Source organism: Haloarcula argentinensis DSM 12282 (assembly GCA_000336895.1).
GTDB classification, from domain to species: domain Archaea; phylum Halobacteriota; class Halobacteria; order Halobacteriales; family Haloarculaceae; genus Haloarcula; species Haloarcula argentinensis.
Map to the genome: position 1 here is coordinate 57553 of AOLX01000010.1, position 57671 is coordinate 115223.

The 57671-nt window shown below is 55.6% G+C and carries 55 protein-coding genes and 2 pseudogenes (2 of these 57 only partly in view); 21 read left to right on the top strand and 36 right to left on the bottom strand.

The features are described from left to right. From C443_RS03255 to C443_RS03285, 7 genes are all read left to right on the top strand, one after another. Positions 1-147: the 3' end of a PadR family transcriptional regulator gene (locus tag C443_RS03255; protein ID WP_005533815.1), read on the top strand. The gene continues 180 nt to the left of window position 1, outside the view; 147 of the gene's 327 nt are visible here — the last part of the coding sequence; its start codon lies off the left edge, out of view; the stop codon is at positions 145-147. A 352-nt stretch (positions 148-499) separates the two neighbouring features. Further along, positions 500-1084: a DUF7437 domain-containing protein gene (locus C443_RS03260; RefSeq protein ID WP_005533816.1), complete on the top strand. Its 585-nt coding sequence runs from the start codon at positions 500-502 to the stop codon at positions 1082-1084. Between the two features lie 9 nt (positions 1085-1093). Then, a complete protein-coding gene (locus C443_RS03265; RefSeq protein ID WP_005533818.1) occupies positions 1094-1624 on the top strand; it encodes a hypothetical protein in 531 nt (176 codons plus the stop codon). A gap of 332 nt (positions 1625-1956) precedes the next feature. Then, positions 1957-2784 (top strand): ParA family protein, encoded by an 828-nt coding sequence (locus tag C443_RS03270; protein ID WP_005533825.1) that lies wholly within the window; start codon positions 1957-1959, stop codon positions 2782-2784. After that, a complete protein-coding gene (locus C443_RS03275; RefSeq protein ID WP_005533826.1) occupies positions 2785-3198 on the top strand; it encodes a hypothetical protein in 414 nt (137 codons plus the stop codon). Positions 3199-3803: 605 nt separating this feature from the next. Then, positions 3804-4631 (top strand): sulfite exporter TauE/SafE family protein, encoded by an 828-nt coding sequence (locus tag C443_RS03280; RefSeq protein WP_390182275.1) that lies wholly within the window; start codon positions 3804-3806, stop codon positions 4629-4631. 1 nt (position 4632) lies between these two features. Further along, complete coding sequence (locus C443_RS03285; protein WP_005533828.1) at positions 4633-7068, top strand: heavy metal translocating P-type ATPase; 2436 nt, start codon at positions 4633-4635, stop codon at positions 7066-7068. Positions 7069-7158: 90 nt separating this feature from the next. Here C443_RS03285 and C443_RS22370 read toward each other — a convergent pair. The 9 genes and pseudogenes from C443_RS22370 to C443_RS03330 all read right to left on the bottom strand — a co-directional run bounded on the left by C443_RS22370 (position 7159) and on the right by C443_RS03330 (position 18142). Beyond that, positions 7159-8013, bottom strand: a pseudogene (locus C443_RS22370) (deoxyhypusine synthase family protein). A gap of 107 nt (positions 8014-8120) precedes the next feature. Further along, on the bottom strand, positions 8121-9116 hold the full coding sequence (locus C443_RS03295) for a cytochrome d ubiquinol oxidase subunit II (RefSeq protein ID WP_005533830.1): 996 nt from the start codon (positions 9114-9116) through the stop codon (positions 8121-8123). Further along, positions 9109-10557: a cytochrome ubiquinol oxidase subunit I gene (locus tag C443_RS03300; protein WP_005533831.1), complete on the bottom strand. Its 1449-nt coding sequence runs from the start codon at positions 10555-10557 to the stop codon at positions 9109-9111. Before C443_RS03300 ends, C443_RS03295 begins: the two co-directional genes overlap by 8 nt. An 821-nt stretch (positions 10558-11378) precedes the next feature. Continuing rightward, positions 11379-12188: a TrmB family transcriptional regulator gene (locus tag C443_RS03305; RefSeq protein ID WP_049943873.1), complete on the bottom strand. Its 810-nt coding sequence runs from the start codon at positions 12186-12188 to the stop codon at positions 11379-11381. A 360-nt stretch (positions 12189-12548) separates the two neighbouring features. Next, entirely contained in the window at positions 12549-12791 is a 243-nt protein-coding gene (locus tag C443_RS03310) for a DUF7389 domain-containing protein (protein WP_005533833.1), read from the bottom strand. Between the two features lie 63 nt (positions 12792-12854). Beyond that, a complete protein-coding gene (locus tag C443_RS03315; protein ID WP_005533834.1) occupies positions 12855-13679 on the bottom strand; it encodes an N-6 DNA methylase in 825 nt (274 codons plus the stop codon). Between the two features lie 57 nt (positions 13680-13736). Beyond that, positions 13737-14009, bottom strand: coding sequence for a helix-turn-helix transcriptional regulator (locus C443_RS03320; protein WP_005533835.1), 273 nt, complete (start codon positions 14007-14009; stop codon positions 13737-13739). Positions 14010-14455: 446 nt separating this feature from the next. After that, positions 14456-17350 carry a PAS domain S-box protein gene (locus tag C443_RS03325; protein ID WP_049943874.1) on the bottom strand — a complete coding sequence of 965 codons (2895 nt, stop codon included), beginning with the start codon at positions 17348-17350 and terminating at the stop codon, positions 14456-14458. Between the two features lie 351 nt (positions 17351-17701). Continuing rightward, positions 17702-18142, bottom strand: coding sequence for a hypothetical protein (locus tag C443_RS03330; RefSeq protein WP_049943875.1), 441 nt, complete (start codon positions 18140-18142; stop codon positions 17702-17704). A 106-nt stretch (positions 18143-18248) separates the two neighbouring features. On the opposite strand from C443_RS03330, the gene C443_RS03335 reads away from it, so the two are divergent. Then, positions 18249-18617 carry a hypothetical protein gene (locus C443_RS03335; protein ID WP_049943876.1) on the top strand — a complete coding sequence of 123 codons (369 nt, stop codon included), beginning with the start codon at positions 18249-18251 and terminating at the stop codon, positions 18615-18617. A gap of 8 nt (positions 18618-18625) precedes the next feature. On the opposite strand, the gene C443_RS03340 is transcribed toward C443_RS03335, so the two are convergent. From C443_RS03340 to C443_RS03385, 10 genes are all read right to left on the bottom strand, one after another. Further along, positions 18626-19012 (bottom strand): hypothetical protein, encoded by a 387-nt coding sequence (locus C443_RS03340; protein ID WP_049943877.1) that lies wholly within the window; start codon positions 19010-19012, stop codon positions 18626-18628. Between the two features lie 74 nt (positions 19013-19086). After that, positions 19087-20052, bottom strand: a complete 966-nt coding sequence (locus tag C443_RS03345) for a transcription initiation factor IIB (protein ID WP_005533840.1) — start codon at positions 20050-20052, stop codon at positions 19087-19089. 57 nt (positions 20053-20109) lie between these two features. Then, positions 20110-20796, bottom strand: coding sequence for an SWIM zinc finger family protein (locus tag C443_RS03350; protein WP_005533841.1), 687 nt, complete (start codon positions 20794-20796; stop codon positions 20110-20112). A gap of 287 nt (positions 20797-21083) precedes the next feature. Further along, positions 21084-21299 carry a hypothetical protein gene (locus C443_RS03355; protein ID WP_005533847.1) on the bottom strand — a complete coding sequence of 72 codons (216 nt, stop codon included), beginning with the start codon at positions 21297-21299 and terminating at the stop codon, positions 21084-21086. Then, complete coding sequence (locus C443_RS03360; protein WP_005533853.1) at positions 21292-21495, bottom strand: hypothetical protein; 204 nt, start codon at positions 21493-21495, stop codon at positions 21292-21294. Before C443_RS03360 ends, C443_RS03355 begins: the two co-directional genes overlap by 8 nt. Before the next feature lie 234 nt (positions 21496-21729). After that, positions 21730-22095, bottom strand: a complete 366-nt coding sequence (locus C443_RS03365) for a hypothetical protein (RefSeq protein WP_005533856.1) — start codon at positions 22093-22095, stop codon at positions 21730-21732. Between the two features lie 72 nt (positions 22096-22167). Then, a complete protein-coding gene (locus tag C443_RS03370; protein ID WP_005533859.1) occupies positions 22168-22383 on the bottom strand; it encodes a hypothetical protein in 216 nt (71 codons plus the stop codon). Next, positions 22380-22586, bottom strand: coding sequence for a hypothetical protein (locus tag C443_RS03375; RefSeq protein WP_005533861.1), 207 nt, complete (start codon positions 22584-22586; stop codon positions 22380-22382). Before C443_RS03375 ends, C443_RS03370 begins: the two co-directional genes overlap by 4 nt. After that, positions 22577-22891, bottom strand: coding sequence for a hypothetical protein (locus C443_RS03380; protein ID WP_005533862.1), 315 nt, complete (start codon positions 22889-22891; stop codon positions 22577-22579). Before C443_RS03380 ends, C443_RS03375 begins: the two co-directional genes overlap by 10 nt. Beyond that, the gene (locus tag C443_RS03385) at positions 22888-23178 is read right to left on the bottom strand and encodes a hypothetical protein (RefSeq protein WP_005533863.1); all 291 of its coding nucleotides are present in this window, start codon (positions 23176-23178) and stop codon (positions 22888-22890) included. The genes C443_RS03380 and C443_RS03385 overlap by 4 nt, the downstream gene beginning before the upstream one ends. Before the next feature lie 693 nt (positions 23179-23871). On the opposite strand from C443_RS03385, the gene C443_RS03395 reads away from it, so the two are divergent. Continuing rightward, positions 23872-24105: a hypothetical protein gene (locus C443_RS03395; protein ID WP_005533865.1), complete on the top strand. Its 234-nt coding sequence runs from the start codon at positions 23872-23874 to the stop codon at positions 24103-24105. 138 nt (positions 24106-24243) lie between these two features. On the opposite strand, the pseudogene C443_RS03400 reads toward C443_RS03395, so the two are convergent. From C443_RS03400 to C443_RS03430, 6 genes and pseudogenes are all read right to left on the bottom strand, one after another. Further along, positions 24244-24770, bottom strand: a pseudogene (locus C443_RS03400) (hypothetical protein). Beyond that, a complete protein-coding gene (locus tag C443_RS03405) occupies positions 24767-25534 on the bottom strand; it encodes a hypothetical protein (protein WP_005533868.1) in 768 nt (255 codons plus the stop codon). Before C443_RS03405 ends, C443_RS03400 begins: the two are co-directional and overlap by 4 nt. 38 nt (positions 25535-25572) lie before the next feature. After that, complete coding sequence (locus C443_RS03410) at positions 25573-26037, bottom strand: hypothetical protein (RefSeq protein WP_005533870.1); 465 nt, start codon at positions 26035-26037, stop codon at positions 25573-25575. A gap of 35 nt (positions 26038-26072) precedes the next feature. Continuing rightward, positions 26073-26753: a hypothetical protein gene (locus C443_RS03415; RefSeq protein WP_005533872.1), complete on the bottom strand. Its 681-nt coding sequence runs from the start codon at positions 26751-26753 to the stop codon at positions 26073-26075. 101 nt (positions 26754-26854) lie between these two features. Further along, positions 26855-27700 (bottom strand): DUF6884 domain-containing protein, encoded by an 846-nt coding sequence (locus C443_RS03420; RefSeq protein ID WP_049943887.1) that lies wholly within the window; start codon positions 27698-27700, stop codon positions 26855-26857. A 570-nt stretch (positions 27701-28270) separates the two neighbouring features. After that, entirely contained in the window at positions 28271-29212 is a 942-nt protein-coding gene (locus C443_RS03430; RefSeq protein WP_005533875.1) for a DUF6610 family protein, read from the bottom strand. Positions 29213-29312: 100 nt separating this feature from the next. Between C443_RS03430 and C443_RS03435 the strand changes: the two genes are divergently transcribed. Then, positions 29313-30179, top strand: coding sequence for an HNH endonuclease signature motif containing protein (locus C443_RS03435; protein WP_005533878.1), 867 nt, complete (start codon positions 29313-29315; stop codon positions 30177-30179). On the opposite strand, the gene C443_RS03440 is transcribed toward C443_RS03435, so the two are convergent. Together C443_RS03440 and C443_RS03445 are read right to left on the bottom strand one after the other, a co-directional pair. After that, positions 30164-30916, bottom strand: a complete 753-nt coding sequence (locus C443_RS03440) for a hypothetical protein (RefSeq protein ID WP_005533880.1) — start codon at positions 30914-30916, stop codon at positions 30164-30166. The two genes, C443_RS03435 and C443_RS03440, sit on opposite strands and share 16 nt — an antisense overlap. Positions 30917-30990: 74 nt before the next feature. Further along, complete coding sequence (locus tag C443_RS03445) at positions 30991-31950, bottom strand: ArdC-like ssDNA-binding domain-containing protein (protein ID WP_005533882.1); 960 nt, start codon at positions 31948-31950, stop codon at positions 30991-30993. A gap of 1020 nt (positions 31951-32970) precedes the next feature. Between C443_RS03445 and C443_RS03455 the strand changes: the two genes are divergently transcribed. Further along, positions 32971-34482 carry a hypothetical protein gene (locus C443_RS03455; RefSeq protein ID WP_152423015.1) on the top strand — a complete coding sequence of 504 codons (1512 nt, stop codon included), beginning with the start codon at positions 32971-32973 and terminating at the stop codon, positions 34480-34482. Here C443_RS03455 and C443_RS03460 read toward each other — a convergent pair. The 3 genes from C443_RS03460 to C443_RS03470 form a co-directional block, all read right to left on the bottom strand. Continuing rightward, a complete protein-coding gene (locus tag C443_RS03460; RefSeq protein ID WP_311241369.1) occupies positions 34459-34779 on the bottom strand; it encodes a hypothetical protein in 321 nt (106 codons plus the stop codon). The genes C443_RS03455 and C443_RS03460 overlap by 24 nt on opposite strands. 42 nt (positions 34780-34821) lie before the next feature. After that, complete coding sequence (locus C443_RS03465; RefSeq protein ID WP_005533887.1) at positions 34822-35085, bottom strand: hypothetical protein; 264 nt, start codon at positions 35083-35085, stop codon at positions 34822-34824. A gap of 250 nt (positions 35086-35335) precedes the next feature. Further along, positions 35336-36661: a Cdc6/Cdc18 family protein gene (locus C443_RS03470; protein ID WP_080505447.1), complete on the bottom strand. Its 1326-nt coding sequence runs from the start codon at positions 36659-36661 to the stop codon at positions 35336-35338. A gap of 1053 nt (positions 36662-37714) precedes the next feature. On the opposite strand from C443_RS03470, the gene C443_RS03475 reads away from it, so the two are divergent. Genes C443_RS03475 through C443_RS03515 form a run of 9 tightly spaced genes read left to right on the top strand, consistent with a single transcriptional unit; the run spans position 37715 to position 49827 of the window. Next, positions 37715-38170 (top strand): pilin, encoded by a 456-nt coding sequence (locus C443_RS03475; protein WP_005533889.1) that lies wholly within the window; start codon positions 37715-37717, stop codon positions 38168-38170. 3 nt (positions 38171-38173) lie between these two features. Then, complete coding sequence (locus C443_RS03480; protein WP_005533890.1) at positions 38174-40234, top strand: hypothetical protein; 2061 nt, start codon at positions 38174-38176, stop codon at positions 40232-40234. Then, a complete protein-coding gene (locus C443_RS03485; RefSeq protein WP_005533891.1) occupies positions 40231-41079 on the top strand; it encodes a hypothetical protein in 849 nt (282 codons plus the stop codon). The genes C443_RS03480 and C443_RS03485 overlap by 4 nt, the downstream gene beginning before the upstream one ends. Positions 41080-41081: 2 nt before the next feature. Beyond that, positions 41082-42791, top strand: a complete 1710-nt coding sequence (locus C443_RS03490) for a hypothetical protein (RefSeq protein WP_005533892.1) — start codon at positions 41082-41084, stop codon at positions 42789-42791. Next, on the top strand, positions 42791-46033 hold the full coding sequence (locus tag C443_RS03495; RefSeq protein WP_005533893.1) for a VirB4 family type IV secretion system protein: 3243 nt from the start codon (positions 42791-42793) through the stop codon (positions 46031-46033). Before C443_RS03490 ends, C443_RS03495 begins: the two co-directional genes overlap by 1 nt. 5 nt (positions 46034-46038) lie before the next feature. Further along, the gene (locus C443_RS03500) at positions 46039-46413 is read left to right on the top strand and encodes a hypothetical protein (protein ID WP_005533894.1); all 375 of its coding nucleotides are present in this window, start codon (positions 46039-46041) and stop codon (positions 46411-46413) included. After that, a complete protein-coding gene (locus C443_RS03505) occupies positions 46410-46889 on the top strand; it encodes a hypothetical protein (protein ID WP_005533895.1) in 480 nt (159 codons plus the stop codon). Before C443_RS03500 ends, C443_RS03505 begins: the two co-directional genes overlap by 4 nt. Continuing rightward, positions 46886-47623, top strand: coding sequence for a relaxase/mobilization nuclease domain-containing protein (locus C443_RS03510; RefSeq protein WP_005533896.1), 738 nt, complete (start codon positions 46886-46888; stop codon positions 47621-47623). The genes C443_RS03505 and C443_RS03510 overlap by 4 nt, the downstream gene beginning before the upstream one ends. Next, positions 47620-49827, top strand: coding sequence for a type IV secretory system conjugative DNA transfer family protein (locus C443_RS03515; RefSeq protein WP_005533897.1), 2208 nt, complete (start codon positions 47620-47622; stop codon positions 49825-49827). Before C443_RS03510 ends, C443_RS03515 begins: the two co-directional genes overlap by 4 nt. Positions 49828-50796: 969 nt before the next feature. Here the strand turns inward: C443_RS03515 and C443_RS03520 are convergent. From C443_RS03520 to C443_RS03530, 3 genes are all read right to left on the bottom strand, one after another. Further along, positions 50797-51597 carry an outer membrane protein assembly factor BamB family protein gene (locus tag C443_RS03520; protein WP_080505448.1) on the bottom strand — a complete coding sequence of 267 codons (801 nt, stop codon included), beginning with the start codon at positions 51595-51597 and terminating at the stop codon, positions 50797-50799. A 643-nt stretch (positions 51598-52240) separates the two neighbouring features. Further along, the gene (locus tag C443_RS03525) at positions 52241-52750 is read right to left on the bottom strand and encodes a hypothetical protein (protein WP_005533902.1); all 510 of its coding nucleotides are present in this window, start codon (positions 52748-52750) and stop codon (positions 52241-52243) included. Then, the gene (locus C443_RS03530; RefSeq protein WP_005533904.1) at positions 52747-53343 is read right to left on the bottom strand and encodes a DUF7437 domain-containing protein; all 597 of its coding nucleotides are present in this window, start codon (positions 53341-53343) and stop codon (positions 52747-52749) included. Before C443_RS03530 ends, C443_RS03525 begins: the two co-directional genes overlap by 4 nt. 146 nt (positions 53344-53489) lie before the next feature. Here C443_RS03530 and C443_RS22080 point away from each other — a divergent pair, with 146 nt between their 5' ends. Then, a complete protein-coding gene (locus C443_RS22080; RefSeq protein ID WP_311241367.1) occupies positions 53490-53615 on the top strand; it encodes a hypothetical protein in 126 nt (41 codons plus the stop codon). 324 nt (positions 53616-53939) lie between these two features. On the opposite strand, the gene C443_RS03535 is transcribed toward C443_RS22080, so the two are convergent. The 3 genes from C443_RS03535 to C443_RS03540 all read right to left on the bottom strand — a co-directional run. After that, complete coding sequence (locus tag C443_RS03535) at positions 53940-55085, bottom strand: SOSS complex subunit B family protein (RefSeq protein WP_005533906.1); 1146 nt, start codon at positions 55083-55085, stop codon at positions 53940-53942. Positions 55086-56293: 1208 nt separating this feature from the next. Then, a complete protein-coding gene (locus tag C443_RS21420; RefSeq protein ID WP_160163342.1) occupies positions 56294-56446 on the bottom strand; it encodes a hypothetical protein in 153 nt (50 codons plus the stop codon). A 263-nt stretch (positions 56447-56709) separates the two neighbouring features. After that, positions 56710-57671 carry the 3' portion of a hypothetical protein gene (locus tag C443_RS03540; RefSeq protein ID WP_005533908.1) on the bottom strand. It continues 571 nt past the right edge of the window, so the window shows 962 of its 1533 coding nt (coding positions 572-1533); its start codon lies off the right edge, out of view — the gene reads right to left on this strand; it ends in the stop codon at positions 56710-56712.

Sequence of the window (57671 nt, forward strand, 5' to 3'; positions counted from 1 at the left end):
CTAGTTGCAAAGGGGCTAATCAAAAAGAAGGCTAAGAACGGGCGAGAGAATAAGTATCAGTTGACGAAGCGTGGCGTGCGAGAGCTTCAGGCCCATCGAGAATGGGAGGACAAGTACTTGGCTCCGATCAGTGAGCTATCTCCGTAGTGGATTTTTGAAAGAGATAGACAGGGCTCTCCGGAGAAGCGCCCATGCTTGACAGATGAGTGTACAGACTGCATTTCAATTGTCCCACCTCATCGCTGGGCCAAACGTCACAGACAGAGCTTGGAAGAGGCAACGGTATTGTGATGACATTCGAGTCAGAGGTTGCAGAAAATTCCCGTCGATTCGACTGCTACTCTTCGGCAACCCGCTCTTCGAGGTTCTTACGTTTGAAGCATGATGTTGCGAGAGGCGTTGACCCGGAACCAACCCGGTATCCGGTCGGTGGTAGATATGTATAGTGCTGAAGACACTGTCCCAACAGTTATTACCTAATACATGAATTATGAATTGTATGTCGAAAGCTGCCGGGGACCCAGAGCGAGCTATCAATGGTCTCCTGTCGATTGCACAACTGCTGGAAGAGCCACGCTTGGCCCGGCTCTACACGTTCGTCCTTCGTGAGAGAGAAGTGATTATCGACGATATCGTCGCTGCATTAGAGATTCCCCGGACGACAGCGTACTCGGATATGGGGACGCTTGTTGACCTCGGTGTCGTGACCCGTGATGAAGAGCAGAAGACACACACGTATTCGGCGGTCCCGATCACGCTTACTGCAGATCTGGATGGTGACGAGTATACCGTCACTCCCACTCTCATCGAGGCCGTCGGTCGCTCACCACACGACCAGGATCTCAACCTCCTCCTGGAAAGATACGGGCTCGGTAAACTCGCGGCTGCGCTCACGTACGCCATCCCCTATACCAACGGTGAGATGTCTGAACGAGTCGCGGCTCGGGAGCTCGATCTGCAGCAGGCCTTCGCGATTACAGTCTTGCATGCGCTTCGAGATGTGGTTCAAGATATGCAAGCCGTTGATCCATACTTTGAGGATATCCGGAATGCTCGCGACCAACCACCGTCATCTGAGGACTGACGGGCACCGATGAGCACGCCATTCGACCCATTTCAGGAGACCGTAGCGTGGGTCGCAGATACCGGATTCTTCATCGCCTGTGGTCGCCAGGAGAATAATAAATACACTGCTCTTGAGCGCTTCGCCGCGCAGAACGACCTTACGTTTGTGATCCCCCAACGCGTCTACGAGGAACTCGGCGGAGCGCCAGACCGCAGCACACCGGGACAGACGCCGATTAACAGTGCACTCGATGCTGGCTGGGTTCGAGTTGCTGCTGAACCCGAATATGCGAACAGCACAGTATCTCGGGTGATGGATGACATCCGGTCATATATTGCTCGGTCATCAAATCGACCTGAGGACCAGATTGAGAAGGCAGATACTGCCCTCGGCGCTGTTGCAGCAACCCTTCTCGACAACAGTGACGTTCGATACGCCTGTGTTGTGACCACGGATACTGATGCGGGTGAAGGCACCGTCGCAGCACTTGCAGCTAACGGCTTCGAAGACCGGATTCAGTTCAGAGACGGATTTGAGTTGATCAACGAAATTACGTAGTCGGGTTGTCGCTGAGGTACGCTTGGTCCTCATTTCTGTTTGAACTTATTGTATCAGTATGCAGTGCTGATAGGATGTACCTGCAGACACCGAATTTATACCAAGGTGGGGACTTATTACGTAGTTTCATTTCAGCCTAACTATCGGGTCTATCCTTCTAGCATAATCTTTGAGTTTAACCTTTGAGTTTAAACGCCCAGTCTAATTCATTAGTCTAACCGTACAGTCTAATCATCAATCATAACTATCCATCCTAACTATCAGATCTAATTGGTTGGCTTTTTTCGTGTGTCTGACGAGTGTTTATATTGGGTTAGACTTATAGGTGAAACATGCTCGCGTACACCATTTACAGTGAGGCTGGCGGCGTCGGAAAGACGACGCTCGCTGCGAGCCTCGCGACAGCGCACGCTGAACACGATCGCGATGTTCTGGCAATTGACCTTGACCCGCAGCAGGGGTCACTGACATACCTGTTAGGAGTCGATGCGCCGCGCAACGATGGGGATGCAGACAACATCGCTCGACATCTTATCGACCGGCCACTTGGACCGTTCGCTGACATCGTCCAAGAGACGGACTATGGTTTTGACCTCGTCCCAAACCACGACATGCTGGAGAACCTGCCCAGCCTCCTCAGCCAAGCTGAAGAGATGGCAGAGGACCTCGGTGAGTTCTTTGCGCCAAACGAGCGTCTGTTTGAGGTCCTCGTTGATGCCGGTGTGATGGAAGACTACGACACTATCGTCGTTGACCCGCCAGCGACTGCGGGCCCACAGCTGTACAACGCAATTCACGCGACGCGGTCGCTCGTGGTCCCGGTGGAACCGACTGGTAAGGGTATGCAGTCCGTTGAGGGGCTCGAAGATGTCGTCATTAACCTGCAAGACTCACTCGATATCGATATCGGCGTGATGGCTGTGATCCCGAATGGCATCGGGTCAACGAGCGACCAGCAGAAGTATCTTGAACGGATCGGTGACCTCGGTTTCGACGCTCCAGTCGCAATTGCCGACCGCTCCTCACTTTTCGAGGGGTGTTGGGACACGCAACTGCCGGCGGGCCACTACGTCCAGGAGGTCCGAAGCGCCTACGACTACGAGAAGGAGACACTTGCTCAACTGGATGACCTCGCGACGCACATTGAGGAGGTGGCGTAGATGGGCAACGGTATGAAGTCCGGTTCCGGCGAGGACCCGTTTGAGGGCATCGAGAGTGCTACTGAAGATAATGACCCAACGAGAGACCACGACGACACGACGGCTCAGTCTGATCCTATTATTAACGATGACCCGACAGACGAAGACGCTAACAACAGCGGCAACAGTGGTGTGTCGGGACTTCCGTGGAAGTACTCGCGCTCGAATGCAAAGGACGGTCGTGAGATGGTCCAGTTCTTCCTCCAAGAAGAGACCCAGACTGCCGAGGAGGTCGCACAGTCAGAGCTCGAAAGCCGGCTTGACGAAAATGTCCTGGCGTTAGACCTTCGCGAGGCGGCGTATCAGGTTGCCCTTGAGGAGCATCTCGATGACGTCGCAGACCGGCTACGAGAGTGGGGCTACGACGCAGAGTGAACATCCCGCGTTGAAAATATACGTGCCACTATTCTCTAGATGCACAGTTTGAGCCTGTTGTATAGTCGGCTGGCCAGACCGTATGAAGCCGTTGTACGAGCAACCGAACTATGAGGTCAGCATTTACAGCAACTCAAATGCGTATAATTTCACGGCTGTAAGTAGAAGGTTTCACACTAGTTGAGACTGGTGCTCTCAATGCATACGGCTATGCTTCCCGCAGTTCATTCAAAAGGCCGTGGTGAATCGCTAGATTTCGCGTGATTTCACTGTTTTATCACCTGCTTGGTGTTATGAACTGCACACATCAAGACGTGTTACAGAAGTTTACCGTACAAAGTCCGCGTACCCGAAACGGAGTATGAACAAGAACTAGAGCGAACTTGCAAGCCCCGAGCGTGTGTGGGTTATCATAACAGCGTTTTGAGGGCTGAAATCTGCCTTGGGCGGATCGAAGAGTCGACCTTCTGGAGAACGGATTAGCTGTGGTATCATACCATTGTACTAATTCACGTTAGCGATCCCCCAGCCACGGCCTGAACCGAAACCCACTACACACGACGATTGGTACACCCTAATCTATGCTGGCATTGCCAGCCTTAAGTATGATATCCGCAGTTCTCGTACAGCTGAGTGAAATCAGCATCACAAGTGGCTACGGACTGGTGGTGTTTTTTCTGATTGGTCTCTTCGGGGGTGCACACTGTCTCGGAATGTGTGGCCCGCTCGTTGCAACCTATGCTGAGCGTATGGAAACTCAGGACCGGTGGTCGAGCGCACTCACTCTGTATGAGGTGCGTCAGCACACGCTGTTCAACATTGGCCGGACGATGAGCTATGCTACCATCGGATGCGTCTTCGGGGCTGCCGGCGCGTTACTGTACGGAACCATCGGGCTCGCTGGATTTCTGCGGCCAGCTCAGGGTGTCGTCGGTATCTGCATCGGCGTAGCAATTATTATTATGGGACTCACCCGGTTAGCTGGCTACAAACAAGGAGCCGTTGAAGGAGTTGTTGCCGGTACTGGTATCGGCTCACTATTCGCGCGGACCTACGCAGTCATTTCAACACGGGTCGACCGCTGGGTCAACAGTATCGGCATCATCGGCCTCGGCGCGCTTCATGGGTTGTTGCCGTGTATGCTTCTTTATCCGGCATTCCTGTACGCGTTTGCTCAGGGCTCACCTGTATATGGCCTCCTCTCGCTCGGTGCGCTCGGGGCAGGGACGGTCCCCAGTGTGTTTCTCTACGGAACAGTTATCCAATCAGTGAGCACGCGCCAGCGACAGGTAGTCCATTACGGACTCGGTGTGTTGTTCGTTGGGCTTGGATACATACTGGTAGCAATGGGATTCATGCGGTTTGGCGTCATGCTCCCGTTACCAGATATCCCGTACTATCAGCCGATCTCCGAATCGGGGGCGGTTGCGTAACATGTCCACCTGTACACTCTGTGACCTCCCTATCGAAGACCCGATTACCGACGATGACATTGCCGGTGAGTTCTGCTGTCGGGGCTGTCTAGAGGTCGCACACTTGGTCGACAACGGCGAGGATGTCGACCTTTCAGTTGCGGCCGTCCGTGACCGTGTTGAGGCCGAGGATTCCAGGCTCGATGTCCCCGAGGGCGCCGAAACGGCCTACCTCTCGATAGACGGAATGCACTGTCAGACCTGTGAAGGGTTCATTGAGCTCCTTGCCGAAGAAGAGGAAGGCGTTCACGAGGCACGCGCGAGTTATGCGACAGAAATGGCGCAGGTGGTGTATGACCCTGACTGCATCAATCGCAACGCGATCGCTGCGGCACTAAGTCGACTGGGCTACCGAGCCCACGGTCCCGATGAAGAAAACGACTCACTGCGTTCACGCGTCGAGTTCGGCAAATACCGTTCGGTACTCGCGGCGGTTCTGATGATGCCTGTGCTGATCCTCTACGTTCTGTTCATATACCCGGTATATCTCGGCATCTATCCCGAGAGTTTCCTCTATGGGAGTACTGTTGAGGCGATGGTGTTCTGGCCACTAATCGTCTGGAGCACACTCATACTCATCGGACTTGGATACCCGGTCTTCCGTGGAGCCTACGTGAGCTTGAAAGTCGGTCGCCCTAACATGGACGTGTTGATAGCTATCGCGGTACTCGCAGCGTATCTCTATTCGCTGGTAGCCTACTTTACGGGCGGGCGTGACCCGTACTTCGACGTCGCAGTGATGGTGCTCGCAATCGTCACCATCGGAAACCACCTTGAGTCACGGATCAAACACGCTGCGCTCGGAAATCGCGCCGACCTCACGGATTCACGCGTCGATAAGGCCCGCCGGCTCGATGATGACAGTGAGGCCACTGAAACCATCGAGATTGCAAAGTGTGAGCCTGGCGACCGGCTGTTAGTCAAACCTGGTGAACGGGTCCCGGTTGACGGCCATATCGTCGACGGGACTGCCGCGATCGACGAGGCACTCATCACGGGTGAATCCCTCCCACAACGAAAATCTGAAGGAGACAGTGTACTCGGCGGGTCGATTCTTACAGACAATGCGATCGTCGTTGAAGTTGGTCCAGAAAAAACCAGTACGATGGATCGCCTCGTTGAGCTCCTTTGGAACGTCAAGAGCTCTGCCACAGGTGTTCAGCATATTGTCAACCGCTTTGCGGTACTGTTCGTTCCATTCGTACTTGGACTTGCCGCGCTGACTGCCACTGGCTGGTTCGTCCTTGGCAACGATCCGAATACAGCTATAATGGCCGGTGTCTCCGTGCTAGTAGTCTCGTGTCCGTGCTCGCTCGGTATCGCCACCCCACTTGCTCTTGCGGCGGCTACCCGCGATGCCACGGACAATCGCACACTTATTCTCAATGAGACAGTACTTGAGCGGATCGACGACTCCTCAGTCGTTGTGTTCGACAAGACTGGGACGCTCACTACTGGGGAGATGGAGCTTGTGGACGTTGTTGGCGACGATCCTGACGAAGTACTTGCGATGGCGGCTGCCGTCGAACGTCGGTCAAGCCACCCCATCGCCGCTGCGATCGACGATGCCGCCCCACCGACCACGCGCTCGGTGTCAAGCTTCAAAAGCGCCGACCGTACCGTGTCCGCACTCGTCGACGATACGCGTGTAGTTATCGGCCATCCAGACTCCTTCGATGCTGACGCGTGGACGATTCCCACGGAGATAGAAGCAGCCGTTACACACGCTTACGAGTCGGGCACTCATCCCACGGCTGTTGCTTGGGAGGGCGCCGTCCAAGGAATCGTTACAGTCCGAGATACGCCGCGGGAGAACTGGGACCGCGTCGTTTCAGATATCACAGACGCGAACCGGGATATCGTCGTACTGACTGGCGACGACGAGCGGATGACCGAGACGTTTGCGAACCATCCCGCAGTTGATCACGTATTCGCAGGCGTGCGCCCCGAGTCGAAGGAAGTGATCGTCCAAGGACTCCGCGAGCGCGGGACGACGACAATGATCGGCGACGGAACGAACGATGCGCCCGCACTCGCAAGCGCCGACCTCGGGATCGCGGTGTCAAGCGGCACCGATCTGGCAATTGAGGCGGCCGATGCAGTAGTGCTTGATGACCGTCTCGACGCCGTTCCCGAAGTCTTCGAGCTGGCGAGTGTAACTCGAAGCCGGATCAAACAGAATCTCATCTGGGCGGCCGGCTACAATGCGATAGTGCTTCCATTGGCGATGATCGGCATGATCACGCCGCTGATCGCCGCCGTTCTGATGGCTATCAGTAGCCTTATTGTCGTCTTTAATTCGAAGCGCCGCTTGGTCCCAGCGAATGGAGAGCATTCAGGTGAAACCGACTCTAGCGAACGCACTGAGCGAACCAGCCCTCCAGCACATTCGGACTGAGTGCTCGAACGCAAGCATCATCGGTAACCATCCTACTACGCTTTCTAGCTACAGTCTGCTACAGCACGCGATTTAGTCAGCGGTTCGCACCTACTCGCTGAAAGTACCCGCTACAAGCAGTGGGAAGACGAGCGTTGCTTCTGCTTCAACCTGCGTATAATTCGTCTGTTCATCGTCTTTGATTTTTGTTCCCCACGATACTGCCTCGTTCGGGGTGCTCCAGAGAGTGATCCATCCCCTTCCATACCCGTCGAGATGGAGACGATATAATCAGCCCCACCTCGGAACAGATTTGTCATGAACCCATGGTTTCTCGGGACTCCGCCTCCGATTGCGGTCAGGCCTGTCGTATCAGCAAGCATCCCATCCTCGATAAGCGAGTCAAATCATCGAAGAAGTCCTGAAGGTATTGCCCCAACCAGACGTATCGGTCGGAAGGGACGAAGAGATTTTCAAGGCGGTTAATACCCTGTTCCCGGAGCGCGGCTTCGTACGCATCCAACTCCCCGTTTTGAACGGCTTCGCCGTCTTGATGATACCCTCCGCCAGTACCCCCGCAGTCGTAATAAGCACATCGACGTATCCTTCGCGAACGAGATAGGCGACAACTTCACGCTGCCCCGATGANCCCTCCGCCAGTACCCCCGCAGTCGTAATAAGCACATCGACGTATCCTTCGCGAACGAGATAGGCGACAACTTCACGCTGCCCCGATGAGATGATATTCGACGTGCATGTGAGATAGATTGTGGCATCGGCGTCTTGCATTTACTCGGCGATGTCGATAGCCTCCGCGAGTCGCATTAGATGAAAGCCCATCGTTGCATATGCCTCCAACGACTCCTGAAAATCAAATTCTCCACGGAAATCATAGCCCTACACGTCTAGCGTGGACAGAAATTCGTCACTTCCCGGAACAATATGCTCGTGTGACTCGTCGTCCATATCGGCAATTAGCAGGATGCCGGTTTGAATCGTTCGAGACTGGTCGTTGCTTCTCGGTACACACAAGTGTACTGAGCAGAGAACGGGACGGCAAGAAGTCGGTGGGGTTACCCCCCGTAGCCCTCACCCTCGATTGGGCCGCTAAACACGCCGTAGAGAAACTTGAAGTACCACAGCACCAGCAGCAGCACCGGGAATCCGAGAACGGTCACGAGGTTCAGCGCTAGCGGCGACACGACCACTTCCCTAACCAGCAGCCCGGTCGGCGGATAGATCGTCGGGTACAGCAGAATTGCGACCAAGATCGTCAACAGTGTGGGGAGCGCCAGTGCGCTCGCCAGCCAGGCCCGGTACTGGCCGCGTCTGGCCAGCACGCTCCCGATCAGCCCCACGGCGACCGAGAGGGCGACGACTGCAGCCACGGGAAGCGAGAGCACTGTGTCAGCGGCGCCACCCGCGTCGGTCAGGACAACAGTTCCCAGCAGTACGATAACCCCACTAAGGTATGCCAGTGTTGCACCGATGCCGTACGTACGTAGTTCTGACGCTAGGCCGGGCTCGGTTTTGGCCGCGAGGAACGCCGCACCTGTGACGACCGAGACCGCGACCAAGCCGACACCAGTCAGCACAACCGGCAGCGTCGCCTCGCCGAACAGCCAGCGGCCGGCGAGCATTCCAAACAGCAGCGGCGCGAACACGCTGCCCCCGACGAAGGCGTAGTCGGTGTAGCGCTTCCACCGCTCATCATTGCGCTGCTCGCGAAGCTCCGGGCCGAGTCCACGGAACACCAATGCGAGGACCACCCCAATTGCGACCAAATAATTGTCCGCAAGGAGGCGGGAGTACACCCGTGGGAACGCCGCCAGCAGCATCGTCCCGAAGGCGACGAGCCACACCTCGTTGGCATCCCAGACTGGACCGAACGCCGACAGGAAGGTCTCCCGCTCGTGTTCGTCCGTCCGGGTTGCGTACAGTATTCCGATGCCGAAGTCAAATCCGTCGAGGACGACATACATCCCCAGTGCGAACAGCACGGCACCGAACCATATCTCCGGCAGCGACTCGACGAGGTAGGTGTCGACTGGCAACAGCGAGTCAGTCATCATCGCTCACTCCTGGGAGCGGACCGTGCCAGCGGCCCTCACTCGACTCTCGGACGCCGAGTAACTGGAGTTCCTCCCGGATCAGCCACTTCAGGGTGTACAGGGCTGTCAACACTAACCCGACGTAGACGACAACGAAACCGACTAGGGTCAGCGTCGCCTCCGTCCCGGTTAGTGTTGAGGAGACCGCCTCACTAGTCCTGAGTTCGTCTTGGATGACCCACGGTTGGCGGCCGATCTCGGTGACGTACCAGCCAGTGAGCAACGCTGCGTAGCCGAGTGGCGATGCAGCGATCATCGCCTTCAGGTAGCGTGTGTTGTCAGACAGTCGCCCGCGGTACATGAGGTACCCGCCCCACAGCGCCAGCCCGATAAACAAGAACCCGAGCCCGACCATGAAACGGAACGACCAGAACACGAGTGCTACAGGGGGGTTTTCATCGTACTCGTTCAGTCCGATGATCTCGGCGTCAAAGTCCCCGCCACTGGCGAGGAACGACCCAACTGCGGGGAGGCTCACGGTGACGAGGTTCTCGGCTCGCGGGTCGGTGAGTGCTTCGGGTGACTTCGGAAACGCAAGCAGGTGTAGGTCGGCCTGCCCCGTCTCGTAGTGAGCCTCCATCGCGGCAAACTTCTGTGGCTGGGTCTCCTCCACGTGGCGGCCGTAGGCGTCGCCGTGGACCGCCTGGAACGGTGCGGAGACAATCAAGAGTACGACAGCCATCTTGAGTGCGGTGTTCCAGGCTTCAGTGTCGGGCTTTTTCCATACGATGTACGCCGAAACGCCTGCAACCAGTAGTGCGACCGAAATAACCGACGCGTTCATCATATGGACGTACATCCAAGGCATTCGTGGGGTGAGGAACGCGGCGAACGGATCGGTTAGTTTGGCGACCTCCATCCCGTTGCGGGTGACCATCTCGTAGCCCCGTGGTGTCTGCATCCAGGCGTTAACGATCAGGATCCAGAACCCCGATAGCCAAGCGCCGAAGCCGACGAGTACCGACGAGATGAGGTATGTTCGGTCCTCAACGCGGTCGCGGCCGTACAGCAACACGCCAAGGAAGACAGCCTCTAAGAAGAACGCCATCTTCGCCTCGAAGGCCAGTGGGCCGCCGATCAGTTCACCGGCCACCTCGGCGAACTGTGGGAAGTTTGTGCCGAACTGGAAGCTCATCGGAATCCCGGTAACTGTTCCCATCACGAAGCCGGCGGCGAAAACCTTCACCCAGAACGAGCGCAATCGCGCATACCGCTGCTCGCTCGTGCGTACGTCTTTCCAAGTGAAATAGATAATAAACGGGGCGAGCCCGATCGAAAGGGACGCGAAGATGATGTGAACGGAGATTGTCCATCCGAACTGCATGCGGCTCGCGAGTTTCGGAGAGAGGGACGCCGCCCACACTGGGCTGACGGCGTTCAGTGGTATGATTGGACCCATTCACCTCACGCTACAGCACAATAGCTTATGAATAGGTCCTCGGTTTCCACTTTGGAGAATTCACCACAAAGTATTCCATTATTAGAACCGTACTTCTTCTACACCTCAATTGCAGGATGAGTAGACGAAATCTGATAGAGAGAGTTGACTGGTAAGTACGAACACTCGCCGATGGTGACGGCAAATAATACGCTGACGCTGTTGAAGAAGGAAACCGGAATCGGATAGTGAGGTTTTCCACCGTGATAGTGCGGCGTCTGGGTGGCAACACTCTTAGAAGTCTTCGGAATTCGGAGATGTGGTTAGTATTTCAGCAGGAACGGGTGGTTGAGAGCTATTCTGGAGCGGTTCCGTTCGACGATTCGTCCAAATGTACGCATTACAGTCCCGCTAAACCCGCTGTAGTCTCAACTTCCAAGGTTTCAAATTCCGTATAGCGGTATGCCATTTACCAATGTCGGTAAAGCCAATAAATGCAGTATAGAGGATACTGAAACGGCGATATTCTGGTTTTGGGTTAGGTTTGTATTAGGGAAATAAGCACCACCAGTTTTACCCGGACCGCCGCTGTACGGGAAGCATGGATCGGCTTCCGCCTGAGTACGACGCTACTCCAAGGAGAGGCTCTCTTAATAGCGTTAAAACGGTTGATCGAGATCATCGACGATAAAAGAATGCTCGCCGTTAATTGTATGAAGGAAGCGGAGCCCTAGTTTGCGACCTTCGTGATGTTGTGTACCGGACACATCGGAGGAGCCGTAGGGAATTCACGGTACCAGGTTCACAGTGAGGGAAGTGAACAGTGACGCCCACATAACCCGCTAATCTTGTTCCAGTGGGTCCATGTCTACGACGCCTTGTGAAATGAGTCGGCGTGCGATGACGATGAGCCCGTTCTTGAGTCCGGTCGCGAAGATGGCTTGTTCGTCGCCAGTCTGTGGGTCGATTGAACTGACGAGCATTGCCGACCGGTCAACGAGCAGGAGTCGTCCGACGGCAGCATCCTCCTCTGGCATCAATTCACTGTGAAGCCAGTCCAACTCCGACAAAAACGCGGTAGCGCGTGGAATTTCTCGTTTCACACGGTTTTGTATCGAGTCAGAGCCAGTCCCGACAATGAGGTCAGTGTTTGAGTCAAGTGAATTGAGTTGCTCGATTAGCGGGTCGGTGAGGACTGCATTGGAACCAATGACGAGGACCACTTCCTCAGTCGCGTCCGCGATGAGCGCCTCGGCGCGGTTCTCGATAGCATCGGACCCGGAAAGCGACCAAACTTCCTGTAGCTTAGCCTCGTCGTTGTCGGATTCGATACGGCCCATCTCCTGCAGTGCGGACTGGAGACGTTCAACGCGCTGTTCGTACTGACCGCGGAGCGTTTCAGTGGCCTCGGAAAGTGGGACAGCCCGGAACTGCTGGGGGCTCGAATGCTGGACTTCGACCAGCCCTTTGGCTTCCAGAATCCGGACAGCGTCGTAGACGCGTGTTCTCGGGACTTCAGTTACCTCGCTCAAGCCTTTGGCCGTGCCGCTGTCCATCCGAGAGAGCCCCACAAAACACTTCGCCTCGTACTCTTTCAGACCCAATTCCTCCAGTAAACTTACCGCTTCTTCGTGTGTTGCATCAGATGTCATGTGTCCCAACCTTCAGTTTAGCGGAAGCCGAGTACGAATAAGAGATGATACCCACATATAAAAGACGTTGTTACTATGACATTGTCGGCCCTAATCCGAGTTAGCGCTGCTTGGTTCAGGTCCGGAGCGTATTGTGTCTGTCCGGAGTTCAGATGTTGCAGGTACCACATCTGTGTGTCGGTCGCTATGTGGTCATGGCTATGTTTACTCAGTTAATCACAAAAGTGTTATACACCGGTCCGGAGTAGCGATAGTCGGCACGTGGTCTCCTATGTGTCCCAACCACATCTGCCGCGTGCCACTTTCACGAAAACTACGCACGCAGAGTTCAACCAGTACGAAAAGATGGAACAGAGAGTCCTACTCGTCTTGTTCGGGCTGAATATCCCGAAGTCGGCCACTGATATCCTGCTCATGCTCTTCTAGGAGCGTGTGGAACTCTGCAATCGTCTCCTCAGCAGTCTCACCCTTCGCCTTGATCGTCACAGTGTCTTCATCTCGTGTCCCGGTTCCTCGTTTCAGCCGAGCCTCCATACTACAGCCGACATCTGTTCGTTCTACCTTCTCAACTGAGTCTGGATCTTCGTCTGTTTCGTTTGACATGGCTCTTCTCAGGACGCTCTCGCTGGAACGTCCCTCACCCGACTGGGGGACACAAAACAGCCGCTAATCGCTGCTCTTGAACGCATCCAGACCGGCCTGCTCGCTCGGAACAGACGCCGTAACCGGAGCTATTCGATCTTCCGAGCCCGCATTTCTCTGTTGCTCTAGACTGGGGTCGTTGTCTTCCTCGACCGTGTTCTCGAAGGCGTCGGTCACCCACTCACGAAGTTCAGAGACTTCCTCGTCGTCTAGCTCGCGAACGCTGCCTCCCATCGCAGAATAGGAGGTCTGCCACGCTCGTTGAAACTCGACAGTCAGTGAGTCGCCCTGGATAACGTAAGCATCGAGATTCAGGAAACAGCAGTTCAGAGCTGTCATCCGGGCACACAGCGGGTCCTTGTCCTGCCCGAAAAGTAGCGCGTCTGGCTGCTTTCGACCGGCGACCAATAGCATCCGACCGCTCCCACAAGCCGGATCGAGAACTGTTTGCCGGTCATCGGTATCATCTTCATCTACAACGCCGGCGATTTCAGCCATCATCTCGCAGACTGTATGCGGGGTGAAGTGCTGGCCGAAGGCATCGCTTGACATGCCATACTCCTCGTAAACAGCGCCTAGAACGTCTGCATTGGTGGCTGCCATTCGTTCTTGGAGCTGGCCGAACGCTTTCGAGAAGAGGTCGACTGACTGTTGCCCCTCGGGATGGTCCATATCGCCGCGCTCGCGATAGTCATCGACTATCTCCAGATATGGGTCGTCCCGGTCCTGAAGGGCGAACAGCATGAGGTTGACCCAGTCTCGGAAGACCGTGTGGGCGCTGTGTCCTCGCTGGCGGATTCGTTCAAGCGTTTCAACAATCTCGTCGACGTCGACTTGCAGAGAAGCCATGCTCTCTCAGCCCAGAGAGAGTCACAAAATCTGGCCTGCCGACAGTCGTGAATCTGGTCAGTTGTAGTACTTATTCTCCCAGTCACACCGGGCTTGAATCTCTCGCCGCCCACGATTGGTGATGCAGTAGGCATTCGTCCGCTGATCCTTCTTCCCTTTCTCGACGAGACCTTTGTCGATGAGCGTATCCAGATTTGGATAAAGTCGGCCGTAATGAACCTTTTTCTCGTAGTACTCTTCCATTTCGTCTTTGATCGCGACACCAGCCGGTTTGGATTTCCCAGCGACTACGAACAATAAATCTCGTTGAAATGCTGTCAGGTCGTGCATATTCGCGGTTACAATATTACATATATGAGCATATTGGTATGAAATCGCCGTTTTCAATCCACGTCATACAGGTTTTCGGCCAAGCGTCGGTAGTAACCTTGGCTGGTGTCTGAAACGGTTATCGGTGTGAACTACACCCGATCTGTGAGAAACAGTTCTCAGACATCAATCGGCTTTGTAAAAATGAATAGTGCTGTTTGTGTGACAGTACAAGACGAGAGATCGAGCAATCCGATATTTTCAGATATTTGAATAGGGTTTAGAAGCACTCAACACGTGATGTAGTTACTGGACAGTGATTGAAACCAATCGCCGATTGTCTCGCTTTCTGGGTTTTCACAAGTATAGATAAGAACAGGCACTTATAATCCATAATATGAGAGCTTGAAACCAGATGTTCGCATTTCAAGTCTACATTCGTAGAACCGTTGATCATTTATTTGATGCTAGCTATCCTTTACGAGTTCAACAATGAAGACTGCCCCTCTAGGATTGTTGTCTTCAACCCATACATCTCCGCCATAGCTCTCAACCAGTGTGTTCACGAGATACAGTCCAATGCCAGTCCCGCTGCTTTCTAATTCTTTTTCACCTTTCCCAAATATCGACTCTTTCTGTGCATCTCGGATGCCCGGACCGTTGTCTGCTATACGTAGTTGTACGTATTCTTTCTGATCTATCGCCGAAATTGTTATTTCAGGGTCCTGTTTGTCATTATGTTGGATCGCGTTTTTGAGAAGATTGCGAATGACTGAATCAAACATTTCGTTGGCCCTAATCATAACGTCCGGAATCGACCCATTAATCGTAATTTCAGCATCTGGATTTGCTGAGCGTATTTCTTCAATCTGCTGTCGAACAACACGATTGAGTGAAATTGATTTGCTATCAGTCCCATTCTGAAGCAGTACCTCGGACAGTTCCCGTGCCGACTGGGTCAATTCAACTGCGTTTTCCGCACATCTCAACGCAGCGTTGACGTGTTCTGACTGAGTGTCGTTAGCCTGCTCTGCGAGTAAATCAAGCCGGCCGAGCAGGATCTGTAGGTCGTTCCTGATGTCATGCCGAACGATTTGATTGAGGAGGTCCAAATTATCTCGCTGTGATTCGATCTGTTGCTTCTGATTGATACGGTCAAGTGTCGTGGCTAGAATTGCCCCAAGCAGTTCAACGAGATATTGATCGAATTCATCGAATCTACTAGGTGAGTCAACAAGTGTAACCAATACTCCGTGATTCGTCATTGGTTGAATGATCCCACCACTAGAGGGCATACCACTGATTGTCTCCGGTATCTCTGCCCCAGTATCAGTAAGAACCCGCGTTTCCCCTGAAGTATACACATCCCAAACGAGTTTGTCTATCGAACTTTCATGTGCGGTCCGCTGGTATACCGGTGTGTCTCCCACACCCTCCTCGAATGCATCGGTTATGGCTGCAGGTTCAAGTTCACCGTCTTTTCGTTCAAGGTGGACACTGCTAAGGGGAAACGACAGTGTCTGATTAGCAATCTCGACCGCAATTGTGGCAGCTTTATCGATACTTTCGGCCTGAATGAGTTTCTGCGTCTGTTCCAGTGTTTCACGTAACTTGCGCTCACGCTGCCGATTTTTTGTGATGTCCCGATACAGCCAAATGTTTCCCGTTCCATCTGGCAGCGAGTACGACACGTAGCTCCGAGCTAAAATGCGGCCATCTGCCATCAGCAGTTCTTCATCGAAAACAGCATCTCGCGTAGAATGTATTTCATTGACCCTTTTAATGAATTGATCTGGATCAGCGAACTGTGTCTTCAGAGTCGCCGCTATTTCAGCGTACTCGCAGCCGATGAGTTCACTAGGGAGCAGAGACACATCTAAAATATCAAGTAACTTTTTGTTCGCTGTCGTAATTGTTCGATCAGCATCTTCAATCAGAATCCCGACTGGCATATTTTCAAGAACCGAAGACAAGAGACTGTTAGTCTCGGTGAGTTCCCGTTCCTGCTGCTTGCGGTCCGTAATATCGATATATACGCCGAAATACACCTCGTCTTCGCCGTCTACAGCCGGTGTAGACCGCAACAAAAAGTCACGCTTTCCATCAGCCGCCTCTCGGCGGACTTCGTGGGTTACCTGTTCTCCAGAGGATGATCGTTGGTCAATACTTTCCGCTTCTTCAAGACTTCCGTCAGGAACAATGAAATCATTGATGTCTCCACCAACTGCATTGGATGCCTTATATCCAAACGTTCTCTCAAACGCCTCGTTTACATTATGTACGAGTGTTTTGTTGCCAGTATACTCAACGACAACTGCTGGTTCCGGGATGCTCTGAAATAGCCTTCGGAACCGATCTCGTTCTTGTTGGAGCTCATTTCTGTGCTTGGCACGCTCTTGCTCATACTCCGCAAGTGTTTGACTCAATTCATTAAACGCAGTGAATATTTGTCCCCAGTCACCAGTTGCCCCTTCAGGTAATTGCTGCCCGTATTCTTGCCGTTGTAGTGCTTCAAATCCGCGAACCAGTTGCCTGTGATACCTTAGGATCTGTGTATAAATAATAGATCCGAACCCACCGATGAGAGCTAGAACTAACCCAATCCCACCCAGCTGATAAAGAGTAACCTTCCGGAGGTCTCCAGCGAGAACGTCTCGGCTTGTTTGTACCTGAACAATCCAACCAGTCTCGTTGACAGTAGCATTCGCAGTGACGGGATTTGAGCTAAGATGAGCTGACCGGTTATAGATCTGGTTTCCTGACTGTGTTCGAATGAAAACACTGCTATCACGGTTAGCAGTTTTTGAAGCCATTCTAAAAATCGAACTATCCTGGAGGTGAAGTGCAGCATTGAGTGTCCCAACAACCGTCCCATCTCGATAGATCGGTGTACTTATCGTGACAATATAATTACCTGAATCGGCGACGACAGGTGTACTAATATAGGTTTCGCCATTACGAGCTCGCTGAAAGTAGCGCCGGTCACTAAAATCGGAGCCGATTAGCTCAGATCGTGTTTCTGTATCAAGCCCCGCTGATATCCCGGTCATCGTTCCGTTTCGATGGATAACTGAAACCCCATTGAACATAGTCTCGTTCACCACTGTTTTCAGCGCATAGTGCTGTTGTGGGGTACCGTGTGCAGCGATAGCTGGATTTGTCGCCTGGAGACGAACAGTTCGCTTTAACCCTTTCAATCTAGTATCAAGTCCTGCTGCAATCCTCTCGCTATGCTGGGTTGTCTGATCCAGTTGTCGATCAGTGACCGACTCTTTGTTCAACTGAAACCCTGCAAAGACGATCCCAGACAGGAGGACAGCAAAGACTATTAAAAGAATACTAATTTGGGTTCGAAGTTTCATATCAGTCGTTGGCTTTTATTAGTATTATTACCGTCACTACCCTACGATAATAACATCATCGCATCTATCCAATAGAAAATAACATTTAGCTGTCTTGTTTTCCATTGAGTACCGGCAGTCTTAGATTCTCCTGGAGAAATTTTCGCTAAACTAAGCTGGAAACAGACCTGCCCAGAAACTTAATATCTGGCTTATATTTTTTAGAGGTGTTACGGTACTATCAGATAATACGTTAAAGTATGCAGAATGACTTTTCGTTCAAGGAGTCACAATCAATACGTTATACAGTACGCATACTTACTAGACAGTCATTTCAATCGCTGCCATGAGCAACGAACCGCTCTATAACGGCTATGACGGATCGTACAGGTCTTCGACCGAGCGTCGGTAGTAGCCCTGACTGGAATCCGGAACAGGATCAGCCTCTTCGATACCCTTCGCGATGACACTGGCGAACTGCTTGGGCGGCTTCCAACTGTCGTCTGTCTCCCGAGCATCCAACTCTCTCATGAGCGCGTGTTCACCGTCAGCGGTGACGTACAGCACGCGAAGCCCCGGCTTCTCGCTCAGCGGCCCTCTGAGTAACTTTCCGGTTCGTGTATTGACCAGCCATTCAAGTAAGAGCCCAGCCCGACACTGGATTGCGTACAGTTGCACCTCGTCTTCTTCGGGAGATTCTGTGCGACCCTTGTCGGCCCACGATTGGGGCAGCGACCGGTTGTCAGTCTCATCTTTCCAGCGCCATTTTAGCTTTTTCTGACCGCAATTTCCACGTCGGTATTTACTGCTCATTATTGGATTCTCTCAGCCGCTAGAGAAACACAAAATTCGCTTCTCGTTGCCTCTATGGCAACTTTCTTGCTGTTTGAGAATGTAATGGTTAGTACGAGGACTCACTATGAAAACAGCCGAGTCCCCCACCACGACTAGCGAGTGTTCGCCCCCAGACCAGTGGATATCCCGCCAGCCCAGCGGGACCCGTGATCTCGACTTCCAGCAGATTCGAGAGCGCCAGTCAGCGACGTGGAACGCTGCTCTCGATGCTGATGTCGACGTAACAAAGGGTGGTCGTCCGGACCTGTTTCTCGTCTCCGTCGACGACGACTGTCCGGTTAATTGCTCTCTGGCCGAGCATCCCAACGGGACCCACGCCGGCTGGTGCAGCTGCGAAGTCTTCCAGGCGACGACCGTCTGCCCGCATCTCTGTGTTCTTCGCCAGCACGCTGCCCTCGGCGATCTCGACCTGCCGATGCGAGACCAGACCTGAAGCACAGCTCAGTCGTCGCCCATCGAGACACCGGCCAGTGGTCGAACGTCGATGCGCCCAGTCCGATCGTGGTCAAGACACTGGCACAGTCGCTTTCGGACTGTCGCTCGCGAACACGGTTCCACAGCAACACCTACTCGTGGATCGTCCCGAATCTGAACATACTCCGCGTCGATGTCCAGTTCCGTGTGCTCGACCCGACACCAGATTGTCTTCTCCCCTTCCTGCCCTAGGTCGGTCACATACCGAGCAGCCAGCGCTTCGTGGCGAAGCTCGACGAGAACTCGTTCGACAAACGATACGACCTTCGTTGGCGACCGTAGCGCCGGGACCGACCCAAGAGCAGTCTCGGAGTCGTGCTGTGCCGCCGATTCGGGAGTATCAGTTACAGACATATTTCTCTCGCAGGACGCGCTTTCTGCCCGCCCTGCACCCCATCGGGGCACACAAAACAGCCCGTCACGACGCCTCAGTCAACGATGTGCTCCTCGATCTGCTTAAACCACTGGCGGATCGTCTCTGGGTGCACATCCAGCGGCTCGCTGATCGTCGCCTGTGTGAGTCGGATGTCTGACTCCCGACCAGCAAGATACAGAGCGCCGGCGGCAACGCCATCCGGTCGCCCGTTGACCTCAGCGGACTCGGTTGCCCGCTCTGCCAGTTCGAGTGCCTGCTGTCGAACCTCCGGCGCAACATCAAGCGGAAGGTCCGAGCAAATCCGTGCCACCCAGTCCACCGGGAGCGATACCGGAATCGAGAGTTCGAGTTCCACGAGGAACGTCCGGTAGCAGTTCCAGGCGTGCGACGCAGAACATCGAGCAACGTCAGCTACGGTATCCATCGTCACGAGCCCGTTGCATCGGCAGGCAGCGTACACAGCGGCCGCTGCACCGCCTTCAATCGACCGTCCGATTAGCAGGTCCGCATCCTGGGCCTCACGGAAGAGCGTGGATGCCTNGCCTTCAATCGACCGTCCGATTAGCAGGTCCGCATCCTGGGCCTCACGGAAGAGCGTGGATGCCTGCTCTTTCACCGACCGACTCTCAGACAACGCACTCGCAATCCGTCGGACTTCACCGAGCCCGTGGGCAAGGTTCCGGTCGCGCTTGCTGGTGTATTTCGACCGACCATGGAGCCGACGCTGGCGAGCAAGCCGTCGACGCCGTCTCGAAGAAATGTCTGCACTATCGACGCTCCCGATGTTCGTCGACAGGCCTCGGTCGTGGCGAGTGGCTGTTCGGGGCGCACCCGTCCGCTTCTGTTCTTCTTGATTGTACGTTCGCCACTCCGGCCCGTGGTCGATCTGGTCTTGTTCGGTCACCAAGCCACAGTTCTCGCAGTGCGTTTCTCGCCCGCTGCTATCGAGCGTGCCGCCACACTCGGGACAGCCCTGTGCAACTGCAAACAGCTCTGTCTGGACAGTTTGTGAAGACATATTTCGAGATATCCTCTCACCCGACTGGAGGCTCAGAAAACACGCTGCGGCGCCCGGTCAGGCGTCGGGCAGTTTTCCATCCGGGCGCGGGACTCGCTTGGCTTCGATCTCGATCTCGACCCGGCGACGGTGCTTGCATCGCTCGGCGGTATCGGGACAACTGCATGTCTCCTCAAGCACGTCAACCTCGTACCGGCTCTCTGACGCCGAGTGGACCTCGTAGCGACCGGGCTTTGCGAGAAAGGAGACATCTATATCTTCCCGTTTCGCTCGCTTCGTACGCGGTTCATCGTCGGAGGTAACGGCCAATGGGTCCTCTTTGGGGTCTGTGACGCCGCCGTCGTTGAACCGAACCTGCATGACCCCGCCGTCAGCGACCGCTTTTCGAGGTTCGCCGTCGACGTGCATACCGAACTGGTCGTCCAATGCTTTGTCGTCCACCCATTGTGGGATGGGTCGCTCGCCGGTCGCGAAGGCGACTCGCTTCTCGTGCTTGCACTCCTTTCCGGGATTGTACTGCTTCCACGGGCACTCGCAACTCCCTGTTCGAGTGTCGACAAGGTACTCTGAACCCGAACTAGAGTTGACCAAGAAGAGGTCGTCGGCGTTTCGTGCCCGACCAACCGAGTCCATCACAGTCATCACTTCGGTCAACGCCGAAACAGTGCGGCTGTTCGGGCTGGCCTCCGCAATCTCACTCTCGTCGATGCTGCCGGCGTCGCTACTGGATTCTGTGGTAGCCATGAATGACAGGCGGCACGCCCTCTCTGGGACGCCCCTCACCCCACAGGGGCGCAGAAAATCCACCTAATGCACCGTCAAACCATTCCAGAAGGCCGTCTCGTGGTGCAAATGAACGTTATGAGAGACTGTCGGGCATCGGCTTTGCTGTCACACTCCCATACCGTGTTTGGGCCGCCGAATACCCAGCTGTCAAGCTCGTTAGAGTACCGCATACCGACTGTCTTGTCGTTGTGGTCATTCTGGAATGCTAGTGGGTCAGTGTTGACAAGTGTCCAGTCCAGCATTGGTCAGAGTTCTGTTGCCTGCATCTGTTCGTGGACGTCGGGATTGACCACTGGAATGACGCCCTCAATCTCCTCTTTGCCATACTCTTCACGAATCAGATCATGGATATCGTTCGCGAGGGCAACAGCCTCGTCTTGCTTGGTGGAACTCGCCTCGTTCTCCGGGAAGTCAGCTGGCCCGACCCCCTCGACAATGATGAACAGGTGGTCGTCACTCATTGTCGACCTCTTCGACGAGTAGCGTCGTTTCGGGCAATGGATCGCGGGAGGTCGACAGGTTCTCCGAAGTCTCCAGCGTTTCCTCGACCAACTCGACCAGTGCCTCCGAGGTATCGCCAAAGTGAACGATAGCGTCGGGATCGAGATAACTGTCGTATTGCTGTGCAGCTGTCTCGTCTGTCTTGTTCTTATTCATAAGCGGTATGTAGAGCGCCCTCAGTGGGACGCACCTCACCCCACTGGGGCACAGAAAATCCACCAGACAGCGCGCTCCTCGGCGGCCGGTTCATCGCGACGGGCCTTGCCTGCCTCCAGAAGCGGGACCGCCGGACCGGCCTGCCGGTCCAAGGTGGAGCGTGTCCCCCGAGCGCTTGCGCTCGGGAACCGTGGACATGAGATAAAGCAAAGGAGTGGCCGGTACGACCCCCGATTAAGTCGCGATGACGTTCCTGTTTTCGTCGATGGTGTACCTGAGTGGGTACACGTTGCCGTCGATATGCCGGGACTTCTTCGGGAGCGTCTCGTTCAACCACTCTTCACGGTCGGCGTCGGTTTGGATGTCCTCGTTCGGAGAGTGGACGCTGAACAGGTCCATGCTGACCCACCGGTTGACCGTCTGCTCGCCGGACGGTGAGTACACCTTCACCTGCTCCTTCTCAGCGTCAACACCGACGACGGCGAGTGCAGACGTTCCCTCAGCCGTTTTCAGTCCATCGCCGATATCCACGGCCTCGGGGTCGATGTCGAGGCTGTCGCATTGCTGTGCAGTTGTCTCGTCTGTCTTGTTCTTACTCATAATCGGTCGGCGGAGCGCCCTCAGTGGGACGCCCCTCACCCCACTGGGGTACAGAAATCACATGGCGGCTTGTCACTCGGCATCCGATTCATCGCGACGGACTTCGCGTGCCCGCAGTCGAAGCCGAGACTGGACTGGCGTCCGGCTCTCGTGCTGGTTCTCGTAGGCGAGATATTGCTGGATCGTTTCGATTGAGTGCATACAGTTGATGCCGGCGACGATTGGCTGGAGGTGGTCGGCGTCCAGCAACCGCTCTGGAGGGAGTTTATCCAGAATTGGGTCGCTCATGTGTCTTCCTCCCGGAAGTCATCAAGTGTCGTCCTTCGCTTGTACCGACAGTCCGGGTAGTGAGCTAGAAGCGTCTCGTCGACGGCCTCCCAGAAGCCGACCTTGTGTGGCACAACCGACTGCCAGAACCGAGCGCGTGCCAGTGCTGCCCCAACACGCTGGCGTTCCTCACGGCACCACTGTTCACGCTCGATCATCGCCATATCGAGGCCCCCTCCGGTCGGTCTGCCATGTATGAGCTGGCAAGATCCAGACCAGCATCGAGTGTGCTTCGTGTCCCGACCAGTTTGGTCGCTCGTTCGAGCGCCCAGCCAGTATCGCTTCGCTTGAGCAGGACTGTGGCCCCGGTGTCGGGGATGTGCCACCCGATCGTGTCGTTGCCAGCGGCGAGAAATTCCCATTCACCGACGGCGGCTTCTTGTGCCGCGCTTTGCTTGTCAATCAACGCATCCGAGCGCGGGCCACCAGCGCCAAAATCGCCTAACGTCGCTGTTCCTGCTGGCGTCATGCGAGGACCTCCCAGCGCTCCCAGCCAGCGAGTTCGGCTTCGATGGCGGTTATGATGGTCGTCACTCGTTCCTCTACCGTGTCTGCCTGCTCACCGTCGACGTCTATGAGCGAGCGAAGTTCGAGTATGTCCGGCAGGGCAATGCTGTCGGATTGCCGGGCCACCGCACGGAGGACGACCGCTTCACGATCGGCGCTCTCGGACTGCGCTGGAACGGTTGTCGCGATGGACTCGACGAACTGCGGAGTGGTTGGCTGAGACGGGCCTTCCGAACGACTGCAGGACATATTCTGAGACATCCTCTCACCCACTAGAGGAACACAAAATTGGGGCTCACTGCCCCTGTGGATGGTTTTTACCCACTGTGTTGGCTGAAATACCTGCTCAATAAGACTGCGAATTGACTACCACAGCGTGTCATAGAAACGTTCGGAGACCGCGTTTCGGTTATCAACGGCCGGTCAATAATGGCGATCTAACTTGTACAGTTCCTCACAATTCATCAACGTCAGCAATGACGCTTGCCATACCGAGAAACATTAATCCGAACCCAGCGATACCGGCTGGGATCGACACCCGGAGGAGAAATCCGCCGGTGAACGCGCCAACACCGCCAACAATAGCTCCACGCTTCCTTGCTGGGGCAGCGTCACGAGAGAGAGAAACAAACGCTTGGCGATGTGCTAACATGATTGAGCTTACGGCCACATAGAGCGGTAATAGTGAGATTGTAAGCAGGTGATCTGTCCCAGCAAATTCTGCGACAGATCCCGTAACAATCAGTCCAACAAATAGCGAAATAGCGTACCGGAGGGCAGGACGCATAAACACATCTGTGGCTGCGGAAAATAAAATACCCGTGCTATAGATGACCACCGACTATCAGGTACACTGATTATGCACGCTTAAATAGTCTCGTTGGCCCTGAGAAATCTCCGGCTGTAGCTCAAATCTGCCAGTTGTTAGCTGGAGCAGATGTGATGGACGAGATAGATTGGAGCGGACCGCCGCTAATAACACTAAACGAAGACCCAGAGGAGCTGTTTGACTGGACTGTCGAGACTACGAAATTTGGCGAGTTGTTCGCACAGTTTATGTATGAACCTCAGGAGGCGAGTGAGACTGTCGTTTATATGTTCGACTCGTTAGGAGCAGCACATCCCGAAGATATCCGAGCGGCTCATCGTGAGCTAGCTGAAGCCAATGATCACTAAATTACTGATTTGATGGAGAGAAGCCTAGTACTGGGCGATTCACAAAGCTCTTTAAGCGGAGAACTGGGGACGAAAACATCTTCTGTACCGCTCATTGGCAAATGAGCAGATTCACCGGATCCAGAGAACTGCCGCCGGCTACCCGATCCATCCGCTAATTTCAACCTGTTCACTGTCTGTTGGAGCATCGTCCGTAGTCTTCGTAGCTGAGTCAAACGGTGGATCGATGAGACACGGCACTTCCTCATCGTATGTCCGGTCGGGACGTTTCACGCAGTCGACCGGCACGATGGGACTGCACTCAGTGCAAGAGGTCGCGTCCCGTCGAAGCCGTTGATACTCACCGACCAGGGGATAGCGCTTGCGAGTCGATATGTCTCCGCTGCTGGACGACGAGTACTAGCAGACTCGCAGCCAACGGCCCCACAGACGTCGCAGGTGAGAAGATGGTCTCGATCTGCCTCGTGGAAGAGCGACGCCGCCTGCTCGACGTTGTCGCGGTCCTGAAGCGCACACTCCCGGCAAATCGTGAACTCGAATACGCCATCCTCTCGATCCACTTCGTCAGGCCACCGGACGTATGTGAATGCCTCACCGGAGATGTCAGCTCTGTCCCCACAGAATCGACAGTACTCGGACGTTGCCTCGGGCTGGACGCCGCTCATCGGAACCACCGTGCAAGTGTTGGTTGTTCGCGCGCAGTGTCTACGGGGCACAGAAAGCGCCATTTGTAGCGCTCTCGAATCGGCTTGTCCTCGCGGTTGCTTGCCTGCCCTGGTTCTCGATAGCCTGTACAGGTCCAGCCCTTGTCTTTCAGTGCTCGAACCATCGCCCCGTCATAATCCGAGCGAACCCACGTCAACAAGAAGCGAGTGTCGCGGTCGTCAGCCTGCAAGAAGCGCTCTTGGGAGCGAGCCAGCGCTGCTGAGGCAAGATTGGGCATCTGAACGCCCATGCAGATGCGTGCAGCCTCAACGAGCGAGTCACCAGAAATCATCTCGCTGTCAACGACTGGTGTGTCCGTCGACGGAAGCACTCGCCGGGCAGTCGCTCGAATCTCTGCAGGAAGACTCTCAATATCGACTGGCTCGGGACAGAGCTGGCCGTCGACGCCGTATCGGATTCGCTTCTTCGAAATCAGTGGGTAGCGATACGTGATAGCTCCAACGAGTGAGTCTTGGAAGTATAGCCCGTGATGGGCGAGATTGACCGACGGCAGCGACCCCATATATGAGTGGTGGGCCTCGTACACGGCAGCTGCGGTGTCCCTGTCGATTGGTTCGACGCCGACATGATCGGCAAACCGAATCCCCAGAGGGGCGGTGAACGGGTCTCCATCGGCGTGGATCGGACAGGAACACTGCTCTGTCTCCGCTGGCGGGCGATGCTGGAATGACTGTGCTCGCGTCGACGCTGAGTGCGTGGACATCCTCTCACCCACCGGAGGAACACAAAACCGCTATCGAGTCACCAGGGGGTGATGACAATGCCGGCGTCTGGGCCTTCGATATACACTGGTTCACACCCGCGGTAGAAGATCGTGAATCGTTCTGGCTGGTACGCAGGATGCTTCGCAAGCGTTGCGACTGCACGGCTCACGTCCGCTGGCGGGAACTGTGGCTCGCCTGACCGGAGGGCAAGGCGACCGGACTGGAGCACGTCCCACGACTGGAACTGGTAGTCGGTTGGAGGGGTAAACGTCTCTCGGGCCGTCGCGACAAGATACTCCGCACCGTCGACGACTTTTCCGGCTATGGAATAGCGAGCAGACTCCGGACGAACGGTGACAGCGCCATCGAACGCAGAGACTACTTCATCCTTCCAGACAAACGGCGAGGGAGGCTTGGCGACTGCAATTGGTTGCCCGTCGATGGGCGATTCGTTGCGGTTCGTGGCTGATCCATCACGGACTTCAGAGGTTGGTTCTGTCATCCTCTCACTCGCTGGAGGAACGAAAAATCGCCGCGTCAGTCGAGGCCGGGGAGTCGTTCAGCGATGATGACGCCGCCCCTCGGCCCCTCCAAGTACAGTGCTGTGTGCCCACGAAAGTAGAGGGTGTATCGGTCTGGAACGTACTGGTGGCCGGTCGAAAGCGTCGCGATGGCCTTCGACAAGAGCCGTGCCGAGAACAGTGGGTCGCCACGATGATTCGCCAGGCGGCCAGATTGCAGTGGCTCCCAGCTGTCGAACCCGTGGTCTGCTGGCGGCGTCAGTGTCGTCCGGGCCGTAGCGATCAGGTAGTCAGCCCCGCTGACAACTTTGCCAGCCGTGTTCGCGACATCTGGAATGAATTCCACATTCCCCCCGAAGTCGGTTATCGTCTCGTTTTCCCAACGCAATGCTTCTGGATGGCCGGCGACCGGCACCGGCGGGCCTCGGAAGCCCTCGCTTCGGATGTGGGATTTTGCTTTGCTCTCGCAACCGAATGTCTCCCCGCAGGTACACTCGAACGATTCGTCGTTGCGGTAGTAGCCGTCAGTATCCTGTGAGCGGACAAGTTCGCCGTCGTCGTCCATGTAGATGGTATCGACATACCCCCACGAGTACGACACCTCGATCTCATGCTCCTGTCCGGGCTTGCTGAAGTCGAAGCCGGCTTGCTGGTCTGGCTGTCCGTCCTGCGTCTGAGTCGGGTCAGTTGCAGTCATCCTCTCACCCGCCAGAGGAACACAAAATCGCCTGGCACAGAGTATTAACCAACAGAAGTGATGAGTGTTGGTTAAGAGAGTCGATATCGCTGGTTTGCGCGCTATCCATCCTGTTCTCCCTCCCCACCGTCGGTCGCAAGACTCGTCTGTCTCGTGGCAAGGAACCGCTCAGGGACGTTCTCGAATGCATCCAGCCCAGCCTGCTCAGTCCCCTCGACGTCGACGCCACTGTGCTCTGTTTGCCACGTAGCAGAGTCACGCTTGAAGCCCCCGTCAAAGGCCGAGAGTTCTGATCGTCGGGCTGGAGCCGCTGCCGACGAGAGTTCCTCGGCGCGGTCTGAGAGCCATCCCATTTGGTCGAACATCCCGTCGAAGTCTCGCTCCTGGAAGGGGAAGCGGACTGTCGCTTTCAGGGGAAGAGCAGTGTACGTCTCCCGCCCGGTCCGAATCGCAGTTGGTCGTCCCTCGAAGATGCCACGGTCGCGCAGCGCGTCGATGTAGTCGCCACCGGCCAGAACGACCAACTCCCGACAGGGGGCCTCCTGTTGATCGGCAGCGTATGGCCGCCGGAGCCAATCGCCCAGTGATGAATGGACACGGAGCGCCCACTGATCTAGTCGGCTCTCAACTCGGTCCCCTGACGGCAGCCGATAATTGGCTTCTCCCTCGATGGGTTCTCCGCGCAGGTCCTCGATGGTCGTGTCGTATGGGGCGACCGTCTGCCGAGGCATTAGTATCGCGTGCTCCGCAGAGAGGACACCCCAAGTATTCGCTCGTCGGTCAGCAGTTCGAGCCCACTGGACGGCCTCCTCAGCAAGCGATCGCTTGACCGAGAAATATGACGATGTGTAGAGGTTGCGAGCCTCAGCTGGATCGTCGGTTTTCGCGTCACTGCACCCGACAAGGACGAAGCGGCCACGGGTCCGCTCTGTCTGTGTTGTCATGATCTGTCTCCCTCGTCTAGAGAGGGAGTCACAAAATTGCGGCTCGACGAGATACACGGCTGCTCAGTGATGGCTCTTGCCTAATCTGGCGAAATAGACATAGTAGACCTGACATTGGTACAGAATGGCGTGCAAGGTATAGAGGGTGTATTCATCACACTAATGGTGGAAAAGAAGGAATCTCTGGTCATGTCCTCCGAGACAACTGCGCTCCTTGGCTCGATTCGTCAGTGGCTATTGGTCATCGTATTTCTGCTCGGAGTGGGGGTACTCACACTGGCTCATATTGGATATGTCCAAAATAATACTCAGATGTTGTTTTGGCAGAGTCTCGTATTCAGCGTTTCAGGCGTACTCGGAGGCCTCATCGCTACTATTGCTGGTATCAAACTACTCGGCAGCTACTCATCGTCTTCGCCTGATGGGCACCCGACCGAGTAATCTAGTAGACTTCACAACTCACAACGCTGCGCTACGAGATACGCGCCCTGTATTCATCACCAGTGATTATAACAGATCTCAGATAATACTGCTCCGCTGGGTTCGGTAAGAGCCTCAGTAGCAGTCCCTGTTCTAGCCGTGAACCTCAGTAGGAGTGAGTCCGGCCCGGTATTCTACTCTGTCTCGCTCGTGCTGGCTCCGGTACGCGAGTGTCTGTCCGTTCTCGTACTCGACGACAATCGCATCCTCAAGGCCGTCCACAGTCGCTCTCGAACCGTCAGCAGCCCAGACGGGGTCCATCGGTTCCGCTGTTAGCGGATTCCGCTCTGTCTCTGCAGTGGGCCACACACCCCGCGATTTCCAGTATGACCGGATGTGTCGCAAACTCTCTCGAACCGTCTCTCGGATCGAGAGATGGTCCGCACTCCCGTAGCCGTGTGGTGAGAAATACTCCCCGTGAAGTGCCGCTAAGTGGACCCCGTTCCAGTCGACGCCGACGATATCGGCTGGCTCCTCGCCGGTCACACGCGGCTGTGTTAGCTCCTCGATTACTGGATACTGCTTCGTGGGACTTGCCCCTAGCAGATGCACGCGCCGCCCCCGCCAATCGACGATGTCCGTGTACTCCTCGGCAGTCTGGTCAGAGTAGCCCATCGGGTAGCCGAGTATCATGTCCTCGTCGATTACGTCGATTGCTTCGTGGCATTTCGGAACGATGATGACCTCGGTCCCCGGAAACTTCCGTTTCAGCTCCCGTCCGGCTTGGTTGTACCGACGGGCTTCTTGCCGGTCGTATGCGTCGCCAAGCATCCCAACCGACGGCTCGTACCGCTCGAAGCGCTCGATATACCGGTCCAAATCTGGATTCCGGAAGTCGTTGTCCAGAATCTCAATCGGGACCTCGACGTTCCGCAGCGAGGACTGGTAGGTGTAGTCCTCGCGAACACCGACGGTGAATCCGAGACGGTAAGCATCGATTACGAAGGGCTCGCGATGGAGGAAGCCAATGTACTCAGCCTGCTGTGCATCGCCGACAGCCGCCGCTGACCAAGAGTGTCGTGCCTCAGAAGACATCGAAATCACCGAGCGCACCGACCGGCGCGCCCAGCTGGCAGGCGCGGCAAAAAACGACCCCGCGGCTTAAATACCGAGACGCGAGGAAGTGTCTGTCAGAATGAAGGAAGGCATCGAATCGCAGTACGACGACCCTGACAGCCACCGGGGCGACTACCCGCCGGACTGGCCCTACAGGATCGTCTTCCGGAAGCAGTTGGACAACAACACTTGCGCCAACTGCGAGATGCAGTACCCCTCGGAAGAGTTGGAGGTCCTGCGACGAATCCCTGCCGAGAACGGCGGGACGAACAAAACCACGAACCTACTAACAGTGTGCTCTACCTGCGAAGACGCTGTCAAGCAGGAGGGCCGTCTAAACCTCCCACAGTCGCTCAAAGAAGAGCCTGCCGGCGGTTCCGAAGAGGACACTCACAGAGTCTTGCCGCTGCAGAGTGACGTCCCAAGGACTGAGGAAACTGAGACTGACGTGACCGAACAGGCGGGGCAGTCCCGAGGGTCCTCCCGCTTGGAGGTCAACCATATTCCACGGTCGACGAGGACTCCAACCGACCGACCGACGACGGAGGGGAGCGATGAACAGTCCGACCAGGGCGACACTGCCGACGAGCGTGCTATATCGAGTCGGGTGCTCTTCGCGTCCATCGGGGGGACAGCGATGGTTCTGGCATATCTCTGTGCGATTGCTGTCGCCTCTTTCTTGCCCCCGCTTGTGAGTGACGTAGCGTTCTACGGCCTTCCGCTGGCAGGGCTCGTGACCGGAGTCCGATGGCGGCTCTCGACAGCCGTTGCGTCCGCCTACGTAGTCAGCATGTATGCTGCACTCTGGCAGGTCTTCTCGGCGGAGCCGTCAGTACCGGGGTGGGTCCCCGTAATCGCGCCACTAGCTGGGATTGCCTACGGACTCGTCGTTGAGCGGACTGGGTTCTCGCTACGGAACCACTTCCGTTCTCAGATTCGCGATTGATGATCCAGCGCTTCTGTTGACGAAATATACGCCGACAACTGGTCCACGACAGAGGGGTCAAACTCGTCAGAGACGTGTCGCACGTTCCACAACCCAGATTGATACACCTCAGATTTCGGCGAGTGATATCCAAGCCAATCGAGGTCTGACGGTCCTGCGGAACGACGATGATGCGATACCATCGCGATTGTATTTGACTCAATCACCGCTCTGTCACACTCGGGTCCGGGGTCGCCCGGAATGTCAACCCAGAGAAACGGCAGATCCCGGATATACTCCGACACACGCTGTTCAAGTTCGTGTTCCTGCTCGCGAACAGCGGTCGTCTCGGCGTCGGGATTTTGCTCGCACCAGTGGGGATACTCGTCGTGCCAGCCGTGCTTCTCGATCAGTGCCCGTCCAACGTGCAACCTGAAAATCGAGCCTCGGTGGTTGCCACCGCCGGCGTACTTCCCGCGAACGTTCCCACGATGTTGCCTGAGTCGGTTCCAGAGCGTATTCGACGAACCAGCACTGACGCCGACGGTGCCGATACGGGAGAGTCGCCAGTCGACCGCCCTCGTTGCGCGAAGGTCGCTTGCTGGCGAGAAGAAAAAGTACACTCCTCGGTCGGGCCAGTCCAGCCGACCGTTTACATCCCCGAGGTAGTATGGGCCTCCGATCTGGTCACGCAAATCTGCCAGCACACTCAGAAACTGTCCGACAGGGCTGCCGCCCGACGCTGCTGTTGAACGCATCTTGGACTCCCTCGGCCACCAGGGGAGTCACAAAACACTCCTCTCAAGCATGACTGGAAAGACACCGCTCCCTCTCAGCTGTCACCCTCGACGGCATCGATCAAATCTGCTGCAGTCGATGAGATACGGTCCAGCCGGTCCCGCAACGTCTCTGGTGCGTCACCGTCCCACGCCGCGAGGTAGAACGCCGAGTTGTCGGGGTCCAGCCCAAAGTGGCGACTGACCACGTAGGCAACTGCCTCGGCCTCGACCTCACGCTTCGAACGCTCCGCCTCATCCTCAACATCGAAGTGAAGATCGGCGTGTGCGAACTCGTGGATCAGTGTACTCGCAAGAGCGGCCCGGTTGTCCCGGTCAACCGCTTCCACCATCGGATTCGTGGTCGTCACGCTCCGACGCTCGCAAACACCCCGTGCAGATCCATGCTTCCATTCTTCGGGAGCGACGATTCTCGCGTCGACACCGATCTCGTCGGTGGCGTCCAACAAGTCCTCGACAAGTCCATCCGGGTTGCCGTGGGCTTCTGTCTCCAGTTCGGGAAGCGGCTCGCCATCAGTCTGTGAGATATCGAACACCGACGTTGGCCGAAACCCGACCAGTCCCCGTCGCCACTGCTCGGGGTCTGTCTCGTCGTACTCACAGTCCGTGTTCTCGTGATACGACGGCGAGTTTCCACATTCGGGGCATTTCTTCGTGATGATCGGAGCCCAGATCCAGATGGCGTCCTCGCCTTTCTGGACGTACCGGTCGAAGTCATTCTGCCACGTATTGTAGCCGGCGACCCGGGTTGCCTCGGGACACTGGAGTTTGATCAACAGCGTGTTCCGGGCCGAATAGTCGTGGAACTTCGATTGGACGTCAAGCCACTGCTGGAACTGCTCGCTGGCCTGGGCTTCGTTCGTGAGGTCGACAAGATCCTCGACCCACGCATCGAGTTTGTCGCGCATCTCCTCGTCCCGGGAGTCCGAGTTATCGAAGGTGTAGGTGGTCTGCTGACTAGACTGCTCTGGAGTATCTGACTGTATCGTTGACATTGGTCTGTTTCCGGGATGCACTCTCGGGCACGCCCCCGCACCTCCACTGGGGGACAGAAAATTGACTACTGCTGTTGGGACCGCTTTCTGAATCGCTCCGGCGGGTAGAAGACGACGTGGACGGTACTACCGAGGTTGTACCACGATTTCGGGAGAACAGAGACTTCTAGCCCCCACTCGGAAGCGAACTCGAAGACGATCCTGCAGAGCTCATAGATCTTAGTGATCCGAATGAACGACACAAGAAGGTGATCCAGTTGGAACCCAACTCTCTCTATGAGCTGGAGAATCCGATTCCTTATGCCAAGGAATACCTACAGAGTTTGCGCTATACTACGCTTGGGAAGCTACGGCGTGCAGAGACGACAGAAGAGTTGTTTGACTGAGTACAGTGGCCGTCGCACGATTTTTGGGTATCTTTCACTTTCACTACGCTGTCGGTAGGTATAATGGCAATAATTCAAAACACATGGATAGATGGTTGAGGTCAGATATGAGAAATTGCAGCGGGCAGAAAGCAAGATTAGAGAAGATGGCAAAGACTTGCATATTTCGGGGGAGCCCGGTATGGGCAAAACCGAGTTTTTGTCTCACCTACAGAGCCGGCTGGAATCGGAATACGCTATCGTAAAAAAGGTAGTTCGTCGACAACACGACATCAATAACATCGCTCGTGATATTCTGCATAGCGTTCGTCGAGAAGCGCCAGAGCGGGATTCCAAGCCTAATTAACTCACGAATATTTCTGCCGGCGTTGGGCCAGTAAGTGGAGGTGGTACTGTTGACGATCGGGTTCGAGATATACACAAAGTAGAAGACCTCACCACAGACTGGTCTGGGACGCCACTGATTATTTGTCTAGATGACATCCACAAAATCGCTGACGACGACCAGACAGTTTGTGATTTCATTGGGGAAGTTGCGTCCGTACTAGGCGATCAAGTTCACCTAATCACTGCAGGACGAATAACGGTTTCAGGTATCCCCGAAGTGCAACAAATATATCTCGACTACTTTGCTGTGAATCAGACCAGCAGATTTCTTCAGAATGAGTTCGGGTCTCTCTCAGAGGAAACTGTTCGCAGTGTCCATTCTAAAGTAGACGGCCACCCACTCTATCTCGACTTGTTGACCGCTAGTTCTGAATCTGAAGAAGACTTCAGGCTACCGGACGAAGAAGCCTACAGTACGATTGAACAACGTTACATAAATTCTCTACCCTTAGAAACAGAGGAGTTCCTCCGAAATATCGCCCCACTTCCTGAGTTAGAGGAAAGGAAAGTCAGCGCCATTTTCGAGGGAAAGTCCCAAGCAGAGATCAGCCGAAGTCTCCGGGCTCTGGAACAGCGTGTTATTGTCCAAGAAGTTAATAGGACCGATGAAGGCGACAAGCTATATAAAATAAATGAGCACTTCCGAGAATTTTTGCTTCAGAAACATCCAAACCCCGAAGAAATCCATAGGTTAGCTTTTGATTACCACCTAAAAAAGCTACGAGAGATACTCAAAGACGACGCAGATAACGTTTGGAGACTATTGCTTCCCCACGCATTCAACGTCAAACACCATTTGGAGGGGATCTATGGAGAGGGGAATCCAGAAGACTATCGGCAAGAAATAGATCGGCTCGGACTTACATATCCAGAGAGAGCACCTGTAATTATCCATACCGGCCTCTCGTTGTTCAATACTGATGTCATCTCTCTGTTCCAAGCAGAACAAGAGCGATTCAGTGACTGGCTGCTTGAAGAAGCAGAAAATGAGCCGGTTGCAGAGCTGTTAGTTCAGCTGATTGAATTAATGTTGAGTCAATTTGATAATGAGGATTCAATGGGATTGTCAGATGTCCAAGTAGACGCCAGTGTTGCTGACTTACCGATGGAGTCCGAGCCTTTCAGCGATATTGACCTAACTGACGAACAAGTTAGTCACTTACGCCAGTCAGTAATCTATATATTTAGTTTCTTTTTCGAGGAGGAGCCATATCGAAGTGAGGAGCACCGTCAGCATGCTATCAAGAGTTTTGATAGATATGGTATCTCTGTGGGAGTTCTAAAAGACTTCAAAGAGCAAGTCGAAGAGGTACTACTTGATAGTGAGTTAGGGGACCAAGCAGGGGGAATTATTCAGGAGTATTTTGACTCAATGGAGACCGAGTTGGAAAAAGCAGTCATGAGTAGTTTAGACATGTACGAGATGCGTTCGCAGACTCTGGAATTCGGTATGGATATGTTTGATAGTGTTCATAAAGAGGCCTTTTTAGAATCTGGTTTGATTACAGACTTAGCGCTTGAATGCGGTGAGACTCTTGAGCAGGCAGATAATCCGGCGTTTTCCTTGTTATGGTATAGTCTATTTCTATCGTATTTCCGCCAACATCAAGAAGAGGCAGATTGTTTTGAGGAACTGGTAGACCGATTTGAGGAGCAGTTATTAGCGAGGAAGTCTTATGAGAAGGGAATAAATAGCCCGATATTCTCCGCAAAGAATACCGAAGAGACAGTTGAGTTAGAGTCGATTAGGAAGGGCTGAATCTCTATATTCTGGCTCGGATATGAGATATTTGTTAGGATTAACACTCAACGGGCGATTGATGAGACGCCGTATGCAGGCTGTCTCTGCAGGCTCATCAAGCTCGAACGCCTGAACGAACGCATCCCGCTGAAACTCGCCCAGAATCGGGCCGAGTGCCGTCCAAATGTCCGCCCATGCTGGATCGTCCGGCTCGTGGTCAAGATAGTCGTGGACGGCTTCGCAGAGCTGTCGGTACTCATCCCACGCAGGAACTGGGTCGTTTGGGCCGGGCGTTGGCCAGTTGTTGCGGTCCATACGCTGGAGAAATCCCCGATTGGGTATCACCCCCGGGACGCGCTACTCCTCGGTTCCAGCAACCCAGCCCTTGTGGAAGTACACTAGCGCCGTGTCGGAGTTGAAGCACTGTCCGGAGGGAACGTGCTGCAAGACTTCTTGTTCTGGAATTGGTTCAACCACGCCCTCATCAAGCAGACTGTTGACGACATCGCGGCCCCGTGGCTCGTCAATTTCGATAGTATCGGGACGCTGCCGGTCGCGGTCCTGGGCGATCTGTTCACGCTCGAAGCGCTCGTAGTCTGGAACTGTTTCGGTCGGGTCCATGAAGGAAATCCCTCACCCGGTCGGGGTGATACAAAATTAGCGCTAACCAACAGTTTAGCGAATATGCTGGCCGCTGTTGGTTAGTTCAAACTGCTCTCATCTGTAACCGTGGGAGACCGAGATTAACCAACACGAGAACGGCTATCTCGGGAAGTGTTGGTTAATATTTTGCGAGTGGCACCGACCACCGCTTCCAGGATGAAATTTCTGAAACGGTGGTGGGGGTCATTCGGATTTTCCTTAGAAGCGGCTACCGATTGGCTCGATTTGGACTGATAGTGCCCAAGTCAAGTTCCTCCAAACGGGGCGTATCTTCGATGACTTCCACAGCAATCTCTGTATTCACCTGCAATTGATACTCCCATGCCGGGCCACCGATAGAACCGGCTGTAGCTTTTTTACCATCAGCGATACCTTGCATATCGAGTTCACGAAGGTGATCTTTGAATCGACGTTGGCCGAGTTTATCTGCACCAATGATGTCAGCGATATTCTGATATACTCCGTAAGTCGGGTTTGCACGTACAGGAGTATCGTCAGACAACTCTAGAGTGGTGAGAGCAGCAAGCGCCAAGTGGGCTTGCGTAGTCATCTCCCGCATCGCTTCAACAACAGCTTCGCGTTCAACGAGTGCTTGCGCCTGCCGAACGTGATACTCAGTAACAGTCGAATCGTTATTTTTGTCGGCCAGTTCACCTGCCTTACGGAGATATTTAATCGCTTGACGAGCATCACCGGTGTCTTGGGCTGAGAGAGCTGCGATCAGTGGAATAACATCCGTATCTAAGACACCAGTTTTGAACAGATACTCTTGATCAGAGTTGTCTATCGTCACGATGTTATCATCGCGATGAGAGTCAGCATTGACCTCCTCAATTGGAATAAATTCTGTATCGCGGAATGCTTTGACAGCACGGCGACGGAGAATTTGCTGGAGTTGTTCCGCGTCATATGGAGAAAAGAGGACAGAGTCGTCATAGAGTGAGCTTTTGACTTTTGGACTTAGATTATCTCGCCACTGGAGGTCATTACTTATACCAATAATACTGGGGAAAACATGGTCCTCAACGTAGTCTTGGGCGCGAGCTCGTGGAAGGCTGTAAAGAATTCTATCGTCATCACCGATGGTATCTATTTCGTCGAGGACGATGATGACTGTGCCACCAATGTCGTTCATAGCGTCAAACATCATGTCCATTACAACATCCGTGGCGTGTCCCGTTGGCCGACTTTCACCAGTGAGTTCTACGTATATCCTAGAAGCCATTTTGTACGTGGTGGACAGATCGTGGGACTCACAGGAGACATAACACGTCGTTAAGTCAAGATGGTCAGATTCGTTTTCAGCATGATGCTGAAGTTCTGCTAGTTTGGCCTTTGCAGCGGCTGTTTTTCCCTGCCCAGCTTTTCCATGCAAAAATACATTGTTAGCTCCGACTCCTCGGGCAGCAGGAGCAAGAGACATATGCAGATCTTCCATCTCGTCGGTTCGCTCTGGAAGCTCATCTGGACGATAGTCTTCCCGAAGAACAGCCTCTTGTTCGAAAATATTGGATGAGGACGAGAAGTCAGTCATATCTGTCACCAATACTATCGGGCATAATAAAACCCCAGTGTCAGCAATGTCTGTAACGTCCCGAATTCTGAGAGGCACCACACCCACACCACCGTTTCATGAATTTCGCGCTCAAATCCCTGTGTAGTATCTTGATGAACTGTACTGGGTTATTGCCAAGGATAATCTTCAGGAGCGGTTCGACAGTACTCCGGTCTATATTATTATTTATAACGTTTTCGTCTAGTAGTAGTAAGTATAGTAGTAAACTATCTCAGCTGGCTAAGTTTCAAGTATAAACTGCAAATCTAACTGTGTTTATATACTGTATCAACTTCCACAGCCTGTGTGAAATTTTCTCCGTTACGATCTCACTCGCTAAATTGCTGAAACGGTGGTGTGGGTCCTCATATTGATATCACCCTCTACCTGAAGACAGGGAGGTCCTGTGAAGTCCTAATTTTCGCGCTCTCGTAGGACAGCCCCCACATTGGATGCCCTGATGCAAGGTTTTCCGAGCTGACTTCTCACAAAGGGGTTAGAACAGTGTGTCCACTATTTCCGACTCTGTGGTAGATCGCCAGACTGCTCACTAGCCACTTCCATTCCTTTTCCTTCTCTTGAGTGTTCAGCTAAGAATTCCTGAAACGGTGGTGTGTGCGATCTCGTTACACCCATTCCAAAGACAAAATCTATATCTTCCTTATATATCCTATCCTATCAGAAAAGTGGTGTTACTTTCGGTTTAGTTACCAACTATATAGTCTATATTGTCTAGATTTGTATGGTATAAGAAATCTCACATTAACTCCAATTTACCTCTCTTGTTGTACTCTGAGAACGCATTAACAATCAGGTGAGGGAATAAGCACAAGCAGCCCGATATAATACAAAAGTATTATATAGAAATAGATTTTGTTCATCTCACAAGTTTTTAGTTAATCCCACTGTCATAATCTGCTGACAAATCCAAGACAGGATTCAACAACACCATAAGAAATCTAACATAGAATCGGTAGCGGATTACCGGTGGGGAATCGGTGGGCAAGCAAGAAACCAGAACCAGAGGCATCCATGTCAGCACGAACTAACGCATCGAACGAATCGACTTCACAACCAACACTCTACACTCACGCAAAGCGCCGGCTCGCCGAAGCGTGGCTCACGCCCGGTGTGCGACCGGCAACGCAGTTGCTGTTGATCCTCACGCTATTTGCTGGCTCTGCGATGGGCCAGACCGACGTCGGGAACATATACTGTGGCACTGCTGTCGAAGACGGCGTCAACGTCGTCTTTGGGGCACTGGCTGGCCTTGGCTTGCCGGCGACGATGGTCTTCGTCGGCCGCAGTGGACTCTCATACATGCGGGCTTCGGGTAACCCGAACCAGCAAAATGAGGCTCGGCGGGACCTCATCCTCTCGCTCGTCGGACTAGGCGTTGTTGTGCTGGCAATCGTGGCTCCAGAGCTTATCACGAAGTTCGGGAACAACGTTGGCTTCGGCTTCTCGGACTGCGTGACGCCATTCTAAACGATGCCACCACTCCGCTCACTGCTGGTGATCGCGGCCTTTTGCTCGCTGCTCTTGACAGTCGCAGCTGCGGGGCCTGCGTCTGCTGGTAGCAACCCAGTCCAGATTGAGCGGGGGACGGCACACACCCTCACCGGTTCGAGCCACGGTGGCGTGGGGGTACTACAACAAAACGCCACCGCACCGAATGGCTCCAGCGGAGAGGGAACGGAAGCGAACGACACTGAAACAAACGAGTCCAGTGCCCGTGACCCAGCGGCCAACGGAACGGCAGCCAACGAAACCGCGGGCAACGAGTCCGTTGACCGAGAGCCGGCAACGAACCAGACAGGCGTGAATAGGTCTGTCAAACTCGGAGCAAGGCAGAACCTCAGCGCGAAAGTCTCGTGCTACGAGAATGCCTCGAATCCACCAGCAAACGCCTCTGTCGGGGACAACGCGACGGCGGGTGTTCTCCCACCTAACCGGTCGTACAACCACAACCACACGTTCTTCCGTGCGCTGTGGTCTGGCGACCCCGATCATCCAGACCCCACACGGGCTGACCGGGCCGAGGCCGAGAACGGCACGCTGGCTGTTCTGCCTTCTTGCACGGGAGATATGCTCTCTCGCGAGCCATCGAACACGACGCTGTGGAACCGGCCTGAACACGACTCGTTCCGGACTGGTATCGAGAACTCCTCGCAACCAGTGAACGTCACGGATACTCGCTCTGGACTCTGGATTCGTGACGCCTACGTCACGTTCTTTAGCGTCGAACCATCGACGGTTGTCCATCGAGAGTCTGGCACGGAGCGTCTGGTCCGTCCGAACGGAACCGTTCGTGCCATCCACGACTACCGGGTGTACATCTCGGAGTTCTTCGAGGACGACTTCCGAGTGGTGAACACGTCGACGAACACGACGCTGTATGCCAACGGCACTGCAATGGACAACAGCACTGCCGCCCAGCCCACGCTCAACTACACGGAGATCAACGGAACGACTGAACTCCAGTTGGTCACGACGATTTCGACGAATCTCTCGGAGATTGACGATGACGAGATTGACGAGTACGAACTGACAGTCACGGACTCACGGACGGTCCAGGTAGAAAATCTCTCCGAGCGGGAGATGGTCGTCGAGCCCGGCGTCGTTCCGAACGGCAGAGGGGCCACGACTGACGACTATCGAATCGGGACTGTAATCCCCGGCAGCTGGCAGAGCGTCCAGTTCGACGGGGGATACGAGGTTCGGAGCAAGTGGCGGTTCTACACTCGTTCATCGCCCGGCTGGAAAAACTGGTCAGCAAACACGACGACGCCCGTACGACCGCTTGAAACCCATGCTGTCCGGGCTACGGAAGGTCCAGAAGTAACCGTCAACCGCGTCCAAAACGAGAGTTCCGACGGCTGGCGGTTCATCCCGTCGCTCGAAGCGACGTATCCGATGAACGCGACGGGAAATACGACGGCGAACGCGACCAACAGGACCACGCTCCCGCCAGAGATTCGGGTCAACCGGTCGGCGCCGTTCACGACTGCGGATCGGTTTACGATTCGGAGTGCGGAACAACTCAGGACAGAGAACTTCGAGATTCGCGGACTCGTTCGCGGGAACAGCATCGAACAGCCCACGGACTCGACGAACCCGACGCCAATCCGGGAGGTCAACATCACCTCTGAAGTCGTCAATTCGACCGACAACTCGACGGACCTGCTAGTCAGGGTCGAACCGAAGGCTGGCTTCCCGATTGCGGCAGGGAACGTCACTGTCGCAACGGGACAGTCCCGGGTCAAACGATCGCTCTCTGCCGATGACGAGATTACGGTCACCGTCGACCAGGGTGAAGTCTCCTCGGCGATAGTCACGTATCGTCCGACTCAGATCTGGTGGGAGCAAGGGCGTGCTGTCCCGGTGCGAGACACGCAAGAACGCGTTGCGTATGAGGTAGATCTTCCAGACCTATCGGAGTTCATCGACCTCGTTGTGGTGACGCTCCTGACGGTGTTGCCGGCTGTGCTGGCGTTGTACGGCTACGACGTCTGGACGAGAGGCCAATTTGTTGGTTGGTATAATCCATGACAAAGCAAAATATACCACGAAATAGCAGTATCGACCGTAGAACAGTACTGGGACTCCTCAGCGGGAGTCTTGCCACGCTTGCAGGATGCAGTAGCGGGCTGTCTGATAGCAGTGACGGAGGTGACGGAGGCGGCGGCCCGCCCGAAGAGCAGTCCGGCTACATCGAAGAAACATCGATTGAGATTGTCGAGAACGGCCGCCAATTGGCTCTGGAAGTGGCTGTGACCGATGAGATCGAGCCGTCATCGGTTAGCATCATCACAGAGTCCGGACGGGAGTTCTCCAGCGACTACTTCAGCTCCGGCGAAACCCGGACACGCCTCTCACTAACAGAAGGAGAGTACTCGTACGAACCGCTGCCTCGGGGCCAGCACACGCTCTATCTCCGTGGTGACAACGTCGAAACTAAACTCCCACTCGAACTGGGCACCACGTTTGAGTTTGAGGAAATCGTCCCCGGGACTGAGCATGAAGAGATCCGCGACGATAGCCTAGGGATGGTTGTCCGGAATGTGGGCCAGCGAACTGGCGCAGCAACACGGACAATCCTCAACGGAGAAAACAAAGACAGCAAGGCATTTGAACCAACAAAGCCGGGTGAAACCGGGATTGTCGAATTTACTTTTCTCCTGAAAGATCGCGCGCACTGTGTAAAAGTCGAAGAAACGACGGTAAGAGAGGAGGAATTGACTGTTGGATTCCTCTGGAGTGACCCGGTTACTGTCATCCAACCTATCAAGTATACCGATCGGTTTGACAGCACCGGTAACGGGTGCAAACGAACCCTAGCTGGTGAGCCAGAAAGGGTCACCACAACCCCGACAAAGACGGAGACGGAGACGTAGCAATGCAGTCGGAAATTGGTGAAGAAATCGTTAAGGAAATCGTCGAGAGGGCGATTAGAGAACTCTCGTCGGCAATCACATCGGGTATCAGTGGCTTCCTTGTTCAACTTAAAACGCAGATAATCAATTATCTTGACGGGTTTTTCCGAGCCATTATTGATCCGATGGTGCGGACGCCTGCTCCTGAAGGGCCGAATTCAGCAGCCCCTGTCGACATTGCATTTGAGTCTGCGAGCAATGCCCCGTGGGACGCGTTAATCTCAGGCATCTACTTCGATGCAATCGTTGGGCTAGCGCTCGGTATCCAGTTTTCTGTTCTAGCGATGATCGGGCTCAGGTACGGGTCGATGAACCCTGTTATCCGGAAGAAACTCCTACGTCGCCTCGGAGTGGCATTTCTTTCGCTGTTCTTCTGGCTCCCAGTGGCCTCACTGGGGACGCAATTCTTCGACGCTATCGGCAAGGTGATCTACCAGACCGGTCAGTCCGAGGAAGAGATCGCCGCACTAATCGGCTCAGTCCAGGAAATTGCGGAACTCAGCCTTGGGGTATTTGTCGTTCTGATGATCGTCGGACTGTACGTCTACCTGAAGGCGGCGTTCATCTTCATCACCCGGTGGCTGCTGGTCTTCCTGATGACCCTCTCGATGCCGCTGGTCGCGACATTCTGGGCAGTCGAAGTCTGGCCGCTGAACCGCTTCTCGGGACTGGCGAAGCAGATCGCCGGCGCGTATCCCGGAGTCCTCGCTGCGGGCATCCCGCCTGCAATCCTGATACGCATGAGCTTTGAAGCGACAAACTGGGGACTGCCCTCTAAGTTATCGCTGTTCATCAGCCTCGTGACGCTGTACCTGGCGGCGAAGTCCCAGAAAGTCCTCATCCAGCGTAGTAGCCGCGTTGCAGTTCAAATCAGCGAACAGGCACTCGGCGGCGGCAAAAAGCCACTCAAGGTGGGTGCGGCGGCCACTGGTGCAGCGGCGACAGCTGGCGCTGGAGCGGTCGGTGGACCCGGCGCAGCGATGGCGACCGGGGGCACGATTCGAGCAGCTTCAGGTGCCGCAAAGGGACGCGTTGGAAGCGCTGCCACGGGTGCCCAAATGGTCCACCGTCAGATGGCGGCCAACCCAGCCGGCATGAAGAGCGGTTCCAGTAGCAGTGGCTCCGGGAGCGCTGGTAGCGGTGGAAGCGGGACCAACGGCTCCGGTGGTGGCGGAAGCAGTGGCGGCGCAGGCGGTTCCGCCCCGCCCTCTGGTGGCAGTGGTAGCAGCGGGTCCGGTGGTTCAGGCGGTTCAGGTGGCTCCACTTCCCCCGTCAGTGGGGGCGGCGGGTCCAATGGCGCGTCTGCCGGCAGTTCCCTTGACAGCCGGTTCACCAATTCCAGCAACGGGAGTGCTCCATCTGGAGACTCCGATAGCGATGCTGACCCGATAGAGGAACGCCAGACAGAGGTTGAGCGGCAAACAGAACTGGAGCCTCAGACCAAGATCGAGCGCCAGACACAGGTCAACTCCGGTGACACCAGAGTCTACGAGTCTGGCTCGGACCCGCCATTCTCCGACGAGGACAGTGCTGCAACCGGGACCGACACCGACAGTGGGTCCGATGGATCTGAGTCGTATGACTCGCTGCAGGACGTGTTTGCGACTGATGACGATGTATTAGGGCCGGATGTGTACCGCGACGGCCTGCCCCACTGGGAGGATGACGACTAATGGCTGACTCACAAGACGAATACAACACGAACATCATTCACGAATCTCTCGGAGATACAACCAACTTCTGGGGGGACTACACGCTGGGGGAACTCATTCTGTTCCTCATCCCACCGTTTGGCTTCCTCGTCGCAATGGGGATGCCATTCGTGCCAGCAGCGCTGTTCTTCCCAGCACTGGCTCTCGCCGCGGTCGTTGAGGTCTTCCTGTACATCCTGCATAAAGTCCGTCCGGACCACTACCGACTGACTGAGTGGTTACGAGTCAAACTGTTCTGGCTCGTCAAAAAGCGCCAGTACACTCACGGGCAGGGCAATCAGGACACCCGTCAGGTTACGCGACTTGAGCGGATCATGCCCCACGGCGTTGAACGCGTCGACGGAGCATACCTCGGGGCAGTCGAGGTCGAGCCCGCGAATATGGCCCTGCAGGATGATGAGAAGTGGCGCAAAGCCGTCAAGTCACTCACGCGCCTGTCAGAGTCGCTGACCGGGCGAGCAAAACTCCACGTCACGACGGCAGAGGTCGACAACGAATCCCACATCCAGGCACACATCGACCGACTCGAAGATCCTGACGCGAAGCGCCACTCAATCTTCCGCGGGGTGTTGACAGAGTTCGTCAACCGCTACACCGACGATAGCGGCAGTGTCGAGACTGAAACCGAGATCCAGCGCAAGTACTACATCATCGTCTGGGTGACCGACGATGATATCCACGACCTCCAAGTGGAAGGTGACTCTGTCACGGATTATCTGGCTGAGATTCCGGTCATTGGCCGACTGTTCGGCCGGTTCGACAGTGACACACTCACCGATGCCGAGCGAGAGGAATTCAAGGCCAAGAAACTGCACGACCGGCTCGAAACCGTCGACAGAGCAGTCAACAATATGTTCCGGTGCCGAAGCCGGTCGGTCAGCCCGTACGAGCTGGCACATCTGACTGAGGACTACTGGGCCTGTGAAACCCGGTCGGAACGCGAGTACGAAGAGGCGGCCTCGGTTTCCCCGGTCACGTATTCGGCACGGGAACTCATCAAGCACGGCGAGGGTGCTGCAGCCCACGACGCTGCGGAGGGCATGGACACTGACGATGTTGGCGGGACCGACTACGAGGTCGATGAGACGGACTTCGTGTCCCAGCTACACCGGCCCGGTGAAAACCACCGGTCGCTGGTCGCACCAACAGATATCGAGTGGGAAGCCGACCACGTTCTCATCGACCAAGAGACGTTTACCCGTTGCTTCTGGATCGAGACGTATCCGGAGCATCCGACGAGTGGGATGCTGGAGCAATTGCTGCTGGATACGGACCTTGCGGTGGATGTCTCAATTTACGTTGATCCCTACGACTCGGATGCAGCAGTGTCGGTGATGAAAGAGTGGATCTCGTCGCTGAAGATGCTGCAAAACGACAAGGGAGAACTTGAGGCCGAAGATATCGAGCAGGAGGTCAATCAGGCGAAGTACATCCGGCAGATGGTCCGGCGCAACCACACGTCGCTGTTCCGTGTCGGCGCGTTCATCCGGTTGACTGCCGAGACCGAAGAGGAACTCCGAAAGCAAACGAATCGCCTCGAAACGCTGCTGCGGGACTCGCCGTCGAACTGTGGGGTCAAGCGAACGACCCGCCGGCAGGAAGCAGGACTGGTGACAGTCTCGCCGATCGGAGCCAACGAACTCGGGCAGAACCGGCTCTCCTCGATGACTGGGGAAGCGCTCGGGTCGCTGTTCCCGTTTTCGTCGAACTACCTGCGGATGGACGACGGAATCGAGTACGGACTGCACGGCCACAACGACTCCTCGCTGCTGATCGACCCGTGGGAACTGGAAACCGGCCATTCAGAGCTAGTGACCGGAATGCCCGGCGGTGGGAAAACCCATGGCACGCAGGCTCGGGCGATGCGGATGTTAAAAAAGCGGTCGGATGTCAAGCAGATCTACATCGACCCAGTCGGGGATATGCACGGCAGCGCGAAGATGCTGGATGCAAAGACGATCACAATCAGCGGCGAGACGCCGCTGAATCCGTGCGAGATGCATCCGACGCCGGAGCATGTGCTCGAACAGTCCCCAGACATGCAGCCCGTCTCAGCGAAAAAAGACGAGGTGTATGGGGTCATCGAGAACTTCCTCCAGTCGCGGGATGTCGACCTGGAGATGCATAGCGGGTTGATCGACAAGATATTCGCGGAGTCCGATATCGACCCAGCGGACCCGTCGACGCACACGCCGGAGAACTCGCCGGACCTGAGTGACTTCTTGGAGGTCGTTGACCGCCTCCAAGAAGACCCGGGAATGTTCCCGGGAGCGACAACGGAGTCCTCTCAGGAGAAAATCCAGCAGTACGCAAACGAACTCTCGATTGCGCTGCATCCGTTCCGGCCGGGGAGTACGTTCGGCAACCTGTCGAAAGAGTCTGACTTGCGGCTGATCGACGACAGTAGCAAGGCTGTCTATCTGGATCTCCAGCAGGTCGAAGGCTCGGGTAGCGGCCTCGGCAAGCAGTCATTCATCATGCAGTTGCTGCTGTCGACGCTGTACCAGCAGGCGAAGAACATGGAACAGAAGGTGGAAATCATCATCGACGAGGCCCACTATCTGTTCAACGACGACGCGAACTTGGAGTCGCTGAATCAGATTGCCCGCCATCAGCGCCACGCCGGACTGCGGCTGGTGATGCTGTCCCAGACCCTCTCAGAGTTCGAGGACAAGGGCGCTGCTGAGGAAATTGCGGGGATGTGTCCGATCAAGGTGCATCACCGCGAGCCAGAGTTAGGTGATGAGACGGCGAAAAGTGCTGGACTAACGAGCGAACAGCAGTCCTACATCCAGCACGCGGAAGCCGGGAAAGAGTCACTGGGCGACGGACAGGGCTATTCGCAGGCGTTGGTCCGCGTCGACGAACACGGCGATTACCCGCTGACGATCAAGACGTCGTGGGAAGAGAAGCAGATCATCGACCTCGACGCTGATGCGGAAGATGCGCTGGATGTTGTTGCTCACGAGGTTGATCCGCATATCGAGGAATTCGGCGAGTTCGTGCGCTCGAAGGCAGTCGAGCAAGAGCTAACGAATCACGGACTGTCACCTGAGAAGGCTGAACACGTCCTCAATGACCTTAGCGAAGACGAGTTGGTGGACGTGGTGTCTGTGGCGCTTGACCAGGCGCAGCCAGATGCAATTGTCGCCGATGGTGGTATCGAGACGCAAGAGAACTCGGAGTTTGACAATACGGAGTGATTCATATGAGTGAAAGTATCACATTCTCGATGAGCGCAGAGAAGAAGAAACAGATCGTAACGCAGGCTGAAAAAAACGACGAAACGGTAACTCAGTTCTTGCTCAAGGCAGCAGAACAGCGGATTTCTCGTGAATTGCAGGAACAACGTGCTAACGAGTTGGGGGTTGAGCAAGAACTGCAAGAGCTTGCTGATAGCGTCACAGCAGAGGTGAGTGCTGCAACGGATGTCGATACAGATCAAGAATTGTCTCACATTGTCGCACTGTGGGAGTTGATTTCGAGTGAATATGATGCTGATACTCGGGCTGCTGCAATGGAGGAAGCACCAGAGAAACTGCAGGAGCAAGTAGCGAAAATTGGCGGAGGTGATGGTGAATGACAGAAAGAGATGAAGTTATTCAAATATACACGACGAGTGAAAACAAGGAATGGATCAAAGAGCGGGCTGAAATAGAGGGGAAGACAGTCTCAGATATCGGCCACGGTCTTGTTGAAGAGTATATTGACCGCGAAACTGGTGAAACCCAGTTTGAACGGTATGGGACTGATACTCAACTCGAACTCGTCATGGAGAATATCCGGAGTGACATCATGGATGAGATAGACGAGTTCAAATCTGAGACGTTAGAGGAACTAAAGACTATCCAGAAGGTCCGGACAGCATATACCATCGCAATCTGGAAACTGCTGCAAGAAGAGTACGATGATGCACACCTCAGATTAGCGATGAAATTTGCGACTGAGCGCATTGGACAAGCGCCAGCTACAGAGACACCAACCGGAAGTGACACCGACTCAGGAGAGCAGGAGGATGAGTCTTCGGTGCCGACTAATCTGGGGGGTGACGGTGCATGATTGTAGAAACGGACTATCAGCAGAGCGGAGCAGGGAACCTTGTTGACTACATTCGGCGTGATCGAGAACAGGATGCGGGTGCGACAGTCAATCTCCGGAACCCAGCCGGACGAGAACTGTCGGACCCAGAGGTGGACCAATTTGTCGACAAGAGTCGAGAGTTCGGATTCCAGCGGCATCTGATCGTTTCACCAGATCCCACTGGGCAATACTCCCCAGAAGAGGTTCAAACTAACACTCGGGAGGTAATGAATCAAGAGTTTGCTCGCAAGCCGACAACCGACTACGTGTACGGTGTCCACCAGAATACGGAGTTCCCGCACGCACACATCGCAGCTACTGGGGAGCCGACAGAGCTGGAAATGGATTTAGAGGATATCCGGGAAATGAGTGAACGGGCGGAAACCGCGTTTGAAGAACCTGCTCGAACGCGAGACCCAACGGCCGCCGCTCGTGACTCCCCGGAGAGTATTGGCCGGGTCGTGGATCAAGAGGCCCGGGAGCAGTACCACGAAGCAGAACTGTCGCTGAACCCCGAAGCCCAAAAAGCGCTCAAGCGGGCGACTGAGAAGAGTCAGCAGAAAGAAGCCGGACAACCCACGGCTGAGAAAGCGCGCGATGAGCGGCAAACTGAGCCACTCTCAGAGCGTGCTGGGGAGAGGCCTGAAGAACAACCGGAACCTGAACGCGAACCCGAAGCCGCCCCCGAACGTGAGCCCGGGTGGTGGCAGTGAGTTCGAGTTCCTCTGCACCACCAGGACAACGCTCCGGCGAAGTCCCGAATAGCCTCAAGTACGACAACGTCGTTGGGTTCGTCTGGGCCGGATTTATGCTGTTGTTCCCGCCGATGATCGTCGATAGTGACAAGATCCTCCCGAAGCGGTTCTGGGCGTGGCGCTACATCTACCTCGGCTTTGGACTGATTAGCGCGGCGTTCTTTTATGACGTGCTTGTCCAGTCACCCAGCGTCGCACTGCTATTCCCGTTCGCGCATGTTCTGGCTGCGATTTCGGTCGGGACACTGTTCGCTGACTTCACCGTGCCAGGACTGTCGCTGCCGATGGTCTCGTACTCGACGACGGTGATTCTGTATGCTATTTCAATCGGTATCGTGTTCTCCGGGGAACTGCTCCGCCGAACCTCGCCAGAAATGCTCGCGATGAACCGATGGGATCACGACGAAGGGGAGTCCGTTGTCCCGCTGGAAGAGGTATCTCACGAACACAATGAGGCTGAGATGCCGTTCACGCTCGATCAAGATGTCTCAACAGCCGTCGTGGGCGAGACTGGAAGCGGGAAGACGTCGATGATGAAGCTGCTGGCTTACCAATTCCCGTACTACAGTGATACTGCGGTCATCGCCCACGATACCGGGGAGGACTTTCAGGAGTTCTACGAGGAATTGGGCTTTGAGGTTCAGCGTATCCGCCACGAGGATAGCGATGTGGTCTGGAATCTGTTCAAGGACGCCGATTCGGAGGCGGACTTCCGTGAGGTCGCCGGCGCAATCTTCGGCGAGGCCGACGGCCATGACCCGTTCCACCGGCCCGCCAAACAGACCTTCGCAGAGATGCTGATGTACCTGCATCTCAGCGCGAAAAAGAACAACCGCCGCCATGCGCTCTGTCATGCCGATATCGTCTCCTTGCTCAACGAGGGCCACATCGCGCTGAAGGAAGCCCTCGACGAGTTTGACCGGCTGGAATCGGGTCACATCGACCCTGACAAGGGGAAAGGCGCACAGAACGTTTACCAGACGATCAAGGAGAACGTCGACCCAGTCTTCACTGGCGACTTCGGAGACTACGGGGAGTTCTCGCTGCAAGAGTACATCGAGAACCCGGAAGGCCGAGTCCTCATTATCGACTCGAATCCAACGGAACTGGAAACGCTCGGGCCGATGTATCAACTGCTCGCGGACTGGTCGATCCGCTATGCGATGAACGCCTCGAATCCGACGGTCCACATCCTCGACGAGATTGACGCGCTGCCGTCGCTCACGCAGGTAACGAACCTCACAGCACGGGGACGGAAACACAAGGCTCGCGCACTGGTCGGCGTCCAAACCATCGGCCAGCTCAAGGACACGTACAGTACGATCTCTGGAATTGTGGGCAACTGCCCACAGGGAGTCTACTTCGGTCCGGGTGACACTCAGTCGACGGACTTCATCCTCGACGAACTCGGCGAGAGCCGGCAGTACGACCGCTCGGAGATGGTGTCGATGAGCCACCAGGGGCGCGGCGAGAACCCACGAACGCAGGCTCGGGACACGTACAAAGAGAAGGACAAGACGCCGATCACCTCCGGCTTGCTCCGCGACTTCCAGCCCGGAGAGTGTGTCGCCGTCTCTCGAACGACATGGGTCCACGGCCAGTCGTATGAACTGGCGGACGTTCGCGATAGTCTTCCGGAACAGGGTGCGGAGTCGCCGGGCAGTTCGGAACCGGAACCTTCCGAGGACGACACCGAACTGGAAGAGCATGATAGCTGGCTCTCGCTCGCTCAATCACAACTCGGGGAATTGGTTCGTGAGTCAGACGGTGAGATTGAAGACGCCGACTCGAAGGATAGTGAGCCGGATCGTGACCCTGACGTCGAGCCGACTCTGGACGTGACAGATGGGTTGGCCGATGACGATTCGAGCGACCCACTCGACCAGACAACAGCAAACACTGCTGTCACGTCTCCGGATGCAGACCACCTAGACCTGTCAGATTCACAAGACGAGTCCGACGGTACTGATCAAGACCAGAATCCGACCGACAATGTTGGTGACTTCTCCCCCGATGAGTCACCGAACCTCAGCGATGATGGGGCAGAGTCAGCTGAACAAATAGACAGTGAATCGCCCTCGGAATCAGACGCTGCTGAGACTGAAGATCAAGACAAAACAGAGTCAGAAGAAAGGGGGCACGATCCGGCTGGGTTCATGTGACTGCTTCCCCGCTGAGGGTAGCAATAGAATATAAGCAAACCTACACTTCTACGTCTCACCTCTCGATCTTTCTTTGTTGCTTCACAGCTAAGCACCTCTGGTCATAGTACCTCAATAGAGGCAGTGTCAGATTCCCAGTAAAGTATCTTCAATTGACTAATTCACACCAAAATCGCAAGACAGCGTCGGTTTTCTCGCTATCTGAATCTGTTAGGTCAGTAACTAATTCACAGAAAATCGCAACACGTGGTGGGTGTGATTCACAAAATAATCGGTCCTTTACCTTGCCGTGCTCTGCGGGGCGGTCTGAGAGTGATTTTTGCGAGAAATACATAGGCGATCTAACATAGGGCGAAGGGGGCGACCAGCCCGACACAAACCGGGGTTGAAATCCGCTCAGGCCACCTGCGACAGAACATATTGGGACACGGATATGTCTCCCTTCACCTACCGGAGTCCAATTGGAACTACACGCGATGGGCCAACCCCACACGAGAGTCATGCAATTCCAATGCTTGAAGCCGCCATCGACTCACCGACGTCCAGCGCCACGCCGATCACGGTCCCATCCGAACTGAGCCAGAGCTGGCAGACCCACGTTTGAGTCGCGCTCACTTCGAGCCCTCGTGGCGCATAAGTCATCACTCACTGACTGAGGACCACACCACCTTGTCCGGAGCTTTGTATCTGAATCCTAACAGCTCAAACTCACGTTACTTTCGTCGCATTCAGCTATCGTAATTTAGAGCGGTATTCAGCCGGGACCCAGACAGTTCCCGGCCGGGATCGCGCCCGCTACCGCAGGCACGATGGACCGAAGCGAGACGCGCGACCGCGCCGAGCGCAGCGCCCCGTCGTCCGAGTGAGCGCAAGCGAACGAGGACACGACAGACGAGCATCGCGAGTCTGTCGGTGGCGTCGCGCGCTGTCAGCATTTCCGGAGAGCAAATCAAAAATCAAGGCTGGCCTTCAGCGCTCAATGGCGTACACGTACCCATCGTTGCTGCCGAAATAGACGGTGTCGTCAGTGATGTACGGTTTAGAGAAGATAGCGTTGCCAGTTTTAACTGCCCAGTGCTGTTCTCCCGTCTCGGCGTCAAAAGCCCGCACGTAGCCGTGACGGTCGCCGACGTAGACCACGCCATCGGCAACTCTTGGAAGGCTGTTGAGTGGCCCTTCTGTCTTCTCGGTCTGCCAGCGGACCTCGCCCGTGGCTGTATTCACAGCATAAAAGACTCCCAGATCATTACCGAAATAGACTGTCTCGTTCCAGACAATCGGAGTAGAATTAATATCAAGATCAGTTTCCAGTGACCAGAGCAAACTACCGTCGTGACGGTTCAGCGCGTACAGTTTACCGTCACCTGACCCGACAAAGACGCGTTCTCCATCAACAGGAGCGCCTGCCCAGATCTGATCCTCAGTCGGGAAGTCCCACAGAGACTCACCAGTCGTGGCATCAAGTGCGTAAAATGAGCCATCCGAACTCCCTATGTAGACAGTACCGTCATGTACAACAGGCCCAGCCCCGACACTGTTCTGAGTCATGTACGACCACTGTTTCTCTCCGGTGTCGGGATCAATAGCGTAGAGATGGCCATCGAGACTGCCCACATACAGTGTACCGTTCTTAACAGTTGGATTACTGGTGATCTGGTCGTCTGTTTCGAAGTGCCAGCGCTCTGTTCCGTCTGGTGTGACCGCGTAAATGTTGGTATCTCGGCTGCCAAAATATATTGTATTGGCAGCTACTTCTGGGCTCGACCAGATTTCACCATTGGTTGCGAACTTCCAGTTAAGTGATCAATCAGCCGGCGCCAATGCATAGAGGTGGTTGTCGGCACTCCCAGCGTAGAGGTGGCCATACCTACTGCGCACAGCTGTACCGACGCGACCATCAGCCCGGTATCGCCACCGAAGCCGCTGTGGCTCAGGCACACGCTCGGTCTCAACGCCTTGATTGCGGCCTTGGAAGGAAGCGTAACAGCCGGCGCTCCCAGCCACACCGCCAGCGATCAGCGTCAAGACCTTCCGTCGAGTGTATGCCATGTAGATTCCTGGTTGTACTCCGTTCGTTCGTAGATGCGGTGTAGAGGTTTCTAGTTTGGGTTTAGTTCATCAGTGAGTGGGAGTAAAATATCTTCGATTGATCCGAACGATTGCTTATCGGGGTCCTCACAGTTTCATTCCCTCAGTGTTGATTTTCAGGGTGTAGTTCGGAACTGAACGAGCGAGTCTGCCAGTGGCGTCGTGCGCTGGTGCGCTCCACCAGTAACCCAGCCTCAGTTGCGCCCCGGCCGGCAGGCCCACGCCTCCGACATATCCGTGAGTCCGTGGGAACAATCGTACCGTAATTGGAATACGGGATGTCGAAGATACGGTTCGGATGTCCTGACAGGGCGTTGAAAATCGACTAGCTGTCGTCTGGGAGTAAATCGTCGAGGAACCGGAAGCCGTTCACGAACGTCACCGAGTCTCCATATCCCTCACTGGCGAGTACGGTCTCGGTCCCTTCGCCGGCCGCGATATCGGTCGTGTAGATGTACACTTCGCTTACCGTCCCCGTGCTGAGATGCTGGACAGCTAGGGCCGCAAGCGCGGCGTCGGCCTGCTCAACCTCGTCCGCGGGTCGGTCGTCGGCGTTCGCGATGTATCGCTGGACGCCATCCATCGCCCGCGAGACGATGGGCTTGGAAAAATCAAGTGGCGCTGCGACGTCAGCCCACCCCTCGTCGATCGCGGCGTCGACCGGCGGTGCTTCAACGTCGGAGTCATCGACTGTCAACTCCTCGTACACCCGCTCTGGGAGGACGAAGGTGATGTCGTTCTGGCGGGCGAATCGACGAACAGCCTTGTACCGGTTGTTCGACAGCTGCCCCATGGCGACGAACAGGCCAGTGTCGACGATATGGAGGCTACTCACGTGTCGTCAGCAGCGCCGTCGTCGATGTCCAACTCGTCAAGCGACGCGCCCGACGCCTCGGTGTCGTAGTGCTCGTGGACGACGGGCCGGAGCGCCTGCAGGATCATCTCCGCAGCTAGCGGCGAGATATCGAGGTCTTCGGCCATCAGCCGGTGGGTCACTTCCCCACGTTCGCGGGCGACCGCGTAGGTGAGCGCCGTTGCGAGGCCGGCGACGCCGTGGCGGTCGATGTAGGTGTCGATGTCGTCGTTGGTCTCACGGCGGCCGACCGCGTCGATGAGCGCTGGCGTGATCGTGTACTCGCGGTCGCCGGCGGCTGTCGTCACAGTCAGGTTGATCTCGCGGGCTGCATATCGACGGGGCTGTTCGTCGTGAGTGACCTCGACGACGCCGGCGTCGACGATCCGGTTGACGTAGCTGTAGGCAGTTCCTTGTGCGAGGTCGAGTTCGTGCATTACGTCCTGGACGGTCGCCTCGTCTTCGTGAGCGAGGTACGTGTATAGCTGGGCAAGCTGTGGCTCTTCGAGGATATCCGCAATCGAGAGGAAGTCGCGGACGATGTCGCCGTCGGTCTGGTCTGAGGTGCGTGACATAGTGCGCTTTGATTACAGTTTACAGAGAAACAGTAAAGAGTGTTCTGGTCACCATTACGATATCGCGATAAGGTGCTCTTTGAGATCGTGCGTCCAGTAGTTGGCTGGCCCACTGGTATTCTTTCTTGACCGACGGTCGACCAACTATGAGCAAGAGCGATCCCGGTCTCTGTTCCCGGCGGCGGGCCGGGATCGCGCCCGCTACTGCAGGCACGATGGACCGGCGTGAGGCGCGCGACCGCGCCGAGCGCAGCGCCCCGTCGTCCGAGTGAGCGCTAGCGAACGAGGGCCCGACAGACGAGCATCGCAAGTCTGTCAGTGGCGTCGCGCGCTGTCACGTCCACCTGCCATCCAGCCCAGTACCTCCCGGGCCGGCTGGCCCACGCTCACGCACACACCAGGACACCAGCGTTCGCACAGCCCCCATCAGACTGACCCACGTTGACGCGCCGTTGCGGTGGCGCTCCAGTCCGTGCGCGCGGTTGTCTCGCCGCCGCCCGGCTCGCCGGAGGCGGCGGCGAGGCCGCGTGCGCGAGCACCGTCGCACCGCCCGAGGAAGTACCCCTCTCGATGGGGGACGCCCCCGCTACCGGGCGTTAGTCTGCGGAGTGGACGAGACCCTGATGGGTGGCGGCTCCGTGCTCAGTGTCGAAGAGGTCCGAACACTCAGGACAACGGGCCTTGCCGAGCGTCACGGCGACCGCGCGGTCAGTGTCCCGCTCGTTGGCCCACTGATGGGTGTCCGACTCTGCTTCCCACGACGCCGCCGTTCGGCTTTCGCCGGAGGTGCCAAATGCACAGCCAGCGTGTCCGGTGGGCGCGGGACCGTCGCCGCGCTCGATGACGCACATGAGCGTGTCACTCGTGACTGCCACCGTCGCCATGCCGTTATACTCGTCTGGCTTGCCCCCGGAGATTCGCACCCGGTCGCCTTCGTGGAGCGTGCGGACCATCTCGCCGCCGTGCATGGACTTGCCCCAGACCGTGACCTTCGCGCTCGTACCCTCGTCGTCTTCGAGGTACAGCACTTGGTACTGGTTCCGAGCGTCTGGCTCCTCAATGATGTGGGTGACTTCACCCTCGACGGTACACTCGTAGCCGTAGGGCGAGACATCCGCGATTGGCGTGGGCGATTGTAGTTCCTCGCGGGCGTCTCTGAACAGGGTAAACGAGGCGTCATACAGGTTATCACAGTCGCCCATCTGCCCGGACACAAGGGCCGCGAGCCGGCGGCTCGCCGCCGCCCGTGACATATTGGTCTTGTCTGCGAGCGTCGCGGCCTGCTGGTTGACTCGGGCCAGCGTGTCGCGGTCCATCCACTGCCGGGGGTCAGCCGGCGAGCGGAAGCCGTCGGCACGTTCGGTCTCGGCTTCGGTGAGCTGGCGAGCCGAGGTTTCGCGGTCGGCACCGTCGACGTGAGCGCGTGCGACCTCGGAATGTCGGGCTTGCTCGGCCTCGCGTCCGTGGCGCTCCTCTTGCTGTTCCAGAGTTTCGCCAAAGCGCCGGTCCGGCCCCACCTCGGTCGACCGGGTCCAGTCGTAGCGCATGTAATCCTCCTGCCGGGCGTAGTAGTTGCCACGGCTATCGCTCCCTTTGTTCATCCGAAAATCGAGTTCGTCGCCGTTCTCGGTTGCTGCGACCTGCTCTAGAAGTTGCTCGGGCCCGCCCTCAACGTGGGCCGAAAGGGTAACCGTCTGGTTGCTTGCCGATGCTTTCTTACCGCTGGAATTGGTAGCGTACATTGTCTTTCTCTGTCCAACGGAAAGACACTTGTCGGGTGTACCAGCACCCGATTTCTGCGGCGTGAAACTGCTTCGTGAGCGCCGCGTGCGTCGTGTCTTTCCGTACTTAATGACATGTCTGCTAATTACTTAAAGATAACGGAACAATTGTATTATTTCAAGTGCAATATTTGGGTGTCTGAATGGTGTCTATGCGGTGTATTGTGTTTTCGTTTTCGAGAAGAATTAGTATATAAAGAACGGTGTGGGATTGACACCCCGGCGGGCGGCCCCATCGTGTGCGGTTGCGGTGAGCCAGCATCCCGCGCGGCCAAGCGAGTGCCGGATGGGTGAAAGCCCGGCAGCGCAACGCAGTGAGCAGCCCGGAACACAGGGCACCCTGTGCCCGTCCTCGTTCCGGCGAGGGAGCGCCGGCCGCGAGGGTTCCTCATCCAGACCGCGCGCGACTCTGACGCGTGCGTCGACTACTGCTGTGCTGCAGTAGTCGGGTGGGACTGAAAGGGGCACGCCGCTGGCGCTTGTTGGAGTCGGGTCAGCGGCCCCTATCCGAACGGAGTGAGGATATGTCGCTGAGCGACCGCCAGCGGCGTGGGGCTTTCGAGGTGTTCTGGTCCGACACCGAACTCGTCGTCACGATACCGTTTGGAGTGGTTCCAGTCCAGCATGCCCCAGCAGTCCCATAGCAGTCAGTAGTGCCTCCGAAGGTAGTGCCACGAGTTCTGCCGCTATCAGTGCCGTGATTACTACTGTCTGTACTGTTGCCTCCCTCCAGACTGTCACGAGTGCCACACTACTCGACTCCAGGCATAACAATGCCAGAACCCATCTCCTGCCATACACGCGACCCTTCCACTCTGCACCCGTCTCGTCTCGTCCCGTCTCGTCCCGCCTCTGTTCCCGCCCCGGCACGGGAAAGAGCGAGAGTGCCGCCCAGCGGCGGCTGCCCGGCGGCCAGAGAACACACCAGCCAGCCATCCGTTCCTGCCCGGCCGTCAGTCCCACGCCGACACACGCTCGTCTCTCGGCCTCTCAGCCGGCCTGCCAGCCCCACGCTGTTATCTACCAGCTATCCGTCCGTTTCGCCCGCCTGTCTGCCCCACGCTGAGAGGGACCGACTGCCAGCGTCAGTGCAGTCGTGTCCCTCTTGTCTCCAACCGCGCGCGACTGACGTGCGCGTCGTCTCTACCGGTAAAGGCAGGTCAGCGACCTCACACGATGTTCTTGTGGCCTTCCTGGCAGATGACGAGAGGTTCGGTGCGCGGATCGCGGGCGCGTGGGTCTGTTTCGACGTTGACAGTCTCTGTCTTGGCGATTTCTGCGTTACAGTCCTCGTTCGGGCAGGTACCTTCAGTCTCGGACATTGTGTTCTTCGCCCGCCAGGAACTCACAAAATATCGACCAGCGAACCCGGTCCGACAATGGACTCGAGGGTTGCTCTCTCGTAGTCCGTCAACCGTGGACTGACGAGTTCGCTGGGCAGTTCGCCCCACCCATGGAACTCGAACGAACTGCTATCTGTCAGAACCGGCGTGATGGATATAACGCGCGTATCTTGCAGGATGTTTTTCTGCGGAGGTGACAGTAGATTGTCACTCAGTCTCAGACCCTGGATTCTTTCAAGACCTTATGATGGTGTAAGTTTGTCTGCGTTGAAGGCGTCAACCAGCTGGTCGATGATGGTTGGATCGATGTCGGTCAGGTTGGCCACTTGGCCCTCAATGTAGGGCGGACTACTGAGATCGTTCTGGGTGTCGAACAGGACTAAGATATCGAGATAGTCCTTGATGTCGTCGTATTCGAGGCCGGTTTCCCCCCGAACTACTACTGGTTCGGCGTCAGGATCATCGGGGATAGCAAGTCCGAGGCGGCCTAAAATGTAATTCTGGAATGTGTCCTTGTCGACTTTGGAGTCTTCGTTTTTGATCACGAGCATTGTGAGGTCGCCAGTGTCCTCTTTCACTGGTTGTATCTGGCTCTCTACCTTGTTGAGAATCTGCTTTTGTAGATGGGATTTCTTGGGCCAATAGTCGGTGTCTTGAGGGTTCGTCCCCAGACTGTATCGTCGTGTGACTTGGTAGGTGGTTTGTGGGCGTGGTATTGTGATTTCGCCCCAGATAGTCTTTGAAGACGTGTTGATGTGGACATCTGGTTGTTTGCCGTTGGGGGCCTGTTTCTCGATGTCAACGTTGGGGGTTCTAAACTCTCTGCGGAGTGCGCTGATTACTTCTATTTCGGCTATCGTACTATCGTATTCTGGTCTTCCCAGGAGTTTCTTTCTTAGAGTGCCTAAGGGGTCGTTGCTTTGGCCGTTTGCGGCTATTGGTTTGAGGCAGTGACTGTAGTAGGTGAGTTTCTGTACAGTTTTCGGGTTCTCATTTGGGTCTTGTTCTTGCCTGAGCAGGTTTGTTAGTGGGTGCTGATTGTGGTCTCGGAGGGTAGGGATGCCTGGCTTGTTGTGGGTGAGAAGATGTTCGAGGTTCGGGTAGTGGGAGAGGTTCTGCTTGATCTTGTTGTAGTTAGCAGTGTTCTTGCTGTCCCATTCGAGATCGTCGAGTAGTAGAGATATTTTGAGCAGGCGATCGTGTT

Excerpts from the sequence above, each read along its gene's own strand:
- C443_RS03260 (WP_005533816.1), top strand. The coding sequence starts at position 500 with ATGTCGAAAGCTGCCGGGGACCCAGAGCGAGCTATCAATGGTCTCCTG.
- C443_RS03265 (WP_005533818.1), top strand. The coding sequence starts at position 1,094 with ATGAGCACGCCATTCGACCCATTTCAGGAGACCGTAGCGTGGGTCGCA.
- C443_RS03270 (WP_005533825.1), top strand. The coding sequence starts at position 1,957 with ATGCTCGCGTACACCATTTACAGTGAGGCTGGCGGCGTCGGAAAGACG.
- C443_RS03275 (WP_005533826.1), top strand. The coding sequence starts at position 2,785 with ATGGGCAACGGTATGAAGTCCGGTTCCGGCGAGGACCCGTTTGAGGGC.
- C443_RS03280 (WP_390182275.1), top strand. The coding sequence starts at position 3,804 with ATGATATCCGCAGTTCTCGTACAGCTGAGTGAAATCAGCATCACAAGT.
- C443_RS03285 (WP_005533828.1), top strand. The coding sequence starts at position 4,633 with ATGTCCACCTGTACACTCTGTGACCTCCCTATCGAAGACCCGATTACC.
- C443_RS03295 (WP_005533830.1), bottom strand. The coding sequence starts at position 9,116 with ATGACTGACTCGCTGTTGCCAGTCGACACCTACCTCGTCGAGTCGCTG.
- C443_RS03300 (WP_005533831.1), bottom strand. The coding sequence starts at position 10,557 with ATGGGTCCAATCATACCACTGAACGCCGTCAGCCCAGTGTGGGCGGCG.
- C443_RS03305 (WP_049943873.1), bottom strand. The coding sequence starts at position 12,188 with ATGACATCTGATGCAACACACGAAGAAGCGGTAAGTTTACTGGAGGAA.
- C443_RS03310 (WP_005533833.1), bottom strand. The coding sequence starts at position 12,791 with ATGTCAAACGAAACAGACGAAGATCCAGACTCAGTTGAGAAGGTAGAA.
- C443_RS03315 (WP_005533834.1), bottom strand. The coding sequence starts at position 13,679 with ATGGCTTCTCTGCAAGTCGACGTCGACGAGATTGTTGAAACGCTTGAA.
- C443_RS03320 (WP_005533835.1), bottom strand. The coding sequence starts at position 14,009 with ATGCACGACCTGACAGCATTTCAACGAGATTTATTGTTCGTAGTCGCT.
- C443_RS03325 (WP_049943874.1), bottom strand. The coding sequence starts at position 17,350 with ATGAAACTTCGAACCCAAATTAGTATTCTTTTAATAGTCTTTGCTGTC.
- C443_RS03330 (WP_049943875.1), bottom strand. The coding sequence starts at position 18,142 with ATGAGCAGTAAATACCGACGTGGAAATTGCGGTCAGAAAAAGCTAAAA.
- C443_RS03335 (WP_049943876.1), top strand. The coding sequence starts at position 18,249 with ATGAAAACAGCCGAGTCCCCCACCACGACTAGCGAGTGTTCGCCCCCA.
- C443_RS03340 (WP_049943877.1), bottom strand. The coding sequence starts at position 19,012 with ATGTCTGTAACTGATACTCCCGAATCGGCGGCACAGCACGACTCCGAG.
- C443_RS03350 (WP_005533841.1), bottom strand. The coding sequence starts at position 20,796 with ATGGCTACCACAGAATCCAGTAGCGACGCCGGCAGCATCGACGAGAGT.
- C443_RS03355 (WP_005533847.1), bottom strand. The coding sequence starts at position 21,299 with ATGAGTGACGACCACCTGTTCATCATTGTCGAGGGGGTCGGGCCAGCT.
- C443_RS03360 (WP_005533853.1), bottom strand. The coding sequence starts at position 21,495 with ATGAATAAGAACAAGACAGACGAGACAGCTGCACAGCAATACGACAGT.
- C443_RS03365 (WP_005533856.1), bottom strand. The coding sequence starts at position 22,095 with ATGAGTAAGAACAAGACAGACGAGACAACTGCACAGCAATGCGACAGC.
- C443_RS03370 (WP_005533859.1), bottom strand. The coding sequence starts at position 22,383 with ATGAGCGACCCAATTCTGGATAAACTCCCTCCAGAGCGGTTGCTGGAC.
- C443_RS03375 (WP_005533861.1), bottom strand. The coding sequence starts at position 22,586 with ATGGCGATGATCGAGCGTGAACAGTGGTGCCGTGAGGAACGCCAGCGT.
- C443_RS03380 (WP_005533862.1), bottom strand. The coding sequence starts at position 22,891 with ATGACGCCAGCAGGAACAGCGACGTTAGGCGATTTTGGCGCTGGTGGC.
- C443_RS03385 (WP_005533863.1), bottom strand. The coding sequence starts at position 23,178 with ATGTCCTGCAGTCGTTCGGAAGGCCCGTCTCAGCCAACCACTCCGCAG.
- C443_RS03395 (WP_005533865.1), top strand. The coding sequence starts at position 23,872 with ATGGACGAGATAGATTGGAGCGGACCGCCGCTAATAACACTAAACGAA.
- C443_RS03405 (WP_005533868.1), bottom strand. The coding sequence starts at position 25,534 with ATGTCCACGCACTCAGCGTCGACGCGAGCACAGTCATTCCAGCATCGC.
- C443_RS03410 (WP_005533870.1), bottom strand. The coding sequence starts at position 26,037 with ATGACAGAACCAACCTCTGAAGTCCGTGATGGATCAGCCACGAACCGC.
- C443_RS03415 (WP_005533872.1), bottom strand. The coding sequence starts at position 26,753 with ATGACTGCAACTGACCCGACTCAGACGCAGGACGGACAGCCAGACCAG.
- C443_RS03430 (WP_005533875.1), bottom strand. The coding sequence starts at position 29,212 with ATGTCTTCTGAGGCACGACACTCTTGGTCAGCGGCGGCTGTCGGCGAT.
- C443_RS03435 (WP_005533878.1), top strand. The coding sequence starts at position 29,313 with ATGAAGGAAGGCATCGAATCGCAGTACGACGACCCTGACAGCCACCGG.
- C443_RS03440 (WP_005533880.1), bottom strand. The coding sequence starts at position 30,916 with ATGCGTTCAACAGCAGCGTCGGGCGGCAGCCCTGTCGGACAGTTTCTG.
- C443_RS03445 (WP_005533882.1), bottom strand. The coding sequence starts at position 31,950 with ATGTCAACGATACAGTCAGATACTCCAGAGCAGTCTAGTCAGCAGACC.
- C443_RS03460 (WP_311241369.1), bottom strand. The coding sequence starts at position 34,779 with ATGGACCGCAACAACTGGCCAACGCCCGGCCCAAACGACCCAGTTCCT.
- C443_RS03465 (WP_005533887.1), bottom strand. The coding sequence starts at position 35,085 with ATGGACCCGACCGAAACAGTTCCAGACTACGAGCGCTTCGAGCGTGAA.
- C443_RS03470 (WP_080505447.1), bottom strand. The coding sequence starts at position 36,661 with ATGACTGACTTCTCGTCCTCATCCAATATTTTCGAACAAGAGGCTGTT.
- C443_RS03475 (WP_005533889.1), top strand. The coding sequence starts at position 37,715 with ATGTCAGCACGAACTAACGCATCGAACGAATCGACTTCACAACCAACA.
- C443_RS03480 (WP_005533890.1), top strand. The coding sequence starts at position 38,174 with ATGCCACCACTCCGCTCACTGCTGGTGATCGCGGCCTTTTGCTCGCTG.
- C443_RS03485 (WP_005533891.1), top strand. The coding sequence starts at position 40,231 with ATGACAAAGCAAAATATACCACGAAATAGCAGTATCGACCGTAGAACA.
- C443_RS03490 (WP_005533892.1), top strand. The coding sequence starts at position 41,082 with ATGCAGTCGGAAATTGGTGAAGAAATCGTTAAGGAAATCGTCGAGAGG.
- C443_RS03495 (WP_005533893.1), top strand. The coding sequence starts at position 42,791 with ATGGCTGACTCACAAGACGAATACAACACGAACATCATTCACGAATCT.
- C443_RS03500 (WP_005533894.1), top strand. The coding sequence starts at position 46,039 with ATGAGTGAAAGTATCACATTCTCGATGAGCGCAGAGAAGAAGAAACAG.
- C443_RS03505 (WP_005533895.1), top strand. The coding sequence starts at position 46,410 with ATGACAGAAAGAGATGAAGTTATTCAAATATACACGACGAGTGAAAAC.
- C443_RS03510 (WP_005533896.1), top strand. The coding sequence starts at position 46,886 with ATGATTGTAGAAACGGACTATCAGCAGAGCGGAGCAGGGAACCTTGTT.
- C443_RS03530 (WP_005533904.1), bottom strand. The coding sequence starts at position 53,343 with ATGTCACGCACCTCAGACCAGACCGACGGCGACATCGTCCGCGACTTC.
- C443_RS22080 (WP_311241367.1), top strand. The coding sequence starts at position 53,490 with ATGAGCAAGAGCGATCCCGGTCTCTGTTCCCGGCGGCGGGCCGGGATC.
- C443_RS03535 (WP_005533906.1), bottom strand. The coding sequence starts at position 55,085 with ATGTACGCTACCAATTCCAGCGGTAAGAAAGCATCGGCAAGCAACCAG.
- C443_RS21420 (WP_160163342.1), bottom strand. The coding sequence starts at position 56,446 with ATGTCCGAGACTGAAGGTACCTGCCCGAACGAGGACTGTAACGCAGAA.